Annotated in this window: 53 protein-coding genes, 2 tRNA genes and 4 rRNA genes (2 of these 59 running past the window's edge); 33 read left to right on the plus strand and 26 right to left on the minus strand. The window is 58.0% G+C overall.

Going from position 1 to position 56,066, the window contains the following annotated elements:
* Window positions 1-219: the 3' end of an FAD-dependent oxidoreductase gene (locus J3P92_RS24580; protein WP_434649384.1), read on the plus strand. The gene continues 1,314 nt to the left of window position 1, outside the view; only the last 219 of its 1,533 coding nucleotides appear in the window; the start codon falls outside the window, past its left edge; it ends in the stop codon at window positions 217-219.
* A 70-nt stretch (window positions 220-289) separates the two neighbouring features.
* Here J3P92_RS24580 and pgaD read toward each other — a convergent pair whose 3' ends face one another.
* The 14 genes from pgaD to J3P92_RS24650 all read right to left on the minus strand — a co-directional run bounded on the left by pgaD (window position 290) and on the right by J3P92_RS24650 (window position 17,852).
* On the minus strand, window positions 290-793 hold the full coding sequence (gene pgaD / locus J3P92_RS24585) for a poly-beta-1,6-N-acetyl-D-glucosamine biosynthesis protein PgaD (protein ID WP_420767741.1): 504 nt from the start codon (window positions 791-793) through the stop codon (window positions 290-292).
* Window positions 790-2,145 carry a poly-beta-1,6-N-acetyl-D-glucosamine synthase gene (gene pgaC, locus J3P92_RS24590; RefSeq protein WP_420767740.1) on the minus strand — a complete coding sequence of 452 codons (1,356 nt, stop codon included), beginning with the start codon at window positions 2,143-2,145 and terminating at the stop codon, window positions 790-792. The genes pgaD and pgaC overlap by 4 nt, the downstream gene beginning before the upstream one ends.
* Before the next feature lies 1 nt (window position 2,146).
* Window positions 2,147-4,144, minus strand: coding sequence for a poly-beta-1,6-N-acetyl-D-glucosamine N-deacetylase PgaB (pgaB, locus tag J3P92_RS24595; RefSeq protein ID WP_434649386.1), 1,998 nt, complete (start codon window positions 4,142-4,144; stop codon window positions 2,147-2,149).
* Between the two features lie 12 nt (window positions 4,145-4,156).
* Complete coding sequence (gene pgaA, locus J3P92_RS24600; RefSeq protein ID WP_434649389.1) at window positions 4,157-6,640, minus strand: poly-beta-1,6 N-acetyl-D-glucosamine export porin PgaA; 2,484 nt, start codon at window positions 6,638-6,640, stop codon at window positions 4,157-4,159.
* A gap of 248 nt (window positions 6,641-6,888) precedes the next feature.
* Complete coding sequence (locus tag J3P92_RS24605) at window positions 6,889-8,394, minus strand: YdgA family protein (protein ID WP_420767778.1); 1,506 nt, start codon at window positions 8,392-8,394, stop codon at window positions 6,889-6,891.
* 159 nt (window positions 8,395-8,553) lie between these two features.
* Window positions 8,554-9,189, minus strand: coding sequence for an NADH:ubiquinone oxidoreductase subunit N (locus tag J3P92_RS24610; protein ID WP_420767737.1), 636 nt, complete (start codon window positions 9,187-9,189; stop codon window positions 8,554-8,556).
* A 181-nt stretch (window positions 9,190-9,370) separates the two neighbouring features.
* A 5S ribosomal RNA gene (rrf, locus tag J3P92_RS24615) occupies window positions 9,371-9,486 on the minus strand.
* Between the two features lie 107 nt (window positions 9,487-9,593).
* A 5S ribosomal RNA gene (rrf, locus tag J3P92_RS24620) occupies window positions 9,594-9,709 on the minus strand.
* Between the two features lie 154 nt (window positions 9,710-9,863).
* Window positions 9,864-12,755: ribosomal RNA gene (locus J3P92_RS24625) — 23S ribosomal RNA — on the minus strand.
* Window positions 12,756-12,996: 241 nt separating this feature from the next.
* Window positions 12,997-13,072 (minus strand) — tRNA-Ala (locus J3P92_RS24630).
* 10 nt (window positions 13,073-13,082) lie between these two features.
* A tRNA-Ile gene (locus tag J3P92_RS24635) sits at window positions 13,083-13,159 on the minus strand.
* A gap of 123 nt (window positions 13,160-13,282) precedes the next feature.
* A 16S ribosomal RNA gene (locus tag J3P92_RS24640) occupies window positions 13,283-14,821 on the minus strand.
* The 16S, 23S and 5S rRNA genes sit together here with 2 tRNA genes alongside, the layout of an rRNA operon.
* A gap of 615 nt (window positions 14,822-15,436) precedes the next feature.
* On the minus strand, window positions 15,437-16,657 hold the full coding sequence (locus tag J3P92_RS24645) for a CaiB/BaiF CoA transferase family protein (protein ID WP_434649391.1): 1,221 nt from the start codon (window positions 16,655-16,657) through the stop codon (window positions 15,437-15,439).
* Between the two features lie 13 nt (window positions 16,658-16,670).
* Window positions 16,671-17,852, minus strand: coding sequence for an acyl-CoA dehydrogenase (locus J3P92_RS24650; protein ID WP_039593369.1), 1,182 nt, complete (start codon window positions 17,850-17,852; stop codon window positions 16,671-16,673).
* Window positions 17,853-18,007: 155 nt separating this feature from the next.
* Between J3P92_RS24650 and J3P92_RS24655 the strand changes: the two genes are divergently transcribed.
* From J3P92_RS24655 to J3P92_RS24700, 10 genes are all read left to right on the plus strand, one after another.
* A complete protein-coding gene (locus J3P92_RS24655; protein ID WP_420765931.1) occupies window positions 18,008-18,904 on the plus strand; it encodes a LysR family transcriptional regulator in 897 nt (298 codons plus the stop codon).
* Window positions 18,905-19,339: 435 nt separating this feature from the next.
* Window positions 19,340-20,461: a Re/Si-specific NAD(P)(+) transhydrogenase subunit alpha gene (locus tag J3P92_RS24660; RefSeq protein ID WP_434561360.1), complete on the plus strand. Its 1,122-nt coding sequence runs from the start codon at window positions 19,340-19,342 to the stop codon at window positions 20,459-20,461.
* A gap of 15 nt (window positions 20,462-20,476) precedes the next feature.
* Entirely contained in the window at window positions 20,477-20,800 is a 324-nt protein-coding gene (locus tag J3P92_RS24665; protein ID WP_003187010.1) for an NAD(P) transhydrogenase subunit alpha, read from the plus strand.
* Window positions 20,800-22,236, plus strand: coding sequence for an NAD(P)(+) transhydrogenase (Re/Si-specific) subunit beta (locus tag J3P92_RS24670; protein ID WP_434561362.1), 1,437 nt, complete (start codon window positions 20,800-20,802; stop codon window positions 22,234-22,236). Before J3P92_RS24665 ends, J3P92_RS24670 begins: the two co-directional genes overlap by 1 nt.
* Before the next feature lie 196 nt (window positions 22,237-22,432).
* Window positions 22,433-23,926, plus strand: coding sequence for an acetyl-CoA hydrolase/transferase family protein (locus J3P92_RS24675; RefSeq protein WP_434649394.1), 1,494 nt, complete (start codon window positions 22,433-22,435; stop codon window positions 23,924-23,926).
* 318 nt (window positions 23,927-24,244) lie between these two features.
* The gene (locus J3P92_RS24680; protein WP_181288343.1) at window positions 24,245-24,460 is read left to right on the plus strand and encodes a DUF1127 domain-containing protein; all 216 of its coding nucleotides are present in this window, start codon (window positions 24,245-24,247) and stop codon (window positions 24,458-24,460) included.
* 335 nt (window positions 24,461-24,795) lie between these two features.
* Complete coding sequence (locus J3P92_RS24685) at window positions 24,796-25,113, plus strand: DUF2388 domain-containing protein (protein WP_420765935.1); 318 nt, start codon at window positions 24,796-24,798, stop codon at window positions 25,111-25,113.
* A 106-nt stretch (window positions 25,114-25,219) separates the two neighbouring features.
* The gene (locus tag J3P92_RS24690) at window positions 25,220-25,528 is read left to right on the plus strand and encodes a DUF2388 domain-containing protein (RefSeq protein ID WP_420765936.1); all 309 of its coding nucleotides are present in this window, start codon (window positions 25,220-25,222) and stop codon (window positions 25,526-25,528) included.
* Window positions 25,529-25,555: 27 nt separating this feature from the next.
* Window positions 25,556-25,876, plus strand: coding sequence for a DUF2388 domain-containing protein (locus tag J3P92_RS24695; protein ID WP_420765937.1), 321 nt, complete (start codon window positions 25,556-25,558; stop codon window positions 25,874-25,876).
* The gene (locus J3P92_RS24700) at window positions 25,873-27,834 is read left to right on the plus strand and encodes a DUF4105 domain-containing protein (protein ID WP_434649396.1); all 1,962 of its coding nucleotides are present in this window, start codon (window positions 25,873-25,875) and stop codon (window positions 27,832-27,834) included. The genes J3P92_RS24695 and J3P92_RS24700 overlap by 4 nt, the downstream gene beginning before the upstream one ends.
* Window positions 27,835-27,911: 77 nt before the next feature.
* Here J3P92_RS24700 and trpA read toward each other — a convergent pair whose 3' ends face one another.
* Window positions 27,912-28,724, minus strand: coding sequence for a tryptophan synthase subunit alpha (gene trpA, locus J3P92_RS24705; protein WP_420765939.1), 813 nt, complete (start codon window positions 28,722-28,724; stop codon window positions 27,912-27,914).
* Entirely contained in the window at window positions 28,724-29,956 is a 1,233-nt protein-coding gene (gene trpB, locus J3P92_RS24710; RefSeq protein WP_434561366.1) for a tryptophan synthase subunit beta, read from the minus strand. The genes trpA and trpB overlap by 1 nt, the downstream gene beginning before the upstream one ends.
* Window positions 29,957-30,067: 111 nt before the next feature.
* On the opposite strand from trpB, the gene J3P92_RS24715 reads away from it, so the two are divergent.
* Window positions 30,068-30,961, plus strand: coding sequence for a LysR family transcriptional regulator (locus tag J3P92_RS24715; protein WP_434608537.1), 894 nt, complete (start codon window positions 30,068-30,070; stop codon window positions 30,959-30,961).
* Here the strand turns inward: J3P92_RS24715 and J3P92_RS24720 are convergent.
* A complete protein-coding gene (locus J3P92_RS24720) occupies window positions 30,958-31,284 on the minus strand; it encodes a DUF883 family protein (protein ID WP_420765942.1) in 327 nt (108 codons plus the stop codon). The two genes, J3P92_RS24715 and J3P92_RS24720, sit on opposite strands and share 4 nt — an antisense overlap.
* A gap of 156 nt (window positions 31,285-31,440) precedes the next feature.
* Here J3P92_RS24720 and J3P92_RS24725 point away from each other — a divergent pair, with 156 nt between their 5' ends.
* Window positions 31,441-31,656 carry a dodecin gene (locus J3P92_RS24725; protein ID WP_003177209.1) on the plus strand — a complete coding sequence of 72 codons (216 nt, stop codon included), beginning with the start codon at window positions 31,441-31,443 and terminating at the stop codon, window positions 31,654-31,656.
* A 111-nt stretch (window positions 31,657-31,767) separates the two neighbouring features.
* On the plus strand, window positions 31,768-31,989 hold the full coding sequence (locus J3P92_RS24730; protein WP_434649400.1) for a DUF1161 domain-containing protein: 222 nt from the start codon (window positions 31,768-31,770) through the stop codon (window positions 31,987-31,989).
* A gap of 54 nt (window positions 31,990-32,043) precedes the next feature.
* Here J3P92_RS24730 and J3P92_RS24735 read toward each other — a convergent pair whose 3' ends face one another.
* Window positions 32,044-33,045 (minus strand): LLM class flavin-dependent oxidoreductase, encoded by a 1,002-nt coding sequence (locus J3P92_RS24735; protein ID WP_434608541.1) that lies wholly within the window; start codon window positions 33,043-33,045, stop codon window positions 32,044-32,046.
* A 235-nt stretch (window positions 33,046-33,280) separates the two neighbouring features.
* On the opposite strand from J3P92_RS24735, the gene J3P92_RS24740 reads away from it, so the two are divergent.
* Both J3P92_RS24740 and J3P92_RS24745 read left to right on the plus strand, forming a co-directional pair.
* A complete protein-coding gene (locus J3P92_RS24740) occupies window positions 33,281-33,712 on the plus strand; it encodes an OsmC family protein (RefSeq protein ID WP_420765945.1) in 432 nt (143 codons plus the stop codon).
* A gap of 137 nt (window positions 33,713-33,849) precedes the next feature.
* Window positions 33,850-34,083 carry a DUF1161 domain-containing protein gene (locus J3P92_RS24745; RefSeq protein ID WP_420765946.1) on the plus strand — a complete coding sequence of 78 codons (234 nt, stop codon included), beginning with the start codon at window positions 33,850-33,852 and terminating at the stop codon, window positions 34,081-34,083.
* A gap of 6 nt (window positions 34,084-34,089) precedes the next feature.
* Here J3P92_RS24745 and J3P92_RS24750 read toward each other — a convergent pair whose 3' ends face one another.
* The gene (locus J3P92_RS24750) at window positions 34,090-34,518 is read right to left on the minus strand and encodes a hypothetical protein (protein WP_420765947.1); all 429 of its coding nucleotides are present in this window, start codon (window positions 34,516-34,518) and stop codon (window positions 34,090-34,092) included.
* A 38-nt stretch (window positions 34,519-34,556) separates the two neighbouring features.
* Window positions 34,557-34,970: a hypothetical protein gene (locus J3P92_RS24755; protein WP_434649402.1), complete on the minus strand. Its 414-nt coding sequence runs from the start codon at window positions 34,968-34,970 to the stop codon at window positions 34,557-34,559.
* A gap of 59 nt (window positions 34,971-35,029) precedes the next feature.
* On the opposite strand from J3P92_RS24755, the gene J3P92_RS24760 reads away from it, so the two are divergent.
* On the plus strand, window positions 35,030-36,109 hold the full coding sequence (locus J3P92_RS24760; protein WP_434649404.1) for an aminopeptidase: 1,080 nt from the start codon (window positions 35,030-35,032) through the stop codon (window positions 36,107-36,109).
* A 518-nt stretch (window positions 36,110-36,627) separates the two neighbouring features.
* On the opposite strand, the gene J3P92_RS24765 is transcribed toward J3P92_RS24760, so the two are convergent.
* A complete protein-coding gene (locus tag J3P92_RS24765) occupies window positions 36,628-37,497 on the minus strand; it encodes a LysR family transcriptional regulator (protein ID WP_434649406.1) in 870 nt (289 codons plus the stop codon).
* Between the two features lie 145 nt (window positions 37,498-37,642).
* On the opposite strand from J3P92_RS24765, the gene J3P92_RS24770 reads away from it, so the two are divergent.
* The 3 genes from J3P92_RS24770 (at window position 37,643) to J3P92_RS24780 (ending at window position 40,353) form a co-directional block, all read left to right on the plus strand.
* A complete protein-coding gene (locus tag J3P92_RS24770) occupies window positions 37,643-38,623 on the plus strand; it encodes a hypothetical protein (protein ID WP_434649407.1) in 981 nt (326 codons plus the stop codon).
* Window positions 38,624-38,823: 200 nt separating this feature from the next.
* Window positions 38,824-39,594, plus strand: a complete 771-nt coding sequence (locus tag J3P92_RS24775; protein ID WP_434649409.1) for a sulfite exporter TauE/SafE family protein — start codon at window positions 38,824-38,826, stop codon at window positions 39,592-39,594.
* A 396-nt stretch (window positions 39,595-39,990) separates the two neighbouring features.
* Entirely contained in the window at window positions 39,991-40,353 is a 363-nt protein-coding gene (locus tag J3P92_RS24780) for a DUF6124 family protein (RefSeq protein ID WP_434561384.1), read from the plus strand.
* Window positions 40,354-40,602: 249 nt separating this feature from the next.
* Here the strand turns inward: J3P92_RS24780 and J3P92_RS24785 are convergent, their stop codons facing one another.
* From J3P92_RS24785 to J3P92_RS24795, 3 genes are all read right to left on the minus strand, one after another.
* On the minus strand, window positions 40,603-40,878 hold the full coding sequence (locus J3P92_RS24785; protein WP_003213368.1) for an HU family DNA-binding protein: 276 nt from the start codon (window positions 40,876-40,878) through the stop codon (window positions 40,603-40,605).
* 191 nt (window positions 40,879-41,069) lie between these two features.
* A complete protein-coding gene (locus J3P92_RS24790; RefSeq protein WP_434649411.1) occupies window positions 41,070-42,218 on the minus strand; it encodes an NAD(P)/FAD-dependent oxidoreductase in 1,149 nt (382 codons plus the stop codon).
* Between the two features lie 24 nt (window positions 42,219-42,242).
* Window positions 42,243-42,410, minus strand: a complete 168-nt coding sequence (locus J3P92_RS24795; protein WP_420765972.1) for a rubredoxin — start codon at window positions 42,408-42,410, stop codon at window positions 42,243-42,245.
* A 175-nt stretch (window positions 42,411-42,585) separates the two neighbouring features.
* Here J3P92_RS24795 and J3P92_RS24800 point away from each other — a divergent pair, with 175 nt between their 5' ends.
* The 5 genes from J3P92_RS24800 to J3P92_RS24820 all read left to right on the plus strand — a co-directional run bounded on the left by J3P92_RS24800 (window position 42,586) and on the right by J3P92_RS24820 (window position 47,756).
* A complete protein-coding gene (locus tag J3P92_RS24800; RefSeq protein ID WP_434649413.1) occupies window positions 42,586-43,149 on the plus strand; it encodes a chorismate--pyruvate lyase family protein in 564 nt (187 codons plus the stop codon).
* Window positions 43,149-44,039: a 4-hydroxybenzoate octaprenyltransferase gene (ubiA, locus tag J3P92_RS24805; RefSeq protein WP_434649415.1), complete on the plus strand. Its 891-nt coding sequence runs from the start codon at window positions 43,149-43,151 to the stop codon at window positions 44,037-44,039. Before J3P92_RS24800 ends, ubiA begins: the two co-directional genes overlap by 1 nt.
* 95 nt (window positions 44,040-44,134) lie before the next feature.
* Window positions 44,135-45,193, plus strand: a complete 1,059-nt coding sequence (locus J3P92_RS24810) for a PA0069 family radical SAM protein (RefSeq protein ID WP_434649417.1) — start codon at window positions 44,135-44,137, stop codon at window positions 45,191-45,193.
* A gap of 209 nt (window positions 45,194-45,402) precedes the next feature.
* A complete protein-coding gene (locus J3P92_RS24815) occupies window positions 45,403-46,134 on the plus strand; it encodes a carbonic anhydrase (protein ID WP_420765976.1) in 732 nt (243 codons plus the stop codon).
* Between the two features lie 92 nt (window positions 46,135-46,226).
* Window positions 46,227-47,756, plus strand: coding sequence for a SulP family inorganic anion transporter (locus tag J3P92_RS24820; RefSeq protein WP_434649420.1), 1,530 nt, complete (start codon window positions 46,227-46,229; stop codon window positions 47,754-47,756).
* Window positions 47,757-47,929: 173 nt separating this feature from the next.
* Here the strand turns inward: J3P92_RS24820 and J3P92_RS24825 are convergent, their stop codons facing one another.
* The gene (locus J3P92_RS24825; protein ID WP_420765978.1) at window positions 47,930-48,580 is read right to left on the minus strand and encodes a hypothetical protein; all 651 of its coding nucleotides are present in this window, start codon (window positions 48,578-48,580) and stop codon (window positions 47,930-47,932) included.
* A gap of 373 nt (window positions 48,581-48,953) precedes the next feature.
* Here J3P92_RS24825 and coxB point away from each other — a divergent pair, with 373 nt between their 5' ends.
* The 4 genes from coxB (at window position 48,954) to J3P92_RS24845 (ending at window position 53,335) form a co-directional block, all read left to right on the plus strand.
* On the plus strand, window positions 48,954-50,081 hold the full coding sequence (gene coxB, locus J3P92_RS24830) for a cytochrome c oxidase subunit II (protein ID WP_434608602.1): 1,128 nt from the start codon (window positions 48,954-48,956) through the stop codon (window positions 50,079-50,081).
* An 82-nt stretch (window positions 50,082-50,163) separates the two neighbouring features.
* Entirely contained in the window at window positions 50,164-51,750 is a 1,587-nt protein-coding gene (ctaD, locus tag J3P92_RS24835; RefSeq protein WP_420765980.1) for a cytochrome c oxidase subunit I, read from the plus strand.
* A 121-nt stretch (window positions 51,751-51,871) separates the two neighbouring features.
* Window positions 51,872-52,423 carry a cytochrome c oxidase assembly protein gene (locus tag J3P92_RS24840; protein WP_420765981.1) on the plus strand — a complete coding sequence of 184 codons (552 nt, stop codon included), beginning with the start codon at window positions 51,872-51,874 and terminating at the stop codon, window positions 52,421-52,423.
* 24 nt (window positions 52,424-52,447) lie between these two features.
* A complete protein-coding gene (locus tag J3P92_RS24845) occupies window positions 52,448-53,335 on the plus strand; it encodes a cytochrome c oxidase subunit 3 (protein ID WP_420765982.1) in 888 nt (295 codons plus the stop codon).
* Window positions 53,336-53,359: 24 nt separating this feature from the next.
* On the opposite strand, the gene J3P92_RS24850 is transcribed toward J3P92_RS24845, so the two are convergent.
* Complete coding sequence (locus J3P92_RS24850; protein WP_420765983.1) at window positions 53,360-53,563, minus strand: twin transmembrane helix small protein; 204 nt, start codon at window positions 53,561-53,563, stop codon at window positions 53,360-53,362.
* A gap of 69 nt (window positions 53,564-53,632) precedes the next feature.
* Here J3P92_RS24850 and J3P92_RS24855 point away from each other — a divergent pair, with 69 nt between their 5' ends.
* The 4 genes in view from J3P92_RS24855 to cyoE are tightly spaced (at most 10 nt apart) and all read left to right on the plus strand, a layout consistent with a single transcriptional unit that may run on beyond the window.
* Window positions 53,633-54,370 carry an SURF1 family protein gene (locus J3P92_RS24855; RefSeq protein ID WP_434649422.1) on the plus strand — a complete coding sequence of 246 codons (738 nt, stop codon included), beginning with the start codon at window positions 53,633-53,635 and terminating at the stop codon, window positions 54,368-54,370.
* Window positions 54,336-54,929 carry a hypothetical protein gene (locus J3P92_RS24860; protein ID WP_434649424.1) on the plus strand — a complete coding sequence of 198 codons (594 nt, stop codon included), beginning with the start codon at window positions 54,336-54,338 and terminating at the stop codon, window positions 54,927-54,929. The genes J3P92_RS24855 and J3P92_RS24860 overlap by 35 nt, the downstream gene beginning before the upstream one ends.
* A gap of 10 nt (window positions 54,930-54,939) precedes the next feature.
* The gene (locus tag J3P92_RS24865; protein WP_420765986.1) at window positions 54,940-56,019 is read left to right on the plus strand and encodes a COX15/CtaA family protein; all 1,080 of its coding nucleotides are present in this window, start codon (window positions 54,940-54,942) and stop codon (window positions 56,017-56,019) included.
* On the plus strand, window positions 56,007-56,066 hold the beginning of the coding sequence (gene cyoE / locus J3P92_RS24870; protein WP_434649426.1) for a heme o synthase. The gene runs 840 nt beyond the window's last position; the window shows 60 of its 900 coding nt (coding positions 1-60); the start codon lies at window positions 56,007-56,009; its stop codon lies off the right edge, out of view. The genes J3P92_RS24865 and cyoE overlap by 13 nt, the downstream gene beginning before the upstream one ends.

A 56,066-nucleotide genomic window follows, 5' to 3' on the forward strand; every position in this document is an offset into this window, starting at 1 on the left:
CGCTACGACTATCTGGGCGATGCCGAGGAATGGGACGAAGTGCAATTCAAGGGCACGCCCGAGCATCCGCCCTTTATCGCGCTGCTCGGCAAGGACGGCCTGGTCGTGGCGGTCGTGGCCTGCGATGAAGGCCGGGCGATGGCGGCACTTGCCCAGCGCATGAAACAACCGCTGCCTGTGGATGAAGCTTGGCGGCTGGTCCGGGATTTTTCGATGTAGCTTGTCTTTGCAGACGCCACAAAGCCTGTGGGAGCGAGCTTGCTCCCACAATGAAGCAGCACCGCTGCGCTTACGCCGAATGATCCGCCGGCAGATGAATGATCTGCGGTCGCTCCAGCGGCGCCAGGGGCGGCGGTTGCAAGTCCGGGCCCAACAAGTGGAAATGCGGCACGACGTGGCTGATATCGCCGTCCTGATTGTTATGGATGATCTTCGAACCTGGCTGGCGCAGCGTTTCCAGACGTTCGCCAGTCAATTTGAAACTGGCACTCAGCCCCTGGTCGTCCACTGCGGGCCTTGGCAGCCTACGCTGGGCGAAGCTACGGCTCTTGCGCTGTTGATAGCGCGCCCAGCTGATCAGGATGATTGCGTTGACCAACGCGATCCAGCCGTAGATCTGCAACGTCCCCAGGGTGTCGAACAATGAACCGCCCAGACGCGGGCCCGCGTGGCTGTCAAACAGCGGCCACAGACCGTTCACCAGCAGGTACAACAGTCCAACCCACGCCAGTACCGTAAAGAGCACGTCGATGATCACCAGAAAAGGCCGCTGGCGGGTCCTGATAATTTTCATCGGATCACTTCCTCTTCTTCGTCATCGAACGGTTTGATCCCGCGATCCGGGCTGATCCATCGCGCGCGCTTCTGATGCTGTCCGAACAGCACCTTGGGGAAACTCACCAGCGTGGTGAACAAACTGATCAGCCAGAACACCAGGGGGTACCAGACCACCCAGAACATGATGTGCCACAGGCCCTTTTCGTAGCGACGGTCGATCAGAATGCTCACCGCGAATTGCATCAGGCACACCACCGCCAGCAACAGGCCGGTGAAAGCCGGCGGCATCAAGTGATCCACGGCGATGGCGGCTGGCATCTCGACGAATTTACCGGCTCCCCAGAAGATCACTGACAGCAGGAAGGTGAACGCCCAACCGGTGGACAGGCAGTATTCGAACAGCAGCGGCCACAGGTAGCGGTGACGGTATTGCCAGATGCCGCGGATGTTCTTGAATAGCACCTCGGCGCCACCCTGGGCCCAACGCAGCCGCTGCCGCCACAGGCCCCGCAAGGTTTCGGGCATGAGGATCCAGCACAGGGCGCGTGGCTCGTAGAAAATGCTCCAGTGGTCCAGTTGCAGCTTCCAGCTGATGTCGATGTCCTCGGTGATCATGTCCGGGCTCCAGTAGCCGACCCGGTGCAGGGCCGTGCGACGGAACGCGACGATTACGCCGGACACGGTAAAGATCCGCCCGAAAACCCGCTGGGTGCGCTTGATCAAACCGATGATCGAGGAAAACTCGCCGACCTGGACCCGGCCCACCAACGTCGAACGGGTGCGGATGCGCGGGTTGCCGGTCACCGCGCCAAGGCGGGCGTTGTCCAGCATCGGCGCTACCAGGTAGGCGCAGGTGTTGGGCGCCAACAGCGCGTCGCCGTCGATACACACCAGGTATTCACTGCGTGCGGCGATGGCGCCCATACGCAGGGCCACGGCCTTGCCCTGGTTTTCCGCCAGGTGCAGCACGCGCAAGCGCGGGTCTTCGACGGCCAGTCGATCGAGCACCTCGGCGGTGTTGTCCTTGGAGCCGTCGTTGATGGCGATGACTTCAATGTTCGGATAATGCTGGCCCAGCGCTGCGTGAATCGTGTCGGCAACGTTGTCGCCTTCGTTGAAGCACGGGACCAGGATGCTGATCAGCGGCTCGCCGGCCAGGGGCGGCGGCAACGTGTCGTCCTTCCACGGCCAGTGACGCTCCCAGTGTAGCCAGAAATACAGGCCTCCAGCGATCCACAGGCCGGACATGAACAGCGGGTAGAAGAACACGAAGTCCATCAGGAATTGCCCGGTAACCAGGAAGATCAGGCCCAGGGGCACCCCAAGGACGATCGCCAGCACCAGGACGGCGAGCAGTCTGTCAAGCATGTCAAGGATTCCACTTGTTGGAGAGCGCCGGCCGCACGGCTTTCACGGCGGGCTGGTCTTCGATGAAATTGTCCGGGTAGTAGCCGAAACTGGTCACGCCCTGGCGCTTGAGGCGCCCCATCCAGTCGGCCAGTTGTTCGCCCTCGATGTCTGCCACTGGCTTGCTGTGCCAATCACGGGCTTGCAGTTCGAACACCGTGCGCTTGAGTGCACCGGGGCGAGCCTTGATGGTTTCCACCAATCGCTCCAGCCAGGGCCCCGACTGTTCGCGGGTCTGTTTTTCCATCAGGGGCATGGCCATCGGCGCCGTCCAGTCGTAGGCGGCGAGGAAATCGTCAAGGTTCTGGGCGAACCAGGCTTCGCTTTCCGGGTTGAGCATCGGTTCGGCAAAGATGTTGCGCGCCGTGCGCACCTGCGGGCCACGTATCGCCCGGACCTTGGCGGTGAGCTCGGCGGTGAAGTCGATCAGGTAGCGGCTCTTGAAGCGAGTCCAACGCTGCATGGCGGCAGGGTCATCGCGCAGGGCAGCGATCGATTGCGGCAAGCCATGGGCGGCGTACACTTTCATCGCGGCGGGGCCGGCGTCCTCGAAGTCGGAGAATACGGCATCGTCATGATAAAGAACGCCGTCCACCGAGCTCATCCGCGCCATGTCCTCGTAGATCTCGCCGATGATCTTTCGCACGTTCGGGTCGAACGGCGACAGGCGTACATATTGGTCTGGGGCGACGCCCGTCTTGCCGGTCTCCGGATCCCAGCGCTGCACGCGCGGCAACTTCGAATCCAGGGCAAAACTGAGTACCGGCATCCACGCATAGACCTTGACGTTGGCCCGGGTGCGCAATTGCCATGCAACGCGGTCGAACAGATCGGCGCGCACCGGCAGGTGGCGGTTAGGAAAGTACAGCGAGTGGACCAGACCATCGCCTTTTGGATCGGCGAACGCTTGCAAGAACACCGTGTTGGCGCCCAGGTCATAGATGCGCTGGACCAGTTTGCCGACGTTGGCCTCCTGCTGCACGGGGTCAGAATCGTAGACGTAATCCAGGTCGACGTGGACCACCCGCATCGGGTCGATCGTCTGCACTGACGCGATACTTTCGGCGAAGTGAGCACCATCCGGATCGGATGCGACCAGGAAGCGCGGTCCACTCATCAGGTTATCGAGGCTGTCGAGGCCATCTTCCAGGGTCAGGGCCATCTGGTAACCCTGGCTGCCGATCACTTGCAATGCGGTGCCGTCGGCCTCGCCGTAAGGCCACACCCAGACACGCGGGCTGTAGCCGACCACCTTGCGGATCTTGTCTGAAATAGCCGCCACGTCTTTGCGCATACGCGCCTGGAAATCGGCCTCGCTCTCATAGCGATCGGTCACGGCATCATAGAGCCGGGTAGTTGCCGCCGGCTGTTGGTTTCCTTGGGGATTGGCGAGCACGCCTTTGTGGTTGGCGTCGGTGTGGGCCGCGATTTCCACCAGGCCCGATTTCGAAATCTCGCGAATCTGCTCCCACGTGAGGAACTCGGAACGCTTGCGCGGCACACCGGCGAAATCCACATTCTGGTTCATCGGCGTGTCGACCCAACTGCCGACCGGGGCCAGGATTGCCGGCCAGTTGTAGGCTCGCAAGATCGGCATGACGCGCGTATAGAAGCTTGAGTAGCCATCGTCGAAACTCAGCAACACCGCACGCGGCGGCAGTTGCGGTCCGCCGTTGCGGGCAGCGATGATCTGGTCGACCGTGACCGCCTGGTAATTGTTTTCACGCAGCCAGGCCAGCTGTTCAATCAGGCGCTCAGTGCGCACGGCTACCAGGCCCTGGTCGGGGTCGCGGTCTTCGACATCATGGTAGGCAATACCCAGCACATGGTTTTTCGGCCACGGGGCATCGTTCGCCGCGACCGGCCGTTGCGAAGGTGGCGCGAACGCCGGGGCTTGCTGGGCACAAGCGCTGATCAGCAAGACTCCCAGCAGAAGGATGAATCGCGAAATGACGGGCATTTTCAAACTCTTCTAGAAGCGGTAGGTGAGATCGACAAGCAGGCGCAGATCGCTTTCACGATCGCCGTCGTAAGGGCGGTTGAGCCAGCTCAGCGCGGCCCCGGCTTCGAGCACATCGTTCCAGAGCAAGCGTTGGCCGTAGCCGAGCAACCCCATGGCACCGGTGTTGTAGTCGCGCTGGCTGTAGGTGCCAGCGCCGACTTGGAATTGCTGGCTCCAAGTGGTTTCGTAACGGCGGTACAGCACGTGATTGGCGCTCACGGTCGGCATGACGCTGAAGTCCGACTTCGGATTGAAGTACGGCACTTCTTCGGAACCGCTGTTGCGGCTGGCACCCACTTCCAGTCCCAGCTCCACCTGCAGGCGTGGGGCGCTGTAGATGCCCTCGCGGCCGGTCAGCAGGGTCTCCAGGCGATTGTTGCCGTCACTGAAATGGGACGGGCTCACAGCCAGCCGCCATTCGCGGCTTTCATTGGCGCGCCAGCGGACGAAACCGCTCCCGCCATTGGCGCGAATACCGCTGTTGAGAGCTCGCAACGGTGTCTCGGCCGAGAGGTAATCCAGGCTGCCGCCGTACTGCCAGTGATCGTTGATGTCCCGGGCCACGGCCACGCGCGCGCCTTGTTTGTCACCGGAGCCGTACGAGTGGTTGGAGACTTCCGCTTCCAGAGTCATGTCGCGGGTACGCCGCTCCACGCCCAAGCGCTGCCAACGATGATGGCCGGTGCCTTCCTCAAAGTCGCCAGTGGCGTAGCCGGCACCGCCGAATAGCCGCCAGTCTTCGTCAATGGGCGGGCTGTAGAGCAACGTTTCGATACCAAAGTCCCGGCTACCCGTCACCGCGCCGGCATCGCCGTTGCCACCGCCGTAGCTTTTGCCGGTGTAGGCTTCGATGCGCAATTCAGCCATGTCATGAACGTCACGCTGACGTTGCAGGCGTTTGACGTGGGCATTCTCCGGATAACGGGCGACCACGTCGTCGGTAAGCGCGTCCATCTGCCGCCATTCCTGCAGGTCCATCGCCGCGCGAGCCTGGGCGACTTCCAGGTCGCGATTGCGCGGTGTCGTGGTCTCGATTTCCTTGAGCAGGCTTTCTGAACGCCGCGGCCAGTCACGGGCTTGATACAGGTCGGCCTGGGCCAGGCGCAGGCCGATGTGGCCAGGGGCTTGGTAGATGAGACTTTCCAGACGCGTTTCGGCGGAGGGCAGGTCAGCGCCATAAGTGCCTGCTTGAGCGGCAAGCATCTGCGCATCCATCCACTCGTCGTTGGGGTTACCGATTGGCAATCCCTTGAGCTCCACCCGAGACGGCTGTGATTTAGCCAGATCTTCGGCCAGCGCGCGGGCCTCTTCGGACTTTTCGCTTTCCAGCAAGGCGTAGTAGAGCGCGGTGCTGTCTTCGAAACGGTCCGCAGGGTCGGCATCCGGCGCGGTCAGTACACGGCGGTACAGCTCGACGGCTATTTCCGGCTCACGTTGCTCAAGATAAGAAGAGGCCACCCAGCGCAAGGCATAAGTCGGAATGCTGATACCTTCAGCGACCAGCTTCTGGTATTCGGCGATCACCTCTGCCCGGCGAGCGCGGGCGTTGAGGGCTCCCATGCGGTCGATTCGCCACCGCAGCACGTCCTCATGGGCCTCGGCCACTGGCGTCCAGGTGGCGAGCAGTTTGTCGTAATCGGCCAACGCGCGGTCAGCGATGACAAAGCGCTCCTTTTCGCTGCGGCTGGCCATATCCGCCAGACGCACCCGTTCAGCCGCCACATCGCCTTCAAGCCGGCGCTGCACGCCGCGGTCGATCAGCCCAGGCTGAAGACGGGCCAGGCGCAACGCCGGTTCAGGCAACCTGGCACGCTGCAGCGCATGAATGTATTCGCGCGCGACTTCAGGCTTGTTGCTACCGGCACGGATGAAGGCTTGATCGTATTGGAACAGGGCTTCGTGGGGATTGTCAGCGCGCGTCAGTGCATAGCCCAACGCCAACCGGCGCACCGGATCTTCGGGCTTGGCGGCAACCAGGACCTTGGCACGGCTGACGGCTTCGTCGGGTTTGCCGGCGTCGGCCTGGGTCAGGGCCAGGCCCAGTTGCAGGTCCGCATTTCGTGGTTCGATGGCCAGGGCTCGACGATACAGCTCAATCGCCGGATCCCAACGCTGGAGGTTGCGATAGGAGCGGGCCGCTGCGGTCAGCGCCTGGACCGGTAACTCGCGGTAACGGCCTTGGGTTTCGTAGACCTTCACCACCTCGGCATCGAGACCAGCCCAGCTGGCGATCTGCAAGTGATCGCTGATTTGCGCGGTACTGGCCTGCCCCGCCGGAACTTGGCGCAACACGGCCAGTGCGGGCGTGTAATCGCCCGAACGGGCATCAAGCACCATTTGGTCATAGGCGGCATCGGCAAACGCCGCCAGCGGCAAGCACAACTGGCTGCACAGCGCGACGCGAAACAACGGGCGCAAACCGAATCGAATAAAGGGACCCACAGTACGCGGCATTCGTCAGCATCCTTACATGGCCAGCCGGGTCGCAGTGCCCCCTTGCCCATCAAACAGGAGGCCGGGTCAAAGGAACCCAGCCAAGCTCTAACGGGCTAAGTCTGGCATCGCGCGAAGGGTGATTTTTCGGAACGCCATAATTCTTCAGAATCCATGCAGATTTCAGCGCCGAAGTTTTCAAAGAGAAAAAAAAACCGGCTCGTGCGCAGGGCACGGGCCGGTTTTTTGGAGGGGAGCTTTTAGGGGTATTACTGAACGGCGACGCCGCCGCCCAACTTACTCATCACAAATGCCGAGAATTGTTCAACGGTCATTTTCTGTCCGTTGAAATCCACTTGATTGTTGGCGTAGTGCAAGTTGGTGACCACGTCGTTGCCTTCCAGCTTCGCCAGCTCCGTACCCACAGCCATGGCGCTGAACATATCGCTGGTGGCAGTGGCCTGGTCGGCGATCAGTTTGGCGTCTGTCTGGCCTTCCATCTGCGCCTGCACGGTCAGCAGGTCCACAAGCATCGGCTTGGACACCTTCACTTTGAAATCCAGCAGGGCGAGCAATTGACGGCCTAGTTCATCCGGCGGCAGATCCATCGATTGTGGCTTGGCCAGGTCTACGACAAGGCTCGCGCGGCTTTCACCGTTAGCCGTATTAAACGAGAGGTTCTCCAGGGCCACTTGTGGGGCGCCCGCCAGGAGTTTCTCCAGATCGGCCTTGACCTGCGCCTCTTCGGCCTCGGTCAAATTCAGCTCTGGCGCTGGCTCGCCCGCTTCAGCGGCCTCGGCAGCAGCTTTTTCGTATGGCTGCAGTTTGGCTTGGTAGACCTGCATCAGCGACATGGTTGCGGGAATATCCAGGTTCTTCAGGCTTACCGCCATCTGCGCCGAACCAATGACCTTATCGTTGAAAGACAACTCACCGATCTTGTAGTCGGCACGCCCCGAAGCGCTGGTACCCTTTTCGGAGCTGTTGTTCTTCATTTCGAAATTCTTCAGGCCCAGCACTGATTTCTGTTCGCCGAAACTGGTCTTGCTGTTACTCAGCAGCAGGGTGTTATCACCCATGTAGTAGCCGTAGGTGCTCTTGGTCAGGTTGCTGGCCAATGTCAGACCGCTGAGCTCGATTTGCACCGGTGTTTGATCTTCGGCGACGGTGGTCAGTTTGAAACTGTCCATATAACCGTCGGCCTTGATCTTCTCTGCTTGGGCGCTGGCTGCCACGTCGATTTTCAGGCCGGAAAAGATGAGCTGGGATTGTTCGTCCAGCTTGGTATCCAGCGGGAGCAGTTCGAATGTACCGTTTGTGGACTGATCGTAGCCGAGGTTGAAAACGCCTTTGAGCGGCGATTTATCCTTGGCGGCAACAAACCATTTTTCGGTCAGCGGAGTCCGCTCAAGTTCGGTGTGGCTGGTAGCCATGACCGGCAACCATTTGAGCGTCATCAGCCGGGAAACCGGTAGCGGGCCGTGTTCGATGTTATCAACGAACAACAATTCAACGGATTCGCCACCAAACATTTCGCCTTCACCTTTGAGGCGGTAATGCGCAGTGCTGCTGAATGTTCCACGATCCAAGGAAACCAGCTCGATCGAAGCGGTACCGTTGGACCCGGCCAAAGCCGTTTGCAATTGCTTGTTGCTGTCGGCAATGGCTGTATTCAAGACTCCTTCAAGCTTCGTCCCGGTATACCAGGCGCCGCCCGCACTGATAGCGCCAATAACCACAACGATTCCGAGAAGTACGCTTGCTGATTTATTCATGAGAGACCCGATCGTATTCCATGGTTGAAAAAGTCGCCGTCTTCCTTGACCCGCAAAGGGCTGTGGCTCGACGCGGCAAAAGTGGTGGAGGAGATTAGCACCAGGCACGCCAGCAAGCCCAATGTTTAAAGGGGAAAAAGCGTGTTCTTGAGAAATGGTCTACGAATATTGGACTTCGATCTCGTCCAGTTGGTGATCAAATGTCTTGAGCCGTGCCGTCCAGGTGTATACCAGTACCTCGAAATCACGATTGATCACCGCCGTACTCGACGAGTCGGCACGCCCATCACAGAAATCCAACTGGTAACGCTCCCTAGCCATGGCATTGGCGACATCGCACAGTTCACGAGCGTTGTTGAGCCAGTGCCAATCATCTTGCGCGACCTGCTCGTCCAAGGCCGCGCATTGGATTTTCAAGGCTTCGAGACTTTTTTCCAATGGTGTACCCGTGAGCTCTCCCATGACCTCTTGGAACGTGCGACCTGGTTGCCAATAGCTGCCCCAGAAATAGCGATCAAACACCGTCTCGACCCGACGCAGCGCGACCTTGGTGTCCCATATCAACACCAGGGTCTTGCCTTGCTCGAGCTGTTTTTTCTTGATGCGCTGGCCTTGCATCGAGGCCCAGGCGACAACTGCGATGGATATGACACCGATCAGCGCGGACGCGCTATCAAGGAAAATCAGCGCTTTATCGAGCTGATGAGTCAGCATGACGCCATAGAAATAGGTGGCCGAAAGCAGTACCAACGCCGCAATAGCGCACCAGAAGCCGGGAGCATAAGGGTTTTTCATTATTCGAATCCCCATGACCAGTCACATCGCGGGCTCTCGTTGCAAACGCCCAACAACCCAAGCATAGCAATGGACTGGGGGTTTGCCGGGGCGCGACAGCAATTAGGGAGATGATCCGATTACCGGCTCTGAAACGACAAAACCCCCGTCTGCGGTGCAGACAGGGGTTTTGGGAATTCAATCTTGACGATGACCTACTCTCACATGGGGAAACCCCACACTACCATCGGCGATGCATCGTTTCACTGCTGAGTTCGGGATGGGATCAGGTGGTTCCAATGCTCTATGGTCGTCAAGAAATTCTGTGACCAACCCGTTCAGGAACAACGTGTCGGTTAAAATCGAAGACTTCTACTAAAACAAAACCCCTACCTGCATCAGCAGATAGGGGTTTCGGAATTTAATCTTGACGATGACCTACTCTCACATGGGGAAACCCCACACTACCATCGGCGATGCATCGTTTCACTTCTGAGTTCGGGATGGGATCAGGTGGTTCCAATGCTCTATGGTCGTCAAGAAATTCGGTAGCCAGCGCGTGCCTTGCGGTCACGTTCCAGCGAATGGGTATGTGATAGCGTGTTGCTTGTGAGTATCTCGAACTTTCGGTTCGTTTCGTCTTCACAACACCGCAATCTGGCCTCTTTCGAGTCTACAAATTGCTTGGGTGTTATATGGTCAAGCCTCACGGGCAATTAGTACAGGTTAGCTCAACGCCTCACAGCGCTTACACACCCTGCCTATCAACGTCGTAGTCTTCGACGGCCCTTCAGGGAGCTCAAGGCTCCAGTGAGATCTCATCTTGAGGCAAGTTTCCCGCTTAGATGCTTTCAGCGGTTATCTTTTCCGAACATAGCTACCCGGCAATGCCACTGGCGTGACAACCGGAACACCAGAGGTTCGTCCACTCCGGTCCTCTCGTACTAGGAGCAGCCCCTCTCAAATCTCAAACGTCCACGGCAGATAGGGACCGAACTGTCTCACGACGTTCTAAACCCAGCTCGCGTACCACTTTAAATGGCGAACAGCCATACCCTTGGGACCGGCTTCAGCCCCAGGATGTGATGAGCCGACATCGAGGTGCCAAACACCGCCGTCGATATGAACTCTTGGGCGGTATCAGCCTGTTATCCCCGGAGTACCTTTTATCCGTTGAGCGATGGCCCTTCCATACAGAACCACCGGATCACTAAGACCTACTTTCGTACCTGCTCGACGTGTCTGTCTCGCAGTCAAGCGCGCTTTTGCCTTTATACTCTACGACCGATTTCCGACCGGTCTGAGCGCACCTTCGTACTCCTCCGTTACTCTTTAGGAGGAGACCGCCCCAGTCAAACTACCCACCATACACTGTCCTCGATCCGGATAACGGACCTGAGTTAGAACCTCAAAGTTGCCAGGGTGGTATTTCAAGGATGGCTCCACGCAGACTGGCGTCCACGCTTCAAAGCCTCCCACCTATCCTACACAAGCAAATTCAAAGTCCAGTGCAAAGCTATAGTAAAGGTTCACGGGGTCTTTCCGTCTAGCCGCGGATACACTGCATCTTCACAGCGATTTCAATTTCACTGAGTCTCGGGTGGAGACAGCGCCGCCATCGTTACGCCATTCGTGCAGGTCGGAACTTACCCGACAAGGAATTTCGCTACCTTAGGACCGTTATAGTTACGGCCGCCGTTTACCGGGGCTTCGATCAAGAGCTTCGCGTTAGCTAACCCCATCAATTAACCTTCCGGCACCGGGCAGGCGTCACACCCTATACGTCCACTTTCGTGTTTGCAGAGTGCTGTGTTTTTAATAAACAGTCGCAGCGGCCTGGTATCTTCGACCGGCGTGGGCTTACGCAGCAAGTGCTTCACCCTCACCGGCGCACCTTCTCCCGAAGTTACGGTGCCATTTTGCCTAGTTCCTTCACCCGAGTTCTCTCAAGCGCCTTGGTATTCTCTACCCAACCACCTGTGTCGGTTTGGGGTACGGTTCCTGGTTACCTGAAGCTTAGAAGCTTTTCTTGGAAGCATGGCATCAACCACTTCGTCACCCAAAGGGTAACTCGTCATCAGCTCTCGGCCTTAAGATCCCGGATTTACCTAAGATCTCAGCCTACCACCTTAAACTTGGACAACCAACGCCAAGCTGGCCTAGCCTTCTCCGTCCCTCCATCGCAATAACCAGAAGTACAGGAATATTAACCTGTTTTCCATCGACTACGCTTTTCAGCCTCGCCTTAGGGACCGACTAACCCTGCGTCGATTAACGTTGCGCAGGAAACCTTGGTCTTTCGGCGTGGGTGTTTTTCACACCCATTGTCGTTACTCATGTCAGCATTCGCACTTCTGATACCTCCAGCAAGCTTCTCAACTCACCTTCACAGGCTTACAGAACGCTCCTCTACCGCATCACTTACGTGATACCCGTAGCTTCGGTGTATGGTTTGAGCCCCGTTACATCTTCCGCGCAGGCCGACTCGACTAGTGAGCTATTACGCTTTCTTTAAAGGGTGGCTGCTTCTAAGCCAACCTCCTAGCTGTCTAAGCCTTCCCACATCGTTTCCCACTTAACCATAACTTTGGGACCTTAGCTGACGGTCTGGGTTGTTTCCCTTTTCACGACGGACGTTAGCACCCGCCGTGTGTCTCCCATGCTCGGCACTTGTAGGTATTCGGAGTTTGCATCGGTTTGGTAAGTCGGGATGACCCCCTAGCCGAAACAGTGCTCTACCCCCTACAGTGATACATGAGGCGCTACCTAAATAGCTTTCGAGGAGAACCAGCTATCTCCGAGCTTGATTAGCCTTTCACTCCGATCCACAGGTCATCCGCTAACTTTTCAACGGTAGTCGGTTCGGTCCTCCAGTCAGTGTTACCTAACCTTCAACCTGCCCATGGATAGATCGCCCGGTTTCGGGTCTATTCCCAGCGACTAGACGCCCTATTAAGACTCGCTTTCGCTACGCCTCCCCTATTCGGTTAAGCTCGCCACTGAAAATAAGTCGCTGACCCATTATACAAAAGGTACGCAGTCACCCAACAAAGTGGGCTCCCACTGCTTGTACGCATACGGTTTCAGGATCTATTTCACTCCCCTCTCCGGGGTTCTTTTCGCCTTTCCCTCACGGTACTAGTTCACTATCGGTCAGTCAGTAGTATTTAGCCTTGGAGGATGGTCCCCCCATATTCAGACAAAGTTTCTCGTGCTCCGTCCTACTCGATTTCACTTCTAAGATCCTTTCGCGTACAGGGCTATCACCCACTATGGCCGCACTTTCCAGAGCGTTCCGCTAAAATCAAAGAAGCTTAAGGGCTAGTCCCCGTTCGCTCGCCACTACTAAGGGAATCTCGGTTGATTTCTTTTCCTCAGGGTACTTAGATGTTTCAGTTCCCCTGGTTCGCCTCTTGCACCTATGTATTCAGTACAAGATAACCATCTTATGATGGCTGGGTTCCCCCATTCAGACATCTCCGGATCACAGTCTGTTTGCCGACTCCCCGAAGCTTTTCGCAGGCTACCACGTCTTTCATCGCCTCTGACTGCCAAGGCATCCACCGTATGCGCTTCTTCACTTGACCATATAACCCCAAGCAATCTGGTTATACTGTGAAGACGACATTCGCCGAAAATTCGATCTGGCTCTAAGAGCCACTCACAAATTTTACCTTAGCCTGATCCGTTACCAGTGAAAGTAACGTTCAGTCTATCTTTCTATCACATACCCAAATTTTTAAAGAACGATCTAATCAAAAGACTAGAAATCAACATTCATCATCCAGCGGATGGAACGCTCATTTCTAAGCTTTCAGAAGCAGTTTATGGTGGAGCCAAGCGGGATCGAACCGCTGACCTCCTGCGTGCAAGGCAGGCGCTCTCCCAGCTGAGCTATGGCCCCATAACAAAATTGGTGGGTCTGGGCAGATTCGAACTGCCGACCTCACCCTTATCAGGGGTGCGCTCTAACCAACTGAGCTACAGACCCAATTTCGAGCTTGTAACTGTTAGCTGTGAGCTATCAGCTTGGAGCTTAAAGCTGCTTCTATCGTCTTCTTCAATGAATCAAGCAATTCGTGTGGGAGCTCATGGAGCCGCTGCTGTCGTCGATTAAGGAGGTGATCCAGCCGCAGGTTCCCCTACGGCTACCTTGTTACGACTTCACCCCAGTCATGAATCACACCGTGGTAACCGTCCCCCCGAAGGTTAGACTAGCTACTTCTGGTGCAACCCACTCCCATGGTGTGACGGGCGGTGTGTACAAGGCCCGGGAACGTATTCACCGCGACATTCTGATTCGCGATTACTAGCGATTCCGACTTCACGCAGTCGAGTTGCAGACTGCGATCCGGACTACGATCGGTTTTGTGGGATTAGCTCCACCTCGCGGCTTGGCAACCCTCTGTACCGACCATTGTAGCACGTGTGTAGCCCAGGCCGTAAGGGCCATGATGACTTGACGTCATCCCCACCTTCCTCCGGTTTGTCACCGGCAGTCTCCTTAGAGTGCCCACCATAACGTGCTGGTAACTAAGGACAAGGGTTGCGCTCGTTACGGGACTTAACCCAACATCTCACGACACGAGCTGACGACAGCCATGCAGCACCTGTCTCAATGCTCCCGAAGGCACCAATCCATCTCTGGAAAGTTCATTGGATGTCAAGGCCTGGTAAGGTTCTTCGCGTTGCTTCGAATTAAACCACATGCTCCACCGCTTGTGCGGGCCCCCGTCAATTCATTTGAGTTTTAACCTTGCGGCCGTACTCCCCAGGCGGTCAACTTAATGCGTTAGCTGCGCCACTAAGAGCTCAAGGCTCCCAACGGCTAGTTGACATCGTTTACGGCGTGGACTACCAGGGTATCTAATCCTGTTTGCTCCCCACGCTTTCGCACCTCAGTGTCAGTATCAGTCCAGGTGGTCGCCTTCGCCACTGGTGTTCCTTCCTATATCTACGCATTTCACCGCTACACAGGAAATTCCACCACCCTCTACCATACTCTAGCTCGACAGTTTTGAATGCAGTTCCCAGGTTGAGCCCGGGGATTTCACATCCAACTTAACGAACCACCTACGCGCGCTTTACGCCCAGTAATTCCGATTAACGCTTGCACCCTCTGTATTACCGCGGCTGCTGGCACAGAGTTAGCCGGTGCTTATTCTGTCGGTAACGTCAAAACACTAACGTATTAGGTTAATGCCCTTCCTCCCAACTTAAAGTGCTTTACAATCCGAAGACCTTCTTCACACACGCGGCATGGCTGGATCAGGCTTTCGCCCATTGTCCAATATTCCCCACTGCTGCCTCCCGTAGGAGTCTGGACCGTGTCTCAGTTCCAGTGTGACTGATCATCCTCTCAGACCAGTTACGGATCGTCGCCTTGGTGAGCCATTACCTCACCAACTAGCTAATCCGACCTAGGCTCATCTGATAGCGCAAGGCCCGAAGGTCCCCTGCTTTCTCCCGTAGGACGTATGCGGTATTAGCGTCCGTTTCCGAGCGTTATCCCCCACTACCAGGCAGATTCCTAGGCATTACTCACCCGTCCGCCGCTCGCCACCAGATACAAGTACCCGTGCTGCCGCTCGACTTGCATGTGTTAGGCCTGCCGCCAGCGTTCAATCTGAGCCATGATCAAACTCTTCAGTTCAAACATCTTTGGGTTTTGAGAAAACCCTAAACTTGGCTCAGCAATCGTTGGTTACATCTTTGATTTCTCGCGGAGTAACTTGTGATGCTGATAATCTGTTGACTAGCAGTCTGACTCCACAAGCACCCACACGAATTGCTTGATTCAGTTGTTAAAGAGCGGTGGGTTGAGCCTTTCGTCTCAACCGAGGCGCGCATTCTACAGCGCCCCGTGTATCTGTCAAGCGGTTATTTTAAGAAGTTTTCAAAATTTCGCTTGGAAATCCTTAACAACTTCAACCACTTGCGCTTCCGATCTCTCGTTAGCGGGAGGCGAATTCTACAGCGTTACTCGCTGCTGTCAACACCTCTTTTTTACCGCTTTCGACCGAGAGGATCGAACCGTCGATAGCACCCAACAAACCGGCCTACCCACTCCTTCCGCGCCTCGATGAACTGAAGCGAAGCACTTACCGAAACTTGGTTAACTCATTGAAACTCAAGGAGTTTTCCGTTTCGACTGCGCCGGAAGTGGGGCGAATTATAGACATCCAGAATTTGCCGTCAACCCTTTATTTTGTTTTCTATCAATCAGATACCCAAATGACCGCAAGCGCCCTTCTATATAGAAGGGAGGCTACAGGACGCCGGAGTCCCGCAAGGTCGCTATCGCTGCAATATCCAGCCCCAGTACCCGCTGCAACACCTCCATCGTATGTTCGCCTAATAAGGGAGGCGCGTTTCTATATTCAATCGGCGTATCGGACAAGCGAATAGGACTGGCTACTTGCGGCACTGTACCGGCCAACAGGTGGGGCAACTCGATCGCCAACCCGCGAGCCTGCACCTGAGGATCGGCAAACACCTGGGCCAAATCGTTGATAGGGCCACACGGCACTCCGGCTTGCTCTAACTGAACCACCCACTCGGAAGTCGTCTTGAATACCGTCGCCTGGCGAATCAACGGGATCAGTGCCGCCCGGTTCGCCACTCGCATCTTGTTCGTCGCGAACCGGGGATCATCGGCCCACTGCGGTTGGCCGGCGACCTCGGCGAATTTTCGAAATTGACCGTCGTTACCCACCGTAAGGATGAAGTCACCATCAGCTGTGGGAAAATCTTGGTAAGGCACGATATTGGGATGCGCATTTCCCAACCGCTTCGGCGCACTGCCTGTGGTCAGGTAATTCATTGCCTGGTTGGCCAGGCATGCCACCTGAACATCCAGCAAAGCCATATCGATATGCTGCCCACCGCCGGCATGGTCGCGATGAGCCAACGCTGCCAGGATGGCAGCGGTCGAATACAAGCCGGTCAGAATATCCGTCAATGCAACACCGACTTTCACCGGCCCAGCTCCCTCTTCCCCTTCCGGTCGACCGGTAAGGCTCATCAAGCCTCCCAGCCCTTGGATCATGAAGTCATACCCGGCGCGCTTGGCATATGGCCCCGTCTGGCCAAAACCGGTGATCGAACAATAGATCAACTGCGGATTGATAGCCTTTATCGAGTCGTAATCCAGGCCATAGGCAGCGAGTCCACCCACCTTGAAGTTTTCGATCAGAATGTCGGACTTCGCCGCTAGCTCCCGGATCAGCTTCTGGCCCTCGGGGCGAGTAAAATCGATCGTGACCGATTGCTTGTTGCGATTGGCCGCTAGGTAATAAGCCGCCTCGGTCGTGTTCTCGCCGTAAGCGTCCTTAAGGAAGGGCGGGCCCCACGCACGCGTATCATCACCATTGCCAGGGCGCTCGACCTTGATGACATCCGCGCCCAGGTCCGCCAGGATCTGCCCAGCCCAAGGCCCGGCCAGGACCCTTGATAAATCCAATACCCTCAGATGCGAAAGCGCGCCCATCGCCGGTCTCCTATTAATAGAACGCCTGAATACCGGTTTGCGCGCGCCCCAGGATCAGCGCATGGACATCATGGGTGCCTTCGTAGGTATTCACCACTTCCAGGTTCACTAGGTGACGAGCAATGCCGAATTCGTCGGATATACCGTTGCCGCCCAACATGTCACGGGCCATGCGCGCGATATCCAGAGATTTACCGCAAGAATTACGCTTCATGATCGAGGTAATCTCCACCGCAGCCGAGCCCTCGTCTTTCATGCGCCCCAAACGCAAGCAGCCTTGCAGCGCGAGGGTGATTTCCGTCTGCATGTCGGCCAGCTTCTTCTGGATCAACTGATTTGCCGCCAACGGGCGTCCGAACTGTTGCCGATCAAGCGTGTACTGGCGGGCGGTGTGCCAGCAAAACTCAGCGGCCCCCAACGCCCCCCAGGAGATGCCATAGCGTGCCGAGTTCAGGCAAGTAAACGGCCCCTTCAGGCCTCGGACGTCTGGAAAGATGTTCTCCTCCGGAACGAATACATTGTCCATGACGATTTCGCCAGTAATCGACGCGCGCAGCCCGACCTTGCCGTGAATAGCCGGCGCACTCAGGCCTTTCCAGCCTTTTTCCAGGACGAAGCCGCGGATATCGCCAGCGTCGTCTTTGCCCCAGACGACAAACACGTCAGCGATCGGGCTGTTGGTGATCCACATCTTGCTACCCGTCAAGCTGTAGCCGCCTTCCACTTTCCGCGCGCGAGTAATCATCGCGCCCGGGTCGGAACCGTGGTTTGGCTCAGTCAGGCCGAAACAGCCGATCCATTCGCCCGAAGCCAGCTTCGGTAAATATTTCTGTTTTTGCGCCTCGGTCCCGAATTCATTGATGGGCACCATGACCAGCGAGGATTGCACGCTCATCATCGAGCGATAGCCGGAATCGACGCGCTCCACTTCCCTGGCAATAAGGCCATAGCTGACATAGTTCAATCCGCTGCCACCGTATTGCTCGGGAATGGTCGCCCCCAGCAGGCCCACTTCGCCCATTTCACGAAAAATCGCCGGGTCGGTCTTTTCATGACGGAACGCTTCCAGCACTCGAGGCGCGAGCTTCTGCTGGGCAAATTGTTCGGCGGTGTCACGAATCATTCGCTCTTCTTCTGTGAGCTGCTGATCCAACAACAGTGGGTCGATCCAGTTGAAGCTCGCTTTACCGGCCATGAGAAACCTCGCCAATGAGATGAAAATTTGTGGATTGATCCTAGGCGCGGTTTCCTACGAGAGCAAACGAGGATTCCGCATGTTGTTGTGCTAATTTCTCACTCCGTAAAAGGCGAAAAGGCCGTTTACGCCCTTCACGAGTGAGGTCTCCGTACATGCGCCGCAAGATTCCCAGCACCGCCGCCCTGGTCAGCTTCGAGGCCGCGGCCCGCCATGAAAGCTTTACCAAGGCCGCGCAAGAGCTTTCGCTCACACAGGGCGCGATATGCCGACAGGTTGCCAGCCTGGAAGAGTTTCTGAGCGTGGAACTCTTTCGACGTTCAAGGCGCGGCGTAAAGCTGACCGAAGCAGGGCTTTCCTACAGTCGTCGAATTGCCATGCAGCTGGACGCGGTCGAGCGTGACACTCTGTCAGTCATGGGCCATACCGGCGCGAACGTCATCGAGCTGGCGGTAGTGCCAACATTCGGTACGCAATGGTTGTTGCCACGGCTGAAGGATTTTCAAAAGCAGCACCCCGAAGTTACGGTCAACCTGACCAACCGAACACGCCCTTTCCTCTTTGCCGACACCGATTTTGATGCCGCCATCTATTTCGGCGATGCCGATTGGTCCGGTACCGAATCCCACAAGTTGATGGGCGAAAACCCGATGCCGGTATGCAGCCCGGCATTACTGGGAAACCGAAAGGCGCTGACACCGGAGGCTATTGCTCAATTGCCACTGCTTCAGCAGACCACCCGCCCCTATGCATGGCGCCAATGGTTCAGCTCGCAGGAGCTGAACATTGCACGGGACCTGACAGGCCCGCGTTATGAACTATTCTCGATGTTGGCCCAAGCAGCCATGCATGACATGGGAATCGCGTTGATCCCGCCTTTTCTGATCCAGCGCGAACTGGCGGAGGGTCGTTTGGTAATCGCCAATCGCAATGCATTGTCGAGCATCAAGGCGTATTACCTGATGATTCCCGAACGAAAGGTGAAATCTGCTTCGCTTCAGGCGTTTCGCGACTGGCTGGTAAACCAAGCCAAGGGCTATCTCCTTGAATAGCAATGCAAAATTGCGATCTTGACTACGTAGTCAGTTTATTAGGATCGCTACAGATATAAGTTTATGTCGCATAAAACCAAACTGTTATGGACGAAGTACAATCGTTCCACAACCGGCTAAATACGTGGCTTTGAGCCACATTTCCAACGCATGCCTACGTATTCACCTTGGCAATGTAAAAAGTAAGACGATTCTCCGGCTATCCCTTTAAGAACAAGGCTTCACGGGCAATTGAACCTGATGGTTGCGACACTTGGTCACAGGGTGACTTGTAGTTAATTTTTCGTCACACGTCATAATCCCTTGAAGGGCAGAATTTTCGCCTGCAAAATGCCGCGCCCCGCCTGAAGAGGCGAGGTCGTGCTGATCGGCCGCCCCAGCCGCACCATCCGAAGTGCCTGGGTTTACTCAATAAGATCACGCAGGAGATTTGACGTGCACATTGGTGTTCCCCTCGAAACCCAAACGGGTGAAACACGGGTTGCTGCTACCCCGGAAACCATCAAGAAGCTCATCGGCCAAGGCCATAAGGTTACTGTTCAAAGCGGCGCCGGTATCAAGGCCAGCGTGGTCGACAGTGCTTACGAAGCGGCGGGCGCAACTATTGGCAGCGCCAGCGATGCGTTCGGGGCCGAACTGATCCTCAAGGTGGTCGCCCCCAGCGATAGCGAACTGGGGCTGATCAAGAGCGGCAGCGTTCTGGTGGGCATGCTCAATCCGTTCAATAACGAGACCATTACCAAGCTGGCCGAGCGCGGCATTACCGCATTCGCCCTTGAGGCCGCCCCACGCACGTCCCGGGCCCAAAGCCTGGATGTGTTGTCGTCTCAAGCGAACATTGCCGGGTATAAGGCCGTGCTGCTGGCCGCCCATCATTATCCACGCTTCATGCCGATGCTGATGACAGCGGCGGGCACCGTGAAAGCGGCGCGAGTATTGATCCTTGGCGCCGGTGTGGCGGGGCTACAGGCAATTGCCACGGCCAAGCGCCTGGGTGCTGTGATCGAGGCTTCGGATGTGCGGCCCGCGGTAAAGGAACAAATCGAATCCCTCGGCGCCAAGTTCGTCGACGTGCCTTACGAAACCGACGAAGAGCGTGAATGCGCCGTCGGCGTTGGAGGTTACGCCCGGCCCATGCCTGCCAGCTGGATGCAGCGTCAGGCCCAGGCTGTGCACGAGCGCGCCAAACAAGCTGACATTGTCATTACCACGGCACTGATTCCGGGCCGCAAGGCACCGACGCTGCTAAGCGCCGAAACCGTCGCGCAAATGAAACCCGGCTCGGTGGTCATCGACCTCGCGGCAGCCCAGGGCGGCAATTGCCCGCTGACCGTGGCCGACCAGGTGGTTGTCGAGAACGGCGTCACCATCGTCGGCCCGACTAACCTGGCTGGCGAAGTCGCGGCCGATGCCTCGGCGCTGTACGCCCGTAACCTGCTGGACTTCCTGAAGCTGGTCTTCACCAAGGAAGGCCAGTTCGACGTGAACCTGGAAGACGACATCGTCGCAGCGTGCCTGATGTGCCGCGACGGCCAAGTCATCCGCAAAAACGCCTAAGCAGGGATTCAGACAATGGAAGAGCTTATCTCCCCCGGTATCTACAACCTGATCATCTTTGTGCTGGCCATTTATGTCGGTTACCACGTGGTCTGGAACGTAACGCCTGCGCTGCATACGCCGCTGATGGCGGTGACCAACGCCATTTCGGCCATCGTGATCGTCGGCGCGATGCTCGCCGCCGCCCTGACCGTAACGCCTCTGGGCAAGACCATGGGTACTCTCGCCGTGGCCCTGGCTGCGGTGAACGTGTTCGGTGGCTTCCTGGTGACGCGCCGCATGCTCGAGATGTTCAAGAAAAAAGCCCCGAAAGCCGTAAAAGAAGAGGCGCCCAAGTAATGAGCATGAACCTGGTAACGACGCTCTACCTGATTGCGTCCATCTGCTTCATCCAAGCCCTCAAAGGCCTGTCGCACCCTACCACCTCCCGTCGCGGCAACCTGTTCGGCATGCTCGGCATGGCATTGGCGGTGCTTACTACCGTCGGACTTATCTACAAACTGGGAGCCGAGCTGGCGACCGCCGGCATTGGTTATGTCATCGTTGGCTTGTTGATCGGCGGCACCGCCGGTTCGATCATGGCCAAGCGTGTCGAGATGACCAAGATGCCGGAGCTGGTGGCGTTCATGCACAGCATGATCGGCCTGGCGGCGGTGTTCATTGCCATCGCCGCTGTCGTCGAGCCGCAATCGCTGGGCATCGTCAAGCAATTGGGGGATTCGATTCCGGCGGGTAACCGTCTGGAGCTGTTCCTTGGCGCGGCAATCGGCGCAATCACGTTCTCCGGTTCGGTGATCGCCTTCGGCAAGCTGTCGGGCAAGTACAAGTTCCGCCTGTTCCAAGGCGCTCCGGTGCAGTTTGGCGGTCAGCACAAGCTCAACCTGATCCTGGGCCTCGCCACACTGGGCTTGGGCCTGGCTTTCATGTTCACCGGCAACCTCGGCGCATTCGCCTTGATGCTGGCCCTGGCGTTTGTCCTGGGCGTGCTGATCATCATCCCGATCGGCGGTGCGGACATGCCGGTGGTGGTCTCGATGCTCAACAGCTATTCCGGTTGGGCCGCAGCAGGCATCGGCTTCTCGCTGAACAACTCGATGCTGATTATTGCAGGCTCGTTGGTGGGTTCGAGCGGCGCGATCCTCTCGTACATCATGTGCAAGGCGATGAACCGCTCGTTCTTCAACGTACTGCTCGGCGGTTTCGGCAACGCCGCAGATGCTGCTGGCCCGGCAGGCTCCAAAGAAGCCCGCCCAGTGAAATCCGGCTCGGCTGACGACGCGACTTTCCTGCTGACCAACGCCGATACGGTGATCATCGTTCCAGGCTACGGCTTGGCGGTCGCCCGGGCGCAGCACGCGTTGAAAGAACTGACTGAGAAGCTGACCCACCACGGCGTGACGGTGAAATACGCAATCCACCCGGTTGCCGGTCGTATGCCCGGCCACATGAACGTCCTGCTGGCCGAGGCCGAAGTGCCTTACGACCAGGTATTCGAGATGGAAGACATCAACTCCGAGTTCGGCCAGGCCGACGTGGTGTTGGTGCTGGGCGCCAACGACGTGGTCAACCCGGCGGCGAAGAACGATCCGAAGTCGCCGATTGCCGGCATGCCGATTCTCGAAGCGTTCAAGGCCAAGACCATCATCGTCAACAAGCGCTCGATGGCCAGCGGTTATGCCGGCCTGGACAACGAGCTGTTCTATCTCGACAAGACCATGATGGTGTTCGGCGACGCCAAGAAGGTCATCGAAGACATGGTCAAAGCAGTGGAATAAGCGTCAGCTGTTTATCAAAACGCCCCGACTTGTCGGGGCGTTTTGATTTGTATCAAGGCAAAGCGTTACCGATCCGGTAATGATGTTTTGCCTGAAACGCCCGTAATAGAGGCCTCAAATGCGACTTTTGTAGCGGGTCGGGCTCGGCGCGAATTCTCTAGACTGCGCATCCAGCTTCCAGCCCGAGAAACCATTCATGTACCGTGATCGCATCCGCCTGCCTTCGTTGTTGAATAAAGTGATGAGCGCTGCCGAGGCAGCTTTGCTCGTTGAAGACGGAATGACCGTCGGCATGAGCGGCTTTACCCGCGCCGGAGAAGCGAAGGCCGTGCCGCACGCACTGGCCGAACGCGCCAAGGTCACGCCGTTGAAAATCAGCCTGATGACCGGAGCAAGCCTGGGCAACGATCTGGATAAGCAGCTCACCGAAGCTGGCGTACTGGCACGACGCATGCCCTTCCAGGTGGACAGCACCCTACGCAAGGCCATCAACGCAGGCGAGGTGATGTTCATCGACCAGCATCTTTCGGAAACCGTCGAACAGATGCGTAACGCCCAGCTCACGTTGCCAGATATTGCCGTGATCGAAGCGGTGGCGATCACCGAGCAAGGTCATATCGTGCCGACCACGTCGGTAGGTAACTCCGCCAGCTTTGCGATCTTCGCCAAGCAAGTGATCGTGGAGATCAACCTGGCCCATAATCCAGATTTGGAAGGCCTGCACGACATTTACATCCCCAGCTATCGTCCAACTCGCCTGCCGATCCCCCTGGTGAAGGTTGACGACCGTATCGGCAGCACCGCCATCCCGATCCCACCGGACAAAATCGCCGCCATTGTCATCTCCCAACAATCAGATTCCCCTTCGACGGTCTTGCCGCCGGACGACGACACCCAGGCCATCGCCGACCATCTGATCAGCTTTTTCAAGCAAGAAGTCGCGGCCGGGCGCATGACCAACAAGCTTGGCCCTCTGCAGGCCGGCATCGGCAGCATTGCCAACGCAGTGATGTGCGGATTGATCGACTCTCCGTTTGAAGAACTGACCATGTATTCCGAGGTATTGCAGGACTCCACATTCGACCTCATCGACTCCGGCAAGCTGAGTTTCGCCTCTGGCAGCTCCATTACGTTGTCCGCTCGGCGCAACACGGATGTCTTTGGGAATCTGGCGAAATACAAGGACAAACTGGTGCTGCGCCCGCAGGAGATCTCCAACCATCCGGAGGTAGTGCGACGCCTGGGCATCATCGGCATCAACACGGCGCTGGAATTCGACCTGTATGGCAACGTCAACTCGACTCACGTATGCGGCACGCGAATGATGAATGGCATCGGGGGTTCGGGGGATTTTGCCAGGAACGCACACTTGGCTATTTTCGTGACCAAATCCATTGCCAAGGGCGGCGCCATTTCCAGCGTCGTTCCGATGGTCAGCCATGTGGACCATACCGAGCATGATGTCGACATCCTGGTGACCGAGATTGGACTGGCTGACTTGCGGGGCTTGGCGCCACGCGAACGGGCGCGGGCGATCATCGAAAACTGCGTGCATCCATCCTATCGCCAGGCATTGAACGAGTACTTCCAGGCGGCAAGCGCTTTGGGCGGACATACGCCGCATATTTTGCGGGACGCACTCAGCTGGCACATGAACCTGGAAGCAACCGGACGCATGCTTGCGGTTTGATACAGCTGGATCACCGTTAGGGCTAAAACAGTTTTATAAATCCAAAGGGCTCGGCAGGTTCTTTGCAGAAACTGTACTTCTGTACCGGTGATTTCTTACAGTCATATCCCACAAAACACAGCCAGACACTGAATAACGCACCAATTTAGTGCCGATAGATACAGTTGCCTCAAGATTGACCAGTACACCGCCTTTTAACAGTTAACTGGTCTCTTACAATACAGATGAACTGTATCTACAGGGACTGGCCAAACGGGAGGATCATGGGCACCAGTTAAACCACTACCTAATCCCGCCACAAGCGGAAGGATGTCAACCATGGAACGTACACTCAGTTCCGAGCTGTTTTTCGAAGACAAAGCTGAAAAAAACCAGGCTTCCATGCCTCTTCGCGTTATCGCTAACCTGATGCTGTGGCAGCGCCGCATTGCCAGCCGCCATCAATTGGCCCGTCTGGATTCGCGCCTGCTGGCAGATGCCGGTATCAGCGAAGCACAGCGCTACGAAGAGCTGAGCAAGCCGTTCTGGCGCTAATTCAGCGTCGCTGGCCCTGACCCATCGGGTCCATCGCCAGCACCGAATTGAATAAACAAGACCCGTCGTGGGAAACCGCGACGGGTCTTGTCGTTTTCGAGCCTGAACTGGTCTGAGACCGGGAAGCAGAACAGTTATACCAAACCTATTCAGGCACCAGTACAGTTGGTTGGATGGGGATTATCTTGCCTTGGGTCGAGCCAAGGACCATTGCAAAGCTGTAAGCAAACGCGATCTGTCCTAATATTGATGCAACCGTGGCGAAGCGAGTCGAGCATGTGTCTCCCCTTCCAGCTACAGGCACCGGTATCACCTCATATATAAGGAGCTCCATCATGTCCCGTCTTCGCCTGCTCAGCGCAGTAGCGCTGTTGGCCGTAGCTGCCCAGTCCAACGCCAGCAGCTTCATCGTCACCACCGACTCCATTGTCGGCGCCCTCAAGGCCACGTCCGACGTAACCTCCGATGCAACCTCATCACTGCGTGACAATAAAATCGTTCAAGCCGCACGCGACGACGCCGCCAGCTTCGTGGCCAGCGAAGGCGCTATCCGCGGTGTGAAACTGGAGAGTGCATTGGATTACATCCGCCAGCAGGCACCGCAGCTCAACGCCACCGATGCGCAGCTTGCACAGGCCATCCTGGTAATCTGATGCAACATGAAACATTGGGCACCCAAGGGTGCTCCGATGTTTCCGCGCTGGCCCTGGCCCGCAGGTTTGCGCTAGCCTTCAAGCTCGCCAACAACCGTCGAGTCCCATGCGTTTTTACTCAAAACTTTACAGCGCCTGTTTATTCACAGTTTTTTGCTGGTCTGTCCCGGCCCATGCCTTCGATGTGTCCACCCAACAAGTGGTCGCCAGTGGCTACGCTACGAGCCTGGTGACCTCCGCACCCTTCGACAATAAACGGGTCGTCGCCGCTCGTGATGACGCCGCCGCGTTCATTGCCAGCGAAGGACAATTCCGAGGTGCGCAATTGGAGTCGGCCCTGGACTACCTGCGCCGGAACCAGCCGAAACTTCACGCCAGCGACCTTGAACTGGCACAGGCAATTCTCGTCCAATAACTATCTTTAATTCTCCGGAGTCGTTCCATGCGTAGCCCGCTGATTGCTGCCGCCCTTGGCCTGCTGGTGTTGGCCGATGTGGCCCAGGCACATACCCTGGTAGCCACCAGTAACATCATCGTTCGCGCCTCCCAGCGTTCGATTGATTTCACCTCTGACACCACCACATCCATTCGTGACTCAAAGATTGTCCGCGAAGCTCACGATGACGCTGCCAGCTTCGTCGCCAGCAACGGCGAGATTCGTGGCGCTCATCTCGAAGCGGCCTTCCAGACATTGCGCACCCGCGTACCGGAAGCCCGCGACGCCAGCGACCAGGTTCTCGCCGAAGCTATCCTCGCATTGTGAGGCGGCTGGCCGCCTGGCTGACTGCCGGGGTTGTGCTGCTTCTGAGCGGCACAGCCCAGGCCGGTCTCCAGTTACATCTCAATAGCGATGGCTTGAGCCCGGCACAACAACAGGCCAGCCAGGCACTGCTCGATGAAGCCATGCAGGCATTGCCGCCACGCTTCATCGAGCGACTGGACCGGCGCATCGATGTCGGCTGGACCGATCGGATGCCCGCAAACGCCTACGGCCAGGCTTCACTGGTGTCGCAGTTGGACTTGAACCGGAACCTGCTGGACAGCCTCACCGATGGCAGCGCCGCCAAGCAAAAGACCTTGCGCCCCCACGGCACCGTGCGGCGCGAAATGCTCGCTACCGTGCTGCACGAACTGACTCATATCTATGACCGCTCGCGCCTTTGGCCAAATGCCGAACGTGTGCTGATCCAACGCTGTACTCGGCGTAACAGCAGCGCCGGGCTGATCGGCATGACGGATGAGTGCAGAGGCCAGAACGACCGGCGCTTCACGCTCAGCGATGATCCTCGCCTGCTGGATCTCGCCGGCTGGCCGCAGTATGTGGGCCGTCGCGGCGAACGCGAGCAGCACAACCGTCAGGTTGCCCGCAGCCCGGACCTCTATGAGACGAGCAGTCCCAAGGAGTTCGTCGCGGTCAATATAGAGTATTTCCTCCTCGATCCAAGCTACGCCTGCCGACGTCCCGCGCTGTATCGCTATTACCGTGAGCACTTTGGCTGGGCGCCCGCCGCCAAGGACACCTGCTCCACGTCGTTCGCCTTTCTCAATGCCGGCAATGATTTTGCCAAGACACCACTGGGCAAGGTCGATCCGGAACGCGTCTATGCCATCGACTACCTGTTGGCTGAAGCCAACCAGAACTGGGTCAGCCGTTGGGGCCATAGCATGCTCCGCCTGGTGATATGCGCACCGGGCCGTCCACGTGGGCCAGATTGCCGATTGGATCTGGACCAACACCTGGTGCTTTCGTACCGCGCCTTCGTAGGCGACGTTCAACTGTCGAGTTGGGATGGCCTGGTGGGCAAATACCCGTCGCGTCTATTCGTACTGCCGTTGGCCCAGGTCATCGACGAGTACACCAAGACCGAACTGCGCAGCCTGGCGTCGGTGCCCCTCAAGCTGTCGCGCACCGAAATCGAAGAAACGGTCGAACACGCCGCCGAAATGCATTGGAGCTATGACGGCAACTATTACTTCCTCTCCAATAATTGCGCGGTAGAAAGCTTGAAGCTGCTGCGCAGCGGCAGTAATAACGAACAGCTCAAAGGCCTGGACAGCATTATGCCCAACGGTCTGCTGGAAGTGCTCAAGGGCCGTGGCTTGGCCGACACCAGTGTGCTGGATGATCCCAAGGAAGCCTTGCGCCTGGGTTACCGCTTCGACTCATTCCGCGAACGCTACCAAGCCATGTTCGACGTTCTGAAAAAACGCCTGCCGATACGGCAACAAACCGTCGAAGACTGGCTCGCGCTGGACGCTGCCGAACGCCGCGTTTGGTTTGAACAGGCCGACCTGCGCACCAGCGCGGCATTGCTATTGCTGGAACAGGCCAGTTTCCGTCGGCAATTGCTGCTCGCCCAGGATGAAGTCAAACAGCGCTACCTTGGCGCGCGTGAGCTTCAAAACGGTGGCATGGAGAGAGCCAACGCGATGTTGCAACAGATTCTCGCCAATAGCGGCTTCCTGAGCCGTCCAGCCGAACTGCTGGGCAGCAGCGGCTACGGATTGCCACAACCCAGCGAATGGCAGCGATTGGAATCGGAAAGCAGCCTGCGCCAGAAACAGCTTCAAACGCTGACCGGCGACCTGGATAAGGAAGTCAGGGCATTGCTTGAACCGAGCCGCGCTGCTGAAATCGCCGCGAGCGAGGCCAATGTGAAGGAGATCGGCGAACATCTGCGCAAGCTGCACAAAGCCGCAGGTGGGTTGGAGTTGCCGTGACTGCCAAGCCTTGAAGCGATAACAAAAAGGGGTTCGGAACCCAGTTGCGAACCCCTTTTTCATTGGCGCGAGCCAAATCAGCCAAGACGCGCCTTACGTACACCATCAGCCAAGGCCGCGCACAAGCTCAACACACCATCGATCGCCTGTTCCGACGTATCGGCGCTGGCGATATGGTCGATCAGCGCGGAGCCGACCACTACGCCGTCGGCCAACCGGGCGATGGCTGCCGCCTGTTCCGGGGTGCGAATACCGAAGCCAATGCTGATCGGCAGATCGGTATGCCGACGCAGACGCGCCACCGCTTCTTCTACATGCTCCAGCGTCGCGGCACCGGCACCGGTCACACCCGCGACCGACACGTAATAAACGAACCCCGAGCTGCCGTTGAGCACGGTCGGCAAACGCACATCATCGGTGGTTGGCGTTGTCAGACGGATGAAATCCAGGCCGGCAGCCTGGGCCGGCTCGCACAGTTCGCTGTTGTGCTCGGGTGGCATGTCCACGACGATCAGGCCATCGACACCGCTATCCAGCGCTTCGCCGATGAAACGCTGCACGCCATAACGATGGATCGGGTTGAAGTACCCCATCAGCACCAGCGGCGTCTCGGTATTGTCCTTGCGGAACTCCCGAACCATCTGCAGGGTTTTCGCCAGGTTCTGCTGGGCGCCCAAGGCACGAATGTTCGCCAATTGGATTGCCGGGCCGTCGGCCATCGGATCGGTGAACGGCATGCCCAACTCAATAACATCGGCGCCGGCGGCAGGCAGGCCCTTGAGGATCGCCAGCGACGTGTCGTAGCCCGGATCGCCAGCCGTGACAAACGTCACCAGGGCGGCACGGTTCTGTGTTTTGAGTTCGGCAAAACGGGTTTGCAGGCGGCTCATCAGTGTTTCTCCTGCTGGGACTGTTCCATGTGGTGCATCACGGTTTGCATGTCTTTATCGCCACGGCCGGACAGGTTGACCACCATCAGGTGATCCTTGGGCAGGTTTGGTGCGCGCTTGAACACTTCAGCCAAGGCATGGGCACTCTCCAAGGCAGGAATAATCCCTTCCAGGCGGCAGCATTTATGGAACGCTTCCAAAGCTTCGGCATCGGTGACGGAGGTGTATTGGACGCGGCCAATGTCATGCAACCAGGCGTGTTCAGGGCCAATGCCGGGGTAGTCGAGGCCAGCAGAGATCGAATGCGCGTCGATGATCTGGCCGTCCTCATCCTGCAACAGGAAGGTACGATTACCGTGCAGCACGCCTGGAACCCCACCGTTCAGGCTCGCCGCATGCTTGCCGGTCTCGATGCCGTAGCCCGCCGCTTCGACTCCAATGATTTCAACGCTCTTGTCATCGAGGAATGGGTGGAACAGGCCCATGGCATTGGAGCCACCGCCGATGCACGCCACCAGGCTGTCCGGCAGACGACCTTCCTGGGCTTGCAGCTGGTCACGGGTTTCCTTGCCGATCACGGCTTGGAAGTCGCGGACCATCTCTGGATAGGGGTGCGGGCCGGCTACAGTGCCGATCAAGTAAAACGTGCTGTCGACGTTGGTCACCCAGTCACGCAGCGCCTCGTTCATCGCATCCTTGAGTGTGCCGGTTCCGGCGATCACGGGGATGACTTCGGCGCCAAGCAGCTTCATCCGAAACACGTTAGCCTGCTGGCGCTCGATGTCGGTGGTGCCCATATAGATTACGCAGTCCAGGCCAAAACGAGCGGCCACGGTGGCAGTGGCCACCCCATGCATGCCGGCGCCGGTCTCGGCGATAATGCGTTTCTTGCCCATGCGCCGCGCCAGCAGGATCTGGCCGATGCAGTTGTTGATCTTGTGCGCGCCCGTGTGATTCAGTTCTTCACGCTTGAGGTAGATCTTCGCGCCGCCGCAGAACTCCGTCAGGCGCTCGGCGAAATACAGCGGGCTTGGACGACCCACATAGTCCCGTTGGAAGTAGGCCAATTCCTCGATGAACGCAGGATCTTCCTTTGCCGTTTCGTATTCACGGGCCAGATCAAGGATCAGCGGCATCAGCGTTTCCGCGACATAACGGCCGCCGAACGCGCCAAACAGGCCGTTGGCATCGGGACCGCTGCGCAGGTTGAAGGGGGTCGTAGGCTGGGTCATCGGGCGCTCCAGGCGAATGCGTAGAAAAACAATGAGCCCACTCTACCCCTGACATATCGCTCTGAAAACCGATAAGATCGCCACAACCTGTCAGAAAATCTCACAAATACCATGAGCCATGATCTGCCACCGCTCAACGCCCTGCGTGCCTTCGAGGCCACTGCCCGCCTGAACAGCGTAAGCCAGGCGGCGGAACAGCTGCACGTCACCCACGGCGCGGTTAGTCGACAACTCAAAGTGCTGGAAGAGCACTTGGGAATCAGCCTGTTCGTCAAGGATGGGCGAGGCTTGAAACTCACAGATGCGGGACTGCGCCTGCGTGACGCCAGCGCCGATGCGTTCGAGCGCCTGCGCACCGTTTGCGCCGAGCTGACCCAAAGCACAGCGGACGCCCCGTTCGTGTTGGGCTGCTCGGGAAGCTTGTTGGCGCGTTGGTTCATCCCCCGCCTGGGCAGGCTCAATGCCGATCTGCCTGATTTGCGCCTGCACCTGTCCGCAGGTGAGGGCGACCTCGACCCGAGGCGCCCAGGGCTGGACGCCCTACTGGTATTCGCCGAACCACCCTGGCCGGCAGACATGCAGGTGTATGAACTGGCCAGCGAGCGGATCGGGCCGGTGATGAGCCCGCACTACGCGGGCTTTGCCCGCTTGCGCAATGCATCCGCCACTGCGCTGCTGAGCGAACCGCTGTTGCACACCACCTCACGCCCCCAGGCCTGGCCCACTTGGGCACGGCAAAATGCCCTGGAACCCCAGGCATTGAAGTTAGGGCAAGGTTTCGAACATTTGTATTATTTGCTGGAGGCGGCCGTGGCCGGGCTTGGCGTGGCGATCGCTCCCGAGCCCCTGGTGACCGAGGACCTGCGGGCTGGTCGCCTGGTCGCGCCATGGGGGTTCGGTGAAACCCCCGCACGACTGGCGCTATGGTTGCCCAAGCGCGCCGCAGACGGGCGCGCCCGGCAATTGGCGCAGTGGCTCAGGCATGAGCTGAACCCATCGAACTAGTTACCGCGCTTGCACAACAAGTAAGCGGCCAACAGACCCAGTGCGCCAACGGCAACGCCAGCGGTGGTCCATGGATGTTCCTGAGCGTAGTCGCGCGTGGCAATCCCGGTTTCGCGGGTTTTCACCTTCACCTCTTCATACGCATCGCTGAGCAGATGCCGAGAATGTTTCAGTGCGCTTTCGGCATTTGCCTTAAGCGACTTGAGCGTCCTACGCGACTCGTCCGACGCGTCGTCCTTCAGGCTTTCCAACGACTTGAGCAGACTCTCGATCTCCGCTTCCATGCTTTGCAACGAGGCTTTGCGTAACGAAGTGCTGGCCATGGTGGCTCTCTCCTGCAGTGGTTGAGTAGCGTGTGTGGATTGGGACTGCGACCGTTTGGGAAAGTGCACTAAATCTGAACTTTCCAAGCGTAAACGGCGCCACATGTAAGGCGAAAAATCGCTGCTAGGCTGTTTAAGACAACCAAGGAGAACGTCATGAGTGATCACCACACGTACAAAAAAGTCGAGCTGGTCGGTTCGTCTCCCACCAGCATTGAAGACGCCATCAACAATGCCCTGGCCGAGGCCAGCAAGAGCCTCAAGCACTTGGAATGGTTCGAAGTCACGGAAACCCGGGGCCACATCGAAAATGGCCGGGCCGCGCACTTCCAGGTGACCATCAAGGTTGGGTTCCGGATCGCCAACAGCTGAGTTCTTTGAACTTGCACGCTGGCGGAGTGCCATAGGGAATGGCGATGCGCTATTGGGCGCATCACGTCTTTACGAAACCTCCCTATCTGATCCGACCGAGGAGTGCGAGCGATGAAGAAGTTGATGGTGGCCCTGGGTTTGCTGAGCCTTGCGGGTACTGCGTTTGCGGCCGGCAAGCCATGCGAGGAGTTGAAGAGCGAAATCGCAGCGAAGCTCGATGCCAAAGGCGTGTCGGGTTATTCGCTGGAGATCGTCGATAAAGGTGCAGGTGACGGAAAAGTCGTCGGCACCTGTGAGGGCGGTTCGAAAGAAATCGTCTACATACGCGGCTGATAACGCGCTCAGATCAAAGCCGACGCATCGCGTCGGCTTTTTATTGGCCGCGACTCAGCCTTTCATGACCTGTGCCAGCAGTTCATACGAGTGCAGGCGGTCGGCGTGCTCATAGAGGTCGCTGGTGAAGATCAGCTCATCGGCCTGAGTCTGTTCGATCAACACCTCCAACCTGGCGCGGATCTTCTGAGGACCGCCAATCATGGCCAGGCCAAGGAAATCCCCCACCGCTTCCTTCTCATGGGGCAGCCATAGACCATTCATGGTTTCCACCGGCGGGCGCTGCACCAGGCTCTGGCCGCGCATCAATGCCAGGATCCGCTGGTACACCGACGTCGCCAGGTAATCGGCCTGCTCGTCCGTGTCAGCCGCCACCAAAGGCACCCCGAGCATCACGTACGGCTTGTCGAGTACGGCCGATGGTTGGAAGTGATTGCGATAAACACGAATCGCCTCGTGCATGAACCGCGGTGCGAAATGGGAGGCGAACGCGTAGGGCAAACCGCGCTCCCCGGCCAACTGCGCACTGAACAGGCTAGAACCCAACAGCCACACCGGTACATTCGTTCCCGTGCCGGGCATGGCGATGATGCGTTGGTCGGGGGTACGCGGGCCGAGATAGCGCATCAGTTCGGCCACGTCATCAGGGAAATCATCAGCACTGCCGGAGCGTTCGCGGCGTAGTGCACGCGCGGTCATCTGGTCGGAACCGGGGGCGCGTCCCAACCCAAGGTCGATCCGGCCCGGAAACAGACTTTCCAAGGTGCCGAACTGTTCGGCGATCACCAACGGTGCGTGGTTGGGCAGCATCACCCCGCCCGAGCCGACGCGGATGGTCGACGTCCCCCCCGCCAGGTAGCCCAGCAGCACCGCCGTCGCGGAGCTGGCGATGCCGTCCATATTGTGGTGTTCCGCCACCCAGAAACGGGTGTAGCCAAACTTTTCCACGTGCTGCGCCAAATCCAGGGAATTGCGCAGGGACTGGGCTGCATTGCCGTCAGCGCGGACGGGCACAAGGTCGAGGGTTGAAAATTTAACTTCGGACAGCTGTTTCATGGGCCGGCATCTCCAACGGCGTACGAGCTTTTCTGTAGGCGAAAGCCTGCCGTTTCTCTAGGTGTGTCCTATGAATGTGGGCATATACCCGAGTTTCAATAGTAGCGAAGAATTTTCCTACTAAATTAGTCGACTAATCGACCGGGTGAACTTTATCGGCCGGTCTATCCTCACAATCCTGGCACTGAAAAATACCCAGGCGCGAACCCTCGCGCCGAATCATGAGGAGGCACACATGGCTATCGTCAAGAAAGCATCGGCTCACTGGGAAGGTGACCTGAAGACTGGCATAGGCTCCATCTCCACGGAAACCGGCGTGTTGCGCGAAGCGCCCTATGGTTTCAAGGCACGTTTTGAAGGCGGCAAGGGCACCAACCCTGAAGAACTGATCGGCGCGGCCCACGCGGGCTGCTTCTCCATGGCGTTTTCGATGATCCTTGGCGACGCCGGGCTCAAGGCCGACAGCATCGACACCAACGCCGAAGTGACCCTGGACCAGGTCGACGGCGGCTTTGCGATCACCGCGATCAAGCTGATTCTCAAAGCCAAGATTCCCGGCGCCAGCCAACAGCAATTCGAAGAGCTGAGCAACAAGGCCAAGGAAGGTTGCCCGGTTTCCAAGGTGCTCAACGCCAACATCACCCTGGACGCGACCCTGGTGAATTGACGAACCGAGAAGGTCGCGGTCTCCCGAGGCCGCGGTCTTCTATGGTTTACCCGCTATTTACCCGAAGGCAACTGTGGTCGAATGCCGGTCTGCAGTTTCAGCGCACAGGCGTGCGCGCTGTATTGAGGAGTTCGAGCATGAAACGTTTGGCCTTGGCAGTCATCGGTTGCGCACTGACCACATCGGCCCTCGCGGCACCCAAGCCCTGCGAAGAATTGAAAGCAGAGATCGAAGCCAAGATCCAGGCCGCAAACGTGTCCTCATACACCTTGGAAATCGTCACCAACGACGAAGTCCACGACCAGAACATGGTGGTGGGCAGTTGCGATAACGGCACCAAGAAAATCATCTACCAGAAGAACGACCGCTAGGCAGCGCTACATCAAACAATTGGCCTGTCGATCCTCGGCAACGATTTCACGCTTGGCGTTATAGAGCCGGGCACTGGGGGAGTACGCCAGATTACGAGCCTCCAGGCGATAACGCTGGCCGGCCTCGAAATGGTCGTAGCGCACGATCAGATAGCACAGCCGTTCCTTCGGGTCGTTCATCATGCCCAGCCCACCGCCCGCGCCGAACACCTCGAAGTCGAAGCGCACCTTGAGTTCGTGGCTACCGGGTGAAACCTGAAAAAAGCGTCCGTCCCGCAGCCGCTGGCCGTCCAGGCTTTCAGCCATCAGCAGCTTGCCGCCCGGCATAGGGGTGGCGAAGTCGACCCAGGCCATGTTCGGGTCCATCTCGGGCAATGGGCTCGTCGCGCATCCGCTCAATGTCGCAAGAGCCAAAAACAACGTGGGTAGGCGCATGATGATTTCCTGAAGTCAGGCCCCGAGCATAGCGCCAATCAGCTTTGCTGGCAGCCTGCCGGCGTGCCTTGGCCCACCACTTTGCGCTGCTGGTCGTAAAGCTTGGCCCACGGCCGGAACCCGATACTGCCGGCTTGCAACTGATAGCGCTGGCCCGCGTTGAAATCCTTGAATTTTACGTTCAACCGGCAATCGCGCCACAGCGGCTCGGCATCTGGCCCGATGTTGCCCGGCTCCACGGCAAATTGATAACGCACCGTCAGCTCATGACTACCCGGTTGAACCTCGAAATAACGCCGGTCGATGGATGCCTTGTCATCGACTTCCAACGCTTGCAACGCCGTGTCCCGATGGTTACCTAGGTCAATCCACGCCTGGGAGGGATCTGGATCGGGCAAACCGGCACAGCCGGTCAGCAGCAACAGGCCACTTGTCAGCATCAACACGCGCATAGCGAAGCTCCGGGCAGGCGAGATAGTCTTGAGGCAGACTTCCCAGGGTGATTCCAAAATTGATCAGGCAGCGTTCACGCCATCGGTTACTCGACCGTGTTTTCAGGATTTTGTTTCCGGCCTTCCTGCTTTTGTTACTCAACGGTTGTACAAGCGTCGGTTATTACGGCCAGCTCGCCAGCGGACAATGGCGACTGCTGCAAGCACGCGAGCCCATCGACCGGGTCATTGCCGACCCCACCCGTGATTCCGGATTGCGCACCCATCTGGCTCAGGCCCGTGAGGCCCGCGCATTCGCCAGCACACACCTGCACCTGCCCGACAACCAGAGCTATCGCCTGTACGCGGACATCGGCCGCCCCTTTGTCGTCTGGAACGTCTTCGCCACCCCGGAGTTTTCCCTGGCCCCGCTAACCCACTGTTTTCCCATCGCCGGTTGCGTGGCGTATCGGGGCTATTACAGCCAGGGCGCCGCCCGGGGTGAGGCCGCTTTGCAGCGTTTGCGAGGCATGGATGTGTCGATTGCCGGCGTAGAGGCCTACTCGACGCTGGGCTGGTTCGACGACCCGATCCTCAGTTCGATGCTGCATTGGGGCGACGAACGCCTGGCGACGCTGATCTTTCATGAACTGGCGCACCAACGCGTCTACGTGAAGGACGACACGGAATTCAACGAATCATTCGCCACCTTCGTCGAGCAGGAAGGCACCCGCCAATGGCGCGCCCATCGCGGCCTGGCGCCGGACAACGGCAACCGATTGCGCCAGCGCGACCAATTCATCCAGTTGATCCTCGACACCCGCCAACGGCTGGAAACCTTCTACGCCCAACCCCTACCGACCGAGCAGATGCGCCAATGCAAAGCCGAGGAATTCGAACGCCTGCGCGCCGACTACGCGCACCTACGCGACAGCCAATGGGCCGGCGACAAACGCTACGACGCCTGGATCTACGCGCCCCTGAACAACGCCCGAATATTGCCGTTCGGCCTGTACGACCAATGGGTGCCGGCGTTCGGGGCGTTATTCAAGCGTGAGGGCGAGGATTGGCTGGCGTTTTACAGCGCGGTGGAAAAACTCGGCCGCTTGCCAACCGTAGAGCGCAAGGCAGCGCTGAAGGCGCTGGCCTCAACCAATTGACGGCAAACGAACAAGCCCTGATCGCAAGCACGCCCAAAACCTCAACCCAGCCAAGCCCCCCGGTGGGAGCGAGCCTGCTCGCGATCGCGGCCCAACAGCCAGTACATATTCCGGGAATACCAACCAGCCCCTCTACCACCAAAACGAACCACCGGCCCAAACCTCACGCAACTGCGCGGCGCTGAGGTTTCGCCGCGCTGGATCAAAGGCCAGCGTTGTGCGTAATGCCGACCAGCAACGCTCTGAAGTCAACACTCTGAAGGTGAGCAGCACGGCCATGTCGAAAGGGTTCCGGGTGCGCTGGCTTATCAGCGTGTAATGGATGTGGAGAAATAAATCTGTCCCCTTTGGCATTTATCATTTGGGGCGCTGTTCAAGCGTGAGGGCGGTATTAAGTGGCGTTTTAGCGACGTGGAAAAACTCGGCAGTTGTTGACTCTAGAGCGCGAAACGCGCTCAAGGCTCTGGCGTCACCCCAACCTGACTGCGAACGAACGGACCATTAATTTTGGTTAATAGCTATAAATCTCCCAGCTCTTCGCTTAATAAAGCCGCGAATGCGTCCTTAGCACTATGGAACCCAAGATTCTTATTCCAAATAAAAAAATTAGGTACAGAGGGTAAATCGTCAAAAACGTAGCCTCGAATATTCCCGATCTGATTAAATTGCTCGAATACCCCCCTCGGAACTAAGGAAACACCAGCCCCCGAACTCACGCAACCAAGAATGGTTCCATAACTGGCTATACTGGTTATGGAGCTAGACACACCATGAGCATTCAACCACGTTATCAAAGCCTTTCTATAAGGGCACCCCTCTGGCCACATAAACATATTGATTCCGTTCAAATTTGCTGGCTCATGTATTAACCCCGTCGCTGGAGAAGCTATCAATACAAGCTCCTCTTTATAAATTTCGATACTATCAATCTCGGGATGCTGGTGAGTAACAGCAATGACTGCGCCATCCAGCTTATGATTAACCACATCATCTAATAGTTTGGGCCACTCCCCCGTGCTAAATTGCATCTGCACAGAAGGATAGGTGTAGTGATATTTTGATAACAATTTTGGAAGCCTACCTGTAGCGGACGACTCTATAGCACCAATTTTTAAACTTCCGGTTGGTTCTGAGTCAGCGCTTAGAGCCCTCTGGGCTTCCTGACACAACGACAATATTTTATTAGTATAGCCAAGAAATAAACGCCCTGAAGGGCTAATGATTAGTCCTCTACCTTTCCTTATGAATAACGAGACCCCAAGCTCCTTTTCTAAAAGCTTTATTCGGTTTGTGATGTTTGACGGAACACAGTGCAGCACTTCGGAGGCGCGAATAATACTACCTTGATCGGCGACAGCCTTGAACATAATTAGCTGCGAAAGCTCCATGCTAATGCTCATTAAAAGTGAAATAGAGAATCACTATAAGTCAGTTGTTGGGAACGAGCAAGTCGTTTAATGTTTACATTCTGGTTTATACAGGACGCTTAGATCAGGAATCATTTAGTAAATTTTCAAGGAGAAAAACACTGCCATGAGCTCAGCATTATCGCAAATTCGTTTTGAGGCAAATAAGCATAAGTACATGCGAGATTTTGGTGAGATATTTATTGAGGCGCTGCCAAAGCATGTAAAAAACCTGAAAATACCTGGACGAGCTATATGTGATGATCATAGAAGGGAACCTATACTGGCGCAGATTACGGACATAGCGGGTCTGCAGGGCGCGATGCTTGAAGTACTTTTCCACCCCATTACAAAGGAAGCTCAATTCCATACGGAAAATGCCTTTAACGCTTTACTATGCAAAACCACAGCCGATTCCTCAGTTATGAAATTTTTTAACGGGTGGAACGAAACTCACAGAACCACCAGCTTAGTATCAGGCAAAATTATCATGCGATTATCAGCAGATGCGATATCGGTTCCTATCGAGAAACAAGCTGGTTATCACAACGTCTTGGCACATATGCATGAAGTCGTTAAAGATGATTTTGGGCTCGGCCATCAGGGACATGATGGTATGTATGATTACATGGCCAAAGCCTTTGGCGCAAAAACATGGGTTGAAAACCAATATAAAGTTGAAGAGTGTAACGATTTTTCGAAGTTTCTATATGCAACTGGAGTGGCCGAACACAAATCGGCGCTGAATTCAGTCGAACATGAAGAATCCATTATGGATGCAATGATGGTATCCATCGCATCAGAACTTTGGAATGGGCAGGAGTATAACTACATTGCTCAGAAAATAGAGGACAAGCTATTCAGCATTGATCCTTCGCTGAGCACTAACGCTAAGGATTTTCGTAACGCAAAAGCGTACATAATGGGACATTCTGGCGACGTGGAGAATAAGCATGGTTTGCATGCCTTGGCCGCTGCGCAGTCGTATGGACGCACAGTAGGCCTAAATTTTAAAATTGGGCGATTGAAAGGTATTATGCTCAATTACAACGAACGAGTAGGACGATCTTTTGAAGCTATGCATCGCGCTTTAACCTCAGCCCCGTAAACCCCTCAGTTGCAAATTATAAGATTTAGCACCGAACATAATATTCGACCACACAAAAACATGCCCCAACCAGGAGCGCGCCGATTGGTTTCTTATGCCCAGCATCATGCTAATCGGCGAATTATAAATGCACCCCGGCATTTAAACTAAGCGAACAAATACGATGTTTTATGAAAGGAAGCTCCGAAAGGGTAGTACGAATGGATTATGAATTCGCTTTGATAGTGCTGGGCTTTTTCGCTTTCTGCGGAGGGTTGATAGATGCGGCAGTGGGTGGTGGCGGCCTCGTACAGCTTCCCGCGCTTTTACATGCTTTACCTCAGCAAAGTCTAGCCACAATTTTCGGGACTAATAAAGTAGCGGTTTTGGCGGGCAACCTTTCCTCAGTATTTAGCTATTTGAAAAGAATAAAAATTATATGGAGGCTCATGCTTCCGACGATGGCCTCGGCATTTATATGTGCCTTTTTAGGGGCGGCTTCGGTATCTGTAGTACCTAAGAAAATAATGGAGTTTGTTGTTTTTTTTATTCTAATAGCGATGACTGCATATATTTTCAAAGAAAAAAATCTCGGCCTAGTAAACACCGGAAAACACTGCAGAACCAGGGAGATTCTATTAGGAGTGTTGTTCGGGGGTTTGGTCGGATTTTATGACGGCGTCTTTGGCCCTGGAAGCGGAAGTCTATTGCTTTTCATATTTGTTAAATATTTCGGCTTCGATTTTTTAAATGCATCTGCATCTGCAAAGCTGGTCAACTTGGTTACTTTTACCGCAGCGCTAGTATTTTTTGTTCCGTCTGGAAATGTTTTGTGGGCCGTGGGTGGCGTTATTGCTCTGTGCAATATCGCTGGATCGCTCACTGGAGTTTTTTTAGCGCTACGCTACGGGAGTGGTTTCATAAGAAAGTTTTTTCTTGTACTACTTTTATTTTTGATAGGTCGAATGGGGCTTAACTTGTTTCAAAATTGATCCAATCGTCGACACCCGGAAGCAGATTTCCTAGCCAAATCCCGACGGAGTGCCACTAGGTTTAATCGCAGACCTACGAGCCTCAATCCGGCTACGCAGCCTTGCGCCTTTGCCTACAACTACGCCAGAATTCGCCGGCTTGTGCGCCTTGCTCCCGAGCTCTATCTTTTCCCTGCCACTGCCCATCAGTGGTCGGGTTTAGTAGCCCGAGGTTTTTCCGCAAGATGCATAAGTCCTCAACAAGCAGGTATCTCAATTCCTGTCCTTGATGGTGACTGTGCGCAGGGCGCTTCGGCGCGCCGGCAATGCTGGAATCCCCGGTCTACTAACCTGCGCACAGCCGCCACCCTTCTTTTAGTAGGGAAAGGTCGCGGCCTAACTCAAGGATTCCAGCTTATGTTCAAAATCACTCCAAACCCTCCAGAAGCAGATCCCAACTCTCCTTATCTGGACGGCCTTAACGCCAAAAAACTCGACGACGCCGCTAAGCGAGCATTGGATTTTCATCTAAAGCCCAAATCACCAAGACCTAAAGAAACCATCCAACCCGGCCAGTTATTCACCGTCGTAAAAGATATCGACAACGAATGCCTGCTGGTCAACCTCAGCGAAACCCTCGCTTCAGCTGATGCGATGGTCAATGAACTGGCTTTCGATATGGAAGGGTCCAACCGCCATGTCCTATTGGGCATCCAGCAATTGATCGAGCTGAGTTCGTTGCTGGCTAACCGTGCATTGGATAACGTCGATCCCCGATAGCCGCCAAACCACAATCGCTGTGGCTAGGGTGCTTGCTCCCGCTGGGCCGGGCTGCGCTCCAGCGTGAGGCAGCTCCAAAAGCGACGACTGCTTCGCAGCCGAGCGGGAGCAAGCTCCCTCGCCACGGATTCATGGGTTGGCTTAACGAACGATTTCAATCCACCAGCCACAAAAAAAAGGCATACCGATCACCATCGGTATGCCTTTTTTGTTGCCGCTTCCTTCCCTCGTCAGAGGTACTCGCCGCGATTACGGGTTAACGCTGTCCTTCAAGGACTTGCCCGGCTTGAACGCAACGGTGTTGCTGGCCTTGATCTTCACTGGCTCGCCGGTTTGTGGGTTCTTGCCGGTGCGGGCGCCGCGGTGGCGCTGCAGGAAGGTGCCGAAGCCGACCAGAGTGACGCTGTCCTTGCGGTGCAGGGCGCCGGTGATTTCTTCGAGGACGGCGTTGAGGACGCGGTTGGCTTGTTCTTTGGTGAGGTCTGCTTTTTCCGCGATGGCGGCAGCGAGTTCTGGTTTACGCATGAATGAAGCCCCTTTGACGGTTTTTTTGTTGTTATGTCCGGGCTGTTCTCTTCGGAACACCCCCTAAGGCGCCGCAGGCTCTACTCTGCGGCAGACGGGAGTGAGGATGGCACGGGGCCGCAACCGGCGCCAGTGGCCGGCGGGGGTTTGTGCCCTCAAAAGCAGGTTATTTATGACAGAACGGCCAGTATTTACGCCAGCAGGGCTGGAAGCTGCTTGTTCAACGCCAGTTTTTCCATCACCGCCGCGCCGGTCAGGGCGTAGCCCAGCAGATTGCCTTGGGCGTCGCGGCACAGGGCCTTGATGTCGGCGCCTTGCCCTTCGACGCTCCACACGCCTTCGCTACCCCGTGGTGGCGGCGAAACCACCAATGGGCACACCGGGGTTTTCACCGTGATCGGCATGGCGCCGTAGCCTACGGCGGTGGGGTTGCCGGCCAGGGTTTGGGCCAGGGCGCGCGCGCAACTCATCAGCGGCATCACGTAGAGCAGGTTCAAGCCATCGACTTCGGCGCAGTCGCCCAAGGCGTAGATATTGGCGTGGGAAGTCTTCAGATAACGATCCACCACGACGCCGCGATTGACCACCAGGCCGGCGGCGGCCGCCAGGTCGATGCGCGGGCGCAGACCGATGGCCGAGACCACCAGGTCGCAGGCGATCACTTGGCCGTCCGATAGGTGCGCTTCCAAGCCGTCGGCCACCCGTTGCAGGCGATTGAGCACCGGGCCGAGGTGGAACCGCGCGCCAAGGCTTTCCAACCCGGCCTGTACCGCTGCGGCGGCCGCCGGGTGCAGCAGCGTCGGCATGACTTGCTCGCATGGGGCGACCAGTTCTACTTCATAGCCACCCAGGATCAGATCGTTGGCAAATTCGCAGCCGATCAGGCCGGCGCCTAGCAGCAGCACCCGGCGCTTGCCAGCGGCGGCGGCGCGAAAGCGGGCGTAGTCTTCCAGGTCGTTGATGGGGAAGATCAGGTCCGCCGCGTCGCCTTGCACCGGCACGCGCACGGTTTCAGCGCCCCAGGCCAGCACCAAGTCGCGATAGCTCACTGCTTCTTCACCGATCCACAGGCGCTTGTGGCCCGGGTCGATGCCGCTGATGCGCGTGTGGGTGCGTACCTCGGCATTCAGTTGCTCGGCCATCGCGCCTGGCTCGGCCATGCTCAGGCCATCGGCGTCTTTGTTCTTGCCGAAGCCCGTGGAGAGCATCGGCTTGGAGTAGGAGCGGCCGTCGTCCGCGGTTATCAGCAGCAACGGGGTTTCGCTGTCGAGCTTGCGAAATTCCCGGGCCAGGTTGTAACCGGCCAGGCCAGTGCCGACGATAACGACAGGTGCGCTCATGTTGCTCTCCGTTTGGTGAAACGATCAGTTGATTTCGATCATTTCGAAATCCATTTTGCCGACGCCGCAGTCCGGGCACAGCCAGTCTTGCGGTACGTCTTCCCAGCGAGTGCCGGGCGCGATGCCATCGTCAGGCCAACCGTCAGCTTCGTTGTAGATCAGGCCACAGACAATACATTGCCACTTCTTCATTCCAATACTTCCTCAAGATGTCAGGCTTGGCCGGTATTTTCCGGCTCAGGGCCGTTTTGTACTGATCGGTCGCGACAGATGCAAGCGGCATCGGCGCGACGGCGGGTTGGCTCGGCCAAAATCGCCGACCGGCATGGTAAGCTCGCGGCCTCATTTGCTGCCATTCAAGACCCCTGTGCCGCCTACAAATTCGATATTTCCTACACTCCAATGGCTGCCCCAACACCTGCTGTCGCCCCGCCCGGATGCGTGCGTCATGGAGTGGCTGTTTGACCAAGGCTCCCTGACCCGGCGCCTGACCGGCCTGTCGGACCATCACTTCAGCGTGACGCCGCTGTTCGAAGGCTGGCAGCCGTTGCGCGCCGATGAGTGTGCCGCGCTGGACCTGGCCGAGGGCAGCGAGGGCTGGGTGCGCGAGGTGTACCTGCGCGGCCACGGCCAGCCTTGGGTGTTTGCCCGCAGCGTGGCGGCGCGCAGCGCGTTGCAGGGCGACGGCTTGCAGATGGACGAACTGGGCAGCCGCTCGTTGGGCGAGCTGCTGTTTTGTGACCAGGCGTTCCAGCGTCGGGCGATCGAGGTCTGCCACTACCCGAGCGAATGGTTGCCGGCAGAGGTCCGCGTCACCGCGTTGTGGGGCCGTCGTTCACGTTTTGATCGCGGCACGTTGAGCGTACTGGTGGCGGAGGTGTTTCTGCCGAGCATGTGGACAGTCGCTCGCGCCTATTCGGAGAATTGCTGATGTACGTGCAACTGCTCAAATCCTTGAACCGCCTCAATCCGCGGGCCTGGGACTTCGTGCAACTGACGCGCATGGACAAGCCCATCGGTATTTATCTGCTGCTGTGGCCGACGTTGTGGGCGCTGTGGATCGCCGGTGAGGGTTCGCCATCCCTGGCCAACATCGTGATTTTTATTCTCGGCGTGGTACTGACCCGTGCCGGCGGCTGCGTGATCAACGACTGGGCCGACCGCAAGGTGGACGGCCACGTCAAGCGCACCGAACAGCGTCCATTGGTGAGCGGCAAGATCAGCTCCAGGGAAGCGCTGGTGTTCTTCGCGGTGCTGATGAGCGTGAGCTTCCTGCTGGTGCTGTGCACCAATGCGCCGACGATTCTGTTGTCCTTGGGCGGGTTGGCTTTGGCCTTCAGCTACCCGTTCATGAAGCGCTATACCTATTACCCCCAAGTGGTGCTGGGCGCGGCGTTTTCGTGGGGCATGCCGATGGCCTTCACCGCCGAAACCGGCCATCTGCCGGCGGCCGCCTGGTTGCTGTACATCGCTAACCTGCTGTGGACGGTGGGCTACGACACCTATTACGCCATGACCGATCGGGACGATGATTTGAAAATAGGCGTGAAATCCACGGCGATCCTGTTCGGCGATGCCGACCGGGTGATCATCCTCACGCTGCAAGGCCTGGCCCTGGCCTGCCTGTTGCTGGCCGGGTCGACATTCAAGCTCGGTGGCTGGTTTCACCTGGGGTTGGTGGCCGCTGCCGCGTGTTTCGCCTGGGAGTTCTGGTACACCCGCAGCAAGGATCGGATGCACTGCTTCAAGGCGTTCTTGCACAACCATTGGGCCGGGTTGGCGATTTTCGTGGGGATTGTGCTGGACTATGGGTTGCGCTGAGGCGACTCGCTTATCCATAGAACCCGCCCAATGGCACTGGCCGCAATGGCAATCAACGAATACTGTATGCATATACAGCTTTCGGAGTATTGCCCATGTCCGCCCCTCTTCCGCCCCGTGGCCGCGGCACCGCCACCAATCCGCATAACCGTTTCGCCCCAAGCCGTTCGGTGGCCGAGGATGATGGCTGGTACCAGGAAGTACCGCCGACCCAGGGCACCGAAGTACGCATCGAAACCGCCAAGACCATCATCACCCGCAACACTTCCACCGACATCCCTTTCGATCGCTCGATCAACCCCTACCGAGGCTGCGAACACGGTTGCATCTATTGTTATGCCAGGCCCAGCCATGCCTACTGGGACATGTCGCCCGGGCTCGATTTCGAAACGAAGCTGATCGCCAAGACCAACGCCGCCGACGTGCTGGAGCAACAATTGGCCCGGCGCGGCTACCAGTGCGCGCCGATCGCCCTGGGTTCCAACACCGACCCCTACCAGCCGATCGAACGCGAGCAACGCATTACCCGGCGGATTCTCGAGGTGTTGCTGCGTCATCGGCACCCGGTGACCATCGTCACCAAAGGCTCGTTGATCCTGCGGGACCTGGACCTGTTGACCGAACTGGCCCAGCAACGCCTCGTACACGTGATGATCAGCCTCACCACGCTGGACGATGAGCTCAAGCGCATTCTCGAACCCCGCGCGGCCGCGCCCAGCGCACGGCTTCGGGCCATAAGGGTCATGCGCGAGGCGGGTATCAAGGTGGGGGTGCTGTGTGCGCCAATGATTCCGATGATCAACGACAGCGAGATCGAAAGCCTGCTGGCCGAAGCCCATGTCGCCGGCGCGCAGACCGCCGCCTATGTCATGTTGCGCCTGCCACTGGAGGTGGCGCCGCTGTTCGAGGAGTGGTTGCAGGCGCACTACCCGCAGCGCGCCGCCCATGTGTTGAGCCTGGTGCGCCAGAGTCGCGGCGGTGAGCTGTACGACAGCCGATTTGGCGTACGGATGCGCGGCGAAGGCCCGTTTGCCGATCTGCTGGCGCAGCGTTTCGCTAAAACGATTAAGCGATTGGGAATGGATCGACGCGACGGTTACGATCTTGATTGCGATGCCTTCTGTCCGCCGGGGCGACAGATGTCATTGATTTAAATACAGTTCGCTTTAAATTGATCTTTGAAGATGGCGCGGCGCAAACATCCCTGGCGCTTTGTTTACGCCTCGTAATATGCGTTCTAGAGCCTTCCATTCAGTTTGAGTTAAGTTTCGGCCGCTACCTTGTTCATCGAGTGACTGACGGGTCGAGCCTTTCGACCTGGATGTTTTTTAACCAGCCACTGGCGTCTCAAAGAGGATGAATCATGAGTGACAAGGATAAACAGCCGTTGGCTGCGTCGGCTTCAGCCCAACCCCAGGCGGAAACCGCCGATGCAGCGCTGCAGCACATTGTTGACGGCTTTTTGCATTTCCATCACGAGATCTTTCCCCAGCAGGAAGAGCTCTTCAAGAAACTCGCCACCGCCCAGAAGCCCCGGGCGATGTTCATCACCTGCGCCGATTCGCGCATCGTGCCCGAGTTGATCACCCATAGCTCTCCTGGCGACCTGTTCGTGACCCGTAACGTCGGCAACGTCGTTCCGCCTTACGGCCAGATGAACGGCGGTGTTTCCACCGCCATCGAATACGCCGTGCTCGCCCTCGGCGTGCAGCACATCATCGTCTGCGGCCACTCCGATTGCGGCGCCATGCGTGCCGTGCTCAACCCCGATACCCTGGAAAAAATGCCGACGGTCAAGGCCTGGCTGCGCCACGCCGAAGTCGCCAAGACCATGGTCCATGACAACTGCCCGTGCGGTGACGAGAAGCAGACCATGCCCGTCCTCACCGAAGAGAACGTGATCGCGCAGTTGCAGCATTTGCGAACGCACCCCTCGGTGGCTTCTCGCATGGCCAGCGGCCAATTGTTCATCCATGGCTGGGTGTACAACATCGAGACCAGCGAGATCAAAGCCTTTGACGCGGACCGGGGCTGTTTCCTGCCGCTCGATGGCAGCCATCCGATACCGGTGGCGACGCCCAAAGCGCGCTTCTAAAACCACTCCTAATCATCCTTGTATGGTTCAGCCTTACCGCTATTGAGGCGGTAGGGCCTCGCCATGCCTGAAGAAACTTCGGGAGAGTCGCCATGCGTGCTGCTCAATTAAAAGCTGTTCTGCCACGGGAGCTGTTGGCTTCGGTGGTTGTATTCCTCGTGGCGCTGCCCTTGTGCATGGGCATTGCCATCGCATCAGGCCTGCCACCGGCCAAGGGCCTGATTACCGGGATCATCGGTGGTTTGGTGGTGGGTTTTCTGGCGGGCTCCAAGCTGCAAGTCAGCGGTCCGGCCGCCGGGTTAGCGGTGTTGGTTTTCGAACTGGTGCGCCAGCATGGCGTGGCCATGCTCGGGCCGATCCTGTTGCTGGCCGGCCTTCTGCAACTGTTGGCCGGACGCTTTCGCCTCGGGTGCTGGTTCCGGGTCACCGCGCCTGCGGTGGTGTACGGCATGCTCGCCGGTATCGGCGTGCTGATCGTGTTGTCCCAGGTCCATGTGATGCTCGACGCAGCGCCCAAGCCTTCCGGCCTGGACAACCTGGCGGCATTCCCTGCGGCAGTCGCCCAGGCCTTGCCGTCGTTCGGCTGGCAGGCCGGCTTGCTGGGCCTTTCGACGATCGCGGTGATGTGGCTATGGGAAAAGTTCCGGCCCCATAGCCTGCGCTTCATTCCTGGCGCGCTGCTGGGCGTCGGCCTGGCAACCGTCGCGAGCCTGCTGCTGGCGTTGCAGGTCAAGCGCGTGGAAGTCCCGGAAAACATGGCCGAAGCCATCGACTGGCTGCGCCCGACGGATCTGCTGAACCTGGCCGATCCAACGCTGCTGATCGCGGCCTTCGCGGTCGCCTTCATCGCCAGCGCCGAAACCCTGCTGTCGGCGGCCGCCGTGGACCGCATGCACAGCGGCGAACGGGCGGATTTCGACCGGGAATTATCAGCGCAAGGTATCGGCAACATGCTTTGCGGCCTGCTCGGCGCCTTGCCCATGACCGGCGTGATCGTGCGCAGCTCGGCCAATGTCCAGGCCGGCGCGACCACGCGGATGTCGACGATCTTCCACGGCTTGTGGTTGCTGCTGTTCGTGCTGTTGCTGTCGAGCGTGCTGCAAAGCATTCCGGTGGCGAGCCTGGCGGGTGTGCTGGTCTATACCGGTTTCAAGCTGGTGGACATCAAGGCGTTCCGCAGCCTCGGTCGTTATGGGCGGATGCCCATGTTCACCTATGCCGCAACGGCACTGGCGATCATCTTCACCGACCTGTTGACCGGTGTACTGGTCGGTTTCGGCCTGACCCTGGTGAAGCTGGCCTGGAAAGCTTCGCGCCTGAAAATCAGCCTGATCGACCTGCCGCAGGAAGGCGAGATGGAACTGCGATTGGTGGGTGCGGCAACCTTCCTCAAGGTTCCGGCCTTGACCCAGGTACTGGGTACCATTCCCGAAGGCGCGACGGTGCATGTGCCGCTCAATAACCTGAGCTACATCGATCACTCGTGCCTGGAGTTGCTCGAAGAATGGGGCCGGGCGAACGCCAGCAAGGGTTCGAAGCTGCTGATTGAATCCCGCGGGCTCAAGCGCCGGTTGGAAGGGCGGTTGCGCACGACGGTGGGGGTTGGCGCAGCCTCTGCCTGACAGCTCACTCCCAAAGGAGCTGGGTGTAGGGCAGATAATTCTTGAAGACCACAAACTCAATGTGGGAGCGAGCTTGCTCGCGATGGCGGCGTGTCAGTCCACTACACTGTGGCTGACCCAATGCAATCGCGAGCAAGCTCGCTCCCACAGGGGGGTCATGTGTCCCCGATAGATCAAGCCGCCGGCTGATCCAGCTCCAGGCCCACGCCCAAGCGACGGGACATGCACGGCCAGCGCTTCCAGGCCGCGCCGGTCTCCGGGCTACTGAGCTTCTCGCGATAGGCTTCCACCGACTCCAACGCAAACGTCTCGTCGTTGAGCATCTCATCGAACGTGTGATGCACCACTTCATCGAGCTGGTTGGCAAACGCCTCACCGATCAATTGGTGGGCGATCAGGTTGGCGACCGTCATGTCCAACGGAATCAGCGGCTGGCCGAAATGCTTGATGTAGAGGTCGTTCACCTCTTCGACGAACCGGTGCGCCAGATAGGCTTCGTCGAGCAGGCTGTTGAGCCCGACATGCCCGGCCGTGATGGTCGGTGGCTGGAGAAAGTACTGCTCGGCAATTTTCAGTACGGGTTTGATTTGCGACTCGATACCCGCCTCCCTGGCAACGACATTGGCTGCATCCAGCAGGTCAGGCACTTCGTTGATGTAGGCGGCGACAAATCTTGCCAGGACGTCATTGGCGTTCGCATCCGGCAACTGAATGGCGGGGTGCAGCGTTGGTAACTGCGCCGTCAACTGACGGCTCAACAGGCCGGTCTCGGCCTCATGTTGCAGGGCTTTTTGGATCTGCTCGCGCAATGCGGCGGTGTTCATGACAACTCCAGGAAACAACAGGCAATGAAATAGGAATGACATAACTTAGCTGGCGCGCATTGACTCCTAAGACCTATTTTTCATAACCGCCCCTTTCCTGATACGTCGCCGTTATATCGGTTTGCCATCACTCAGTTCGCATCCTTCTCCATTCATGGGCTCTAGCGCAAGCCCCGGCTGTTTCAAACGATTTACGCCGTCGCGTTGCGAGGTTGCAGGTGCTGTCTATACTCGGGTTGGAATGGAGTTAGCTGATGACACCCGATTGCATGTGCAGCAAGGCGCGGCGAGTCAATTAAGCAGTCTGAGAAGCCGATCCCTTGCCGCAGGCGTTACGCCTACGGGATAACAAGAACGATAAGGGGAACCCGCAATGACGCGACATCCACACGTATGGATGGGCCTCCTGTTGTGGTCGATTTTCAGTCAGGCGCAAGCGGCCTGGACTGTGAATATGGCGCCTGGAGCGACACAGATCAGCAATGCAGTGTTCGACCTTCACATGACCATTTTCTGGATCTGTGTGGTCATCGGCATCATCGTCTTCGGCGCCATGTTCTGGTCGATGATGATGCACCGCCGCTCAACCGGCCAGAATGCCGCGCACTTCCACGAAAACACCCGCGTCGAAATCCTCTGGACCATCGTGCCCTTCCTGATCCTGGTGCTGATGGCGATCCCTGCCACAGCCACGCTGATCAAGATGTACGACTCCAGCGAGTCGGAGATCGACATCCAGGTCACCGGCTATCAATGGAAGTGGCACTACAAATACCTGGGCCAGGACGTCGAGTTCTTCAGCAACCTGGCGACCCCCGCCGAACAGATCAACAACCAGAGCACCAAGGGCGAGCACTACCTGCTGGAAGTCGACAAGCCGCTGGTGCTGCCGGTCGATGCCAAGGTGCGCTTTCTGGTGACCTCCGCCGACGTGATCCACTCCTGGTGGGTGCCGGCCTTCGCGGTCAAGCGCGACGCTATTCCAGGGTTCGTCAACGAAGCCTGGACCCGCGTCGACAAGCCCGGCATCTATCGCGGCCAATGCGCCGAGTTGTGTGGCAAGGACCATGGCTTCATGCCGATCGTGGTAGAGGTCAAGAGCAAACCCGACTACGAGAAATGGCTGGGCGAACGCAAGGCCGAAGCCGCGCAGCTTAAAGAGTTGACCAGCAAGGAGTGGACGCGCGAAGAACTCGTCGAGCGTGGCGACAAGGTCTACCACACCACATGCGTGGCATGTCACCAGGCCGAAGGCCAGGGCTTGCCGCCGATGTTCCCGGCGCTCAAGGGCTCGAAAATCGCCACCGGGCCAATCAAGGATCACTTGAACATCGTCTTCCATGGCAAACCCGGCACCTCCATGGCGGCGTTCGGCAAACAGTTGTCGGAAGTCGATATCGCGGCGGTCGTGACCTATGAACGCAACGCCTGGGGCAACAACAAGGGCGACATGGTCACGCCTAAAGAAGTGCTGGAACTCAAACAGGCAGAAAGCCAATGAGCCGGCCTGACGTCTGTTCCCGCAACCGGTCGGGGCGCGTTGCCCCGCGCCGTCCAGCCCATTGGTTCGAAGGAGAAAGGACATGAGTGCTGTGATCGATGACCACGGTCATGCCGACCACGCCCACGGCCCCGCCAAGGGCCTGATGCGCTGGGTGCTGACCACCAACCACAAGGACATCGGCACGCTGTACCTGTGGTTCGCGTTCTCCATGTTCCTGCTGGGCGGCTCGTTCGCCATGGTGATCCGCGCCGAGCTGTTCCAGCCCGGTTTGCAGATCGTACAGCCGGAGTTCTTCAACCAGATGACCACCATGCATGGCCTGGTGATGGTCTTCGGCGCGGTGATGCCGGCCTTCGTCGGCCTTGCCAACTGGATGGTGCCGCTGATGATCGGCGCGCCGGACATGGCCCTGCCACGCATGAACAACTTCAGTTTCTGGCTGTTGCCGGCGGCGTTCCTGATGCTGGTCTCGACGCTGTTCACACCGGGGGGTGGGCCGAATTTCGGCTGGACATTCTATGCGCCGCTGTCCACCACCTATGCGCCGGAAAGCGTGACGTTTTTCATCTTCGCCATCCACCTGATGGGCATCAGCTCGATCATGGGCGCGATCAATGTGGTCGCCACCATCCTCAACCTGCGCGCCCCCGGCATGACCTTGATGAAAATGCCGCTGTTCGTCTGGACCTGGCTGATCACCGCGTTTTTGCTGATCGCAGTCATGCCGGTGCTGGCCGGCTGCGTGACGATGATGCTGATGGACATCCACTTCGGCACCAGCTTCTTCAGTGCCGCTGGCGGCGGTGACCCGGTGCTGTTCCAGCACGTGTTCTGGTTCTTCGGCCACCCCGAGGTGTACATCATGATCCTGCCGGCCTTCGGTGCCGTCAGCTCGATCATCCCGGCGTTCTCGCGCAAGCCATTGTTCGGCTACACCTCGATGGTCTACGCCACGGCCGCCATTGCGTTCCTGTCGTTCATCGTCTGGGCGCACCACATGTTCGTGGTCGGCATCCCCCTGGTGGGCGAGTTGTTCTTCATGTACGCGACCCTGCTGATCGCCGTGCCCACCGGGGTGAAGGTGTTCAACTGGGCCAGCACCATGTGGCAGGGCTCGCTGACCTTCGAGACGCCGATGCTGTTCGCCGTGGCGTTCGTGATTCTGTTTTCAATCGGCGGCTTCTCCGGGCTCATGCTCGCCATCGCCCCGGCGGACTTCCAGTACCAAGACACCTACTTTGTGGTCGCGCATTTCCACTACGTGCTGGTGCCCGGCGCGATCTTCGGGATTTTCGCCTCGGCGTACTACTGGCTGCCGAAATGGACCGGCCACATGTACGACGAAACCCTCGGCAAGCTGCACTTCTGGCTCTCGTTCATCGGCATGAACATGGCGTTCTTCCCGATGCACTTCGTGGGCCTGGCGGGCATGCCCCGGCGGATTCCCGACTACAACCTGCAGTTCGCCGACTTCAACATGGTCTCGTCCATCGGCGCGTTCATGTTCGGCACCACGCAGATCTTCTTCCTGTTCATCGTGATCAAGACCATCCGCGGCGGCGAGCCAGCCCCGGCCAAGCCGTGGGATGGCGCCGAAGGGCTGGAGTGGAGCGTGCCGTCGCCGGCGCCCTATCACACGTTTACTACGCCGCCGGAAGTGAAATAGATGACACCGGGGCCTTGTGTGGGAGCGAGCCTGCTCGCGATAGCGGTGCGTCTGACACACCGAGTCGCCGCCATCGCGAGCAGGCTCGCTCCCACAGGGTTTTCGGTGAGGAGCGGGAACCATGGCTGATTCAATCTCGCTGAAGAAACTGGTCACCCGCCTGCTGCTGGTAGTGGTGGCCATGTTCATCTTCGGGTTTGCCCTGGTGCCGATCTACGACGTGATGTGCAAGGCGTTCGGCATCAACGGCAAGACCGGTGGGCAGTACGAAGGCGTGCAGACGGTGGATGAGTCACGGCAGGTGCGGGTGCAATTCCTGTCGACCAACGCGGTGGACATGGTCTGGGATTTCTACCCCAAGGGCGATCAATTGGTGGTCAAGCCGGGGGCAGTGAACGAAATGGTGTTCGTCGCCCACAATCCCACCGACCGGCCGATGAGCGCCCAGGCAGTTCCGAGCATCTCGCCGAGCACGGCGGCGGCGTATTTCCACAAGACCGAATGTTTTTGTTTTACCCAGCAAGTGCTGCAACCCGGCGAACGCATCGAGATGCCCATGCGCTTCATCGTCGACCGGGACATGCCCAAGGAAGTGAAGCATCTGACGCTGTCCTACACGCTGTTCGATATCACTGCTCGTCATCCTCCGGTGGCTCTAAACACTGACCGATAGCGTGCCCGATAAGGAGAACAATAAATGGCAACTCATGAGCACTATTACGTTCCGGCCCAGAGCAAATGGCCGATCATCGCCACGGTCGGGATGTTCGTCACGGTGTATGGGCTGGCGACCTGGTTCAACGACCTGAAGGCGGCACGCCCGGACTCCAACGGCCCGCTGATCTTTTTCGTCGGCGGCCTGTTGGTGGCCTACATGTTGTTCGGCTGGTTTGGCGCCGTCATCAAGGAAAGCCGCGCCGGGCTGTACAGCGCGCAGCTCGATCGCTCGTTTCGCTGGGGCATGAGCTGGTTCATCTTTTCCGAAGTGATGTTCTTCGTGGCGTTCTTCGGCGCGTTGTTTTACGTACGAGTGGTGTCGGCGCCCGGTCTGGCCGGTGAAGGCAGCAAGGGTTTGTCGGAGATGCTGTGGCCGAACTTCGAATACGTCTGGCCGTTGTTGAACAACCCGGATCCCAAACTCTTCCCACCGCCCAAGGACGTGATCAGCCCTTGGGGCTTGCCGCTGCTCAATACCATCCTGCTGGTCAGTTCCAGCGTCACCGTGACCATCGCCCACCACGCCCTGAAGAAAGGCCATCGCGGCGCATTGAAGGTGTGGCTGGCGATCACCGTGCTGCTGGGTTGCGCGTTCCTGGGCTTCCAGGCCGAGGAATACATCCACGCCTATAAAGAGCTGGGCCTGACGTTGGGCTCGGGGATCTACGGCGCGACGTTCTTCATGCTCACCGGTTTCCACGGCGCCCACGTCACCATCGGCACGATCATCCTGTTCGTGATGCTGATGCGCATCATGCGGGGGCACTTCGACAACGAGCATCAGTTCGGCTTCGAGGCCGCGAGCTGGTACTGGCACTTCGTCGACGTGGTGTGGATCGGCTTGTTCTTCTTCGTCTACATACTCTGAGGCAGCCATTATCAGGGCGACTCTTTACCAAGGAGCATGCGACACCAACTGGCCGCTGAAAAAGCCCCAGGCAATCAAGCCGACGGTCACAGCGGCCAAGGCCACGCGAATTGCCAGGGCGATGACCAGGCGATTGGAATCGCTTTGGTCCTTGACCAGAAAAAACAAGCCGCTGAACAGGCTGGCAACCGTGGCGATCAGCATCAGGGCGATGGCTGCTTTGAGCATTGGAAACACTCCGGGGGACGCGATGCACGTGAGTATAGCTATCCCGTTCATTAGCCTTAGGGCGGCGCCATGAAAGGCTTCCGGCCGGGCATCGTGCCGTCACTCGTGGTGGCCGTGCTGGTGCCGGTGATGGTGTGCCTGGGGTTCTGGCAAATGAGCCGGGGCGAACAGAAACGTGTGCTCATGGACACTTATGCCGAGCGCCGCGTGGCCAAGCCGATGGACAGCGTCGAGCTTTCGGAAACGACGGATCCGGCCTTTCGACCGGTCAGCCTGCGTGGCCAATTCGACGCCGAGCACAGCCTGCTCCTGGACAACCGCCAGCACGACGGCAAGGTGGGCGTCGAACTGCTGCAGCCGTTCCTCGATCACGCCAGCGGGCTTTGGCTGCTGGTCAATCGTGGCTGGCTGCCCTGGCCGGATCGCCGCACCCCGCCAGTCTTCAGCACACCTGAACAGACTGTCGACCTTCAAGCCTGGGTCTACGTCGCACCCGGCGCCACGTTCCAACTTCACGCCGACCCGGCAAGCGCACCGTGGCCGCGGCTGGTCACCACCATCGAACCGCAGAAACTCTGGGCAGAACTGGACCGTGGCGGCTTCGCTTACGAACTAAGACAACAAAGCGGCCCCGGCGCCTACCAGACCGATTGGCCGGTGGTTGCCATGGGTCCGGAAAAACACCTCGGCTATGCCGTGCAGTGGTTCGCCATGGCGGCGGCGCTGTTCGGCCTTTTCCTCTATCTCGGATGGCACAACGCAGGGAGACACCATGGGAAGCACCATGAATCCAACCAACACGTCTGAAGCACCCGATGCACGCAGCCGCCGCAAGGGCCGCGTGCAATTGCTGTTGATTGTGCTGGGCGTGATCGGCCCGATGATCCTCGCCACCGGCATGTACAAATTCCAGTTCTGGGTCCCCGACAGCCGCAGCTACCACGGCGAGTTGATCGGCAACGGCCAGTCCCGCGCCGACATCGGCGTGCAGGCCGACGAGCAGCGCTGGCAGATCCTGGTGACGGCCCCTCAAGAGTGCTCGGTGGACTGCCGCCAGTTGGTCTACCTGGCCCGGCAAGTGCAGATCGGCCTGGGCCGCGAAGCCGGCCGCGCCAGCCATGCCCTGGCCATCGCGCAACCCCTGGACAGCGCGTACGACGCCCAGCTGCAGCGCGAATATCCCCAGCTGCAACGCTACCCGCTGGATCTGCCTGCCTATCAGAAAGGCGCCCAGGGTTCCGGCGGCGCCCAGCTGTGGATCATCGATCCCCACAGCAACCTGGTGCTGCGCTACGACGCCCGGGTCAAGGGCAAGGATTTGCTCAACGACCTGCGGCACCTGCTGAAACTGTCGAACATCGGATGAGGACATCGACATGGCCAAGCCTGGATTTCGCCTCGCGCTGTTCGCCACGTTGCTGGCATTGATTGTCGTACTGTTAGGCGCCTACACCCGCCTGACTCACGCCGGCCTCGGTTGCCCCGACTGGCCGGGTTGCTACGGATTCATCAGCGTACCCAAGGGCGAAGCCCAACTGGCCCATGCCGAATTGCATTTCCCCGACGCCCCGGTTGAGGCCCATAAAGGCTGGAACGAGATGGTCCACCGGTATTTCGCCGGTGCATTGGCGCTGATGATTGCCGCGCTGGCCGCCCGGGCCTGGACGAACCGTCGTCACCCTGGCTTGCCATTGAAATTGCCACTGTTTCTCCTCGCCGTTGTGTTCGCGCAAGCGGCGTTCGGCATGTGGACCGTGACGTTGAAGCTCTGGCCTCAAGTCGTCACCGGTCATCTGCTGGGCGGGTTCGCGACGTTGAGCCTGTTGTTTCTGCTTACCCTGAGATTGTCCGGCGTGTTGCCGGCGCTGACCGTGCCCAAGCGCCTGCAACATTGGGCCACGGCCGGGCTGCTGCTGGTGATCGGCCAGATCGCCTTGGGCGGCTGGGTCAGTTCCAACTACGCCGCGGTGGCCTGCATCGACTTCCCCACCTGCCATGGTGAATGGATGCCGCCCGCCGATTTCGCCAACGGCTTTCACCTGACCCAGCACATCGGCCCGAACTACCTGGGCGGGCAACTGGACAGCGACGCCCGTACCGCCATCCATGTGACCCATCGCATCGGCGCGTTACTGGTGACTGTGGTGCTGCTTGGGCTGGCTTGGCAACTGAAGACGGTGGGCATGACCCGACTGGCGGGGCTGGTCCTCACCGCGCTGGTCGCGCAAATTACATTAGGTATAAGCAACGTCGTGTTTCATCTGCCGCTGCCGGTGGCCGTGGCCCACAACGCCGGGGGCGCCGCCCTGCTGCTGACCCTGGTGCTGGTCAATTATCACGCACGCACCAGCCTGGTCCGGGTACGGCACCACGTCCCGCTGCGCTGGCGCTTCAATCCGCCCGAACACGGCGTCGCCCCCATTACGATTAAAGGAGAGATGCCATGGCAACCTTGACCGGTGAACGCCACAGCCAGGCGATCTGGCGCGATTACCTGGAGCTG

The sequence above is a fragment of the Pseudomonas sp. D3-27 genome (genome assembly GCF_051132165.1).
Lineage (GTDB): Bacteria > Pseudomonadota > Gammaproteobacteria > Pseudomonadales > Pseudomonadaceae > Aquipseudomonas.

Excerpts from the sequence above, each read along its gene's own strand:
- pgaD (WP_420767741.1), bottom strand. The coding sequence starts at position 793 with ATGAAAATTATCAGGACCCGCCAGCGGCCTTTTCTGGTGATCATCGAC.
- pgaC (WP_420767740.1), bottom strand. The coding sequence starts at position 2,145 with ATGCTTGACAGACTGCTCGCCGTCCTGGTGCTGGCGATCGTCCTTGGG.
- pgaB (WP_434649386.1), bottom strand. The coding sequence starts at position 4,144 with ATGCCCGTCATTTCGCGATTCATCCTTCTGCTGGGAGTCTTGCTGATC.
- pgaA (WP_434649389.1), bottom strand. The coding sequence starts at position 6,640 with ATGCCGCGTACTGTGGGTCCCTTTATTCGATTCGGTTTGCGCCCGTTG.
- J3P92_RS24605 (WP_420767778.1), bottom strand. The coding sequence starts at position 8,394 with ATGAATAAATCAGCAAGCGTACTTCTCGGAATCGTTGTGGTTATTGGC.
- J3P92_RS24610 (WP_420767737.1), bottom strand. The coding sequence starts at position 9,189 with ATGAAAAACCCTTATGCTCCCGGCTTCTGGTGCGCTATTGCGGCGTTG.
- J3P92_RS24645 (WP_434649391.1), bottom strand. The coding sequence starts at position 16,657 with ATGGGCGCGCTTTCGCATCTGAGGGTATTGGATTTATCAAGGGTCCTG.
- J3P92_RS24650 (WP_039593369.1), bottom strand. The coding sequence starts at position 17,852 with ATGGCCGGTAAAGCGAGCTTCAACTGGATCGACCCACTGTTGTTGGAT.
- J3P92_RS24655 (WP_420765931.1), top strand. The coding sequence starts at position 18,008 with ATGCGCCGCAAGATTCCCAGCACCGCCGCCCTGGTCAGCTTCGAGGCC.
- J3P92_RS24665 (WP_003187010.1), top strand. The coding sequence starts at position 20,477 with ATGGAAGAGCTTATCTCCCCCGGTATCTACAACCTGATCATCTTTGTG.
- J3P92_RS24670 (WP_434561362.1), top strand. The coding sequence starts at position 20,800 with ATGAGCATGAACCTGGTAACGACGCTCTACCTGATTGCGTCCATCTGC.
- J3P92_RS24675 (WP_434649394.1), top strand. The coding sequence starts at position 22,433 with ATGTACCGTGATCGCATCCGCCTGCCTTCGTTGTTGAATAAAGTGATG.
- J3P92_RS24680 (WP_181288343.1), top strand. The coding sequence starts at position 24,245 with ATGGAACGTACACTCAGTTCCGAGCTGTTTTTCGAAGACAAAGCTGAA.
- J3P92_RS24685 (WP_420765935.1), top strand. The coding sequence starts at position 24,796 with ATGTCCCGTCTTCGCCTGCTCAGCGCAGTAGCGCTGTTGGCCGTAGCT.
- J3P92_RS24690 (WP_420765936.1), top strand. The coding sequence starts at position 25,220 with ATGCGTTTTTACTCAAAACTTTACAGCGCCTGTTTATTCACAGTTTTT.
- J3P92_RS24695 (WP_420765937.1), top strand. The coding sequence starts at position 25,556 with ATGCGTAGCCCGCTGATTGCTGCCGCCCTTGGCCTGCTGGTGTTGGCC.
- trpA (WP_420765939.1), bottom strand. The coding sequence starts at position 28,724 with ATGAGCCGCCTGCAAACCCGTTTTGCCGAACTCAAAACACAGAACCGT.
- trpB (WP_434561366.1), bottom strand. The coding sequence starts at position 29,956 with ATGACCCAGCCTACGACCCCCTTCAACCTGCGCAGCGGTCCCGATGCC.
- J3P92_RS24715 (WP_434608537.1), top strand. The coding sequence starts at position 30,068 with ATGAGCCATGATCTGCCACCGCTCAACGCCCTGCGTGCCTTCGAGGCC.
- J3P92_RS24720 (WP_420765942.1), bottom strand. The coding sequence starts at position 31,284 with ATGGCCAGCACTTCGTTACGCAAAGCCTCGTTGCAAAGCATGGAAGCG.
- J3P92_RS24725 (WP_003177209.1), top strand. The coding sequence starts at position 31,441 with ATGAGTGATCACCACACGTACAAAAAAGTCGAGCTGGTCGGTTCGTCT.
- J3P92_RS24730 (WP_434649400.1), top strand. The coding sequence starts at position 31,768 with ATGAAGAAGTTGATGGTGGCCCTGGGTTTGCTGAGCCTTGCGGGTACT.
- J3P92_RS24735 (WP_434608541.1), bottom strand. The coding sequence starts at position 33,045 with ATGAAACAGCTGTCCGAAGTTAAATTTTCAACCCTCGACCTTGTGCCC.
- J3P92_RS24740 (WP_420765945.1), top strand. The coding sequence starts at position 33,281 with ATGGCTATCGTCAAGAAAGCATCGGCTCACTGGGAAGGTGACCTGAAG.
- J3P92_RS24745 (WP_420765946.1), top strand. The coding sequence starts at position 33,850 with ATGAAACGTTTGGCCTTGGCAGTCATCGGTTGCGCACTGACCACATCG.
- J3P92_RS24750 (WP_420765947.1), bottom strand. The coding sequence starts at position 34,518 with ATGCGCCTACCCACGTTGTTTTTGGCTCTTGCGACATTGAGCGGATGC.
- J3P92_RS24755 (WP_434649402.1), bottom strand. The coding sequence starts at position 34,970 with ATGCGCGTGTTGATGCTGACAAGTGGCCTGTTGCTGCTGACCGGCTGT.
- J3P92_RS24765 (WP_434649406.1), bottom strand. The coding sequence starts at position 37,497 with ATGGAGCTTTCGCAGCTAATTATGTTCAAGGCTGTCGCCGATCAAGGT.
- J3P92_RS24770 (WP_434649407.1), top strand. The coding sequence starts at position 37,643 with ATGAGCTCAGCATTATCGCAAATTCGTTTTGAGGCAAATAAGCATAAG.
- J3P92_RS24775 (WP_434649409.1), top strand. The coding sequence starts at position 38,824 with ATGGATTATGAATTCGCTTTGATAGTGCTGGGCTTTTTCGCTTTCTGC.
- J3P92_RS24780 (WP_434561384.1), top strand. The coding sequence starts at position 39,991 with ATGTTCAAAATCACTCCAAACCCTCCAGAAGCAGATCCCAACTCTCCT.
- J3P92_RS24785 (WP_003213368.1), bottom strand. The coding sequence starts at position 40,878 with ATGCGTAAACCAGAACTCGCTGCCGCCATCGCGGAAAAAGCAGACCTC.
- J3P92_RS24790 (WP_434649411.1), bottom strand. The coding sequence starts at position 42,218 with ATGAGCGCACCTGTCGTTATCGTCGGCACTGGCCTGGCCGGTTACAAC.
- J3P92_RS24795 (WP_420765972.1), bottom strand. The coding sequence starts at position 42,410 with ATGAAGAAGTGGCAATGTATTGTCTGTGGCCTGATCTACAACGAAGCT.
- ubiA (WP_434649415.1), top strand. The coding sequence starts at position 43,149 with ATGTACGTGCAACTGCTCAAATCCTTGAACCGCCTCAATCCGCGGGCC.
- J3P92_RS24810 (WP_434649417.1), top strand. The coding sequence starts at position 44,135 with ATGTCCGCCCCTCTTCCGCCCCGTGGCCGCGGCACCGCCACCAATCCG.
- J3P92_RS24815 (WP_420765976.1), top strand. The coding sequence starts at position 45,403 with ATGAGTGACAAGGATAAACAGCCGTTGGCTGCGTCGGCTTCAGCCCAA.
- J3P92_RS24820 (WP_434649420.1), top strand. The coding sequence starts at position 46,227 with ATGCGTGCTGCTCAATTAAAAGCTGTTCTGCCACGGGAGCTGTTGGCT.
- J3P92_RS24825 (WP_420765978.1), bottom strand. The coding sequence starts at position 48,580 with ATGAACACCGCCGCATTGCGCGAGCAGATCCAAAAAGCCCTGCAACAT.
- coxB (WP_434608602.1), top strand. The coding sequence starts at position 48,954 with ATGACGCGACATCCACACGTATGGATGGGCCTCCTGTTGTGGTCGATT.
- ctaD (WP_420765980.1), top strand. The coding sequence starts at position 50,164 with ATGAGTGCTGTGATCGATGACCACGGTCATGCCGACCACGCCCACGGC.
- J3P92_RS24840 (WP_420765981.1), top strand. The coding sequence starts at position 51,872 with ATGGCTGATTCAATCTCGCTGAAGAAACTGGTCACCCGCCTGCTGCTG.
- J3P92_RS24845 (WP_420765982.1), top strand. The coding sequence starts at position 52,448 with ATGGCAACTCATGAGCACTATTACGTTCCGGCCCAGAGCAAATGGCCG.
- J3P92_RS24850 (WP_420765983.1), bottom strand. The coding sequence starts at position 53,563 with ATGCTCAAAGCAGCCATCGCCCTGATGCTGATCGCCACGGTTGCCAGC.
- J3P92_RS24855 (WP_434649422.1), top strand. The coding sequence starts at position 53,633 with ATGAAAGGCTTCCGGCCGGGCATCGTGCCGTCACTCGTGGTGGCCGTG.
- J3P92_RS24860 (WP_434649424.1), top strand. The coding sequence starts at position 54,336 with ATGGGAAGCACCATGAATCCAACCAACACGTCTGAAGCACCCGATGCA.
- J3P92_RS24865 (WP_420765986.1), top strand. The coding sequence starts at position 54,940 with ATGGCCAAGCCTGGATTTCGCCTCGCGCTGTTCGCCACGTTGCTGGCA.